The 57,671-nt window shown below is 58.6% G+C and carries 50 protein-coding genes (1 of these 50 running past the window's edge); 16 read left to right on the forward strand and 34 right to left on the reverse strand.

The features are described 5' to 3' along the window. Nucleotides 1-378: 378 nt before the first annotated feature. Entirely contained in the window at nt 379-2,769 is a 2,391-nt protein-coding gene (locus ACR0FG_RS13525) for a sensor histidine kinase (RefSeq protein ID WP_480893512.1), read from the forward strand. Then, nucleotides 2,766-3,383, forward strand: a complete 618-nt coding sequence (locus ACR0FG_RS13530; RefSeq protein ID WP_170715286.1) for a response regulator — start codon at nt 2,766-2,768, stop codon at nt 3,381-3,383. Before ACR0FG_RS13525 ends, ACR0FG_RS13530 begins: the two co-directional genes overlap by 4 nt. Nucleotides 3,384-3,452: 69 nt before the next feature. Here ACR0FG_RS13530 and ACR0FG_RS13535 read toward each other — a convergent pair whose 3' ends face one another. The 8 genes from ACR0FG_RS13535 to ACR0FG_RS13570 form a co-directional block, all read right to left on the reverse strand. Further along, nucleotides 3,453-4,274: a class I SAM-dependent methyltransferase gene (locus tag ACR0FG_RS13535; RefSeq protein ID WP_480893513.1), complete on the reverse strand. Its 822-nt coding sequence runs from the start codon at nt 4,272-4,274 to the stop codon at nt 3,453-3,455. Between the two features lie 247 nt (nt 4,275-4,521). Continuing rightward, nucleotides 4,522-5,868 carry an MmgE/PrpD family protein gene (locus ACR0FG_RS13540; protein ID WP_480893514.1) on the reverse strand — a complete coding sequence of 449 codons (1,347 nt, stop codon included), beginning with the start codon at nt 5,866-5,868 and terminating at the stop codon, nt 4,522-4,524. A 1-nt stretch (nt 5,869) separates the two neighbouring features. Further along, nucleotides 5,870-7,051: a M20 aminoacylase family protein gene (locus ACR0FG_RS13545; RefSeq protein WP_480893515.1), complete on the reverse strand. Its 1,182-nt coding sequence runs from the start codon at nt 7,049-7,051 to the stop codon at nt 5,870-5,872. A gap of 72 nt (nt 7,052-7,123) precedes the next feature. Then, nucleotides 7,124-8,650, reverse strand: coding sequence for a tripartite tricarboxylate transporter permease (locus ACR0FG_RS13550; protein ID WP_480893517.1), 1,527 nt, complete (start codon nt 8,648-8,650; stop codon nt 7,124-7,126). Between the two features lie 34 nt (nt 8,651-8,684). Continuing rightward, nucleotides 8,685-9,206, reverse strand: coding sequence for a hypothetical protein (locus ACR0FG_RS13555; RefSeq protein WP_480893519.1), 522 nt, complete (start codon nt 9,204-9,206; stop codon nt 8,685-8,687). A gap of 64 nt (nt 9,207-9,270) precedes the next feature. Continuing rightward, complete coding sequence (locus ACR0FG_RS13560) at nt 9,271-10,254, reverse strand: tripartite tricarboxylate transporter substrate binding protein (protein WP_480893520.1); 984 nt, start codon at nt 10,252-10,254, stop codon at nt 9,271-9,273. Further along, nucleotides 10,230-11,057: a creatininase family protein gene (locus ACR0FG_RS13565; protein ID WP_480893521.1), complete on the reverse strand. Its 828-nt coding sequence runs from the start codon at nt 11,055-11,057 to the stop codon at nt 10,230-10,232. Before ACR0FG_RS13565 ends, ACR0FG_RS13560 begins: the two co-directional genes overlap by 25 nt. Next, a complete protein-coding gene (locus tag ACR0FG_RS13570) occupies nt 11,054-11,746 on the reverse strand; it encodes an RraA family protein (RefSeq protein ID WP_480893523.1) in 693 nt (230 codons plus the stop codon). The genes ACR0FG_RS13565 and ACR0FG_RS13570 overlap by 4 nt, the downstream gene beginning before the upstream one ends. A 119-nt stretch (nt 11,747-11,865) precedes the next feature. Here ACR0FG_RS13570 and ACR0FG_RS13575 point away from each other — a divergent pair, with 119 nt between their 5' ends. Next, nucleotides 11,866-12,564 (forward strand): GntR family transcriptional regulator, encoded by a 699-nt coding sequence (locus ACR0FG_RS13575; protein WP_480893524.1) that lies wholly within the window; start codon nt 11,866-11,868, stop codon nt 12,562-12,564. A 45-nt stretch (nt 12,565-12,609) separates the two neighbouring features. On the opposite strand, the gene nadC is transcribed toward ACR0FG_RS13575, so the two are convergent. The 7 genes from nadC to ACR0FG_RS13610 all read right to left on the reverse strand — a co-directional run bounded on the left by nadC (nt 12,610) and on the right by ACR0FG_RS13610 (nt 21,674). Further along, nucleotides 12,610-13,458, reverse strand: coding sequence for a carboxylating nicotinate-nucleotide diphosphorylase (nadC, locus tag ACR0FG_RS13580; protein ID WP_170715265.1), 849 nt, complete (start codon nt 13,456-13,458; stop codon nt 12,610-12,612). After that, nucleotides 13,455-15,023 carry an L-aspartate oxidase gene (locus ACR0FG_RS13585; protein WP_480893526.1) on the reverse strand — a complete coding sequence of 523 codons (1,569 nt, stop codon included), beginning with the start codon at nt 15,021-15,023 and terminating at the stop codon, nt 13,455-13,457. Before ACR0FG_RS13585 ends, nadC begins: the two co-directional genes overlap by 4 nt. Nucleotides 15,024-15,031: 8 nt before the next feature. Continuing rightward, nucleotides 15,032-16,084 (reverse strand): quinolinate synthase NadA, encoded by a 1,053-nt coding sequence (gene nadA, locus ACR0FG_RS13590; RefSeq protein WP_480893527.1) that lies wholly within the window; start codon nt 16,082-16,084, stop codon nt 15,032-15,034. A gap of 120 nt (nt 16,085-16,204) precedes the next feature. Beyond that, nucleotides 16,205-17,539 (reverse strand): NAD(P)/FAD-dependent oxidoreductase, encoded by a 1,335-nt coding sequence (locus ACR0FG_RS13595; protein WP_480893528.1) that lies wholly within the window; start codon nt 17,537-17,539, stop codon nt 16,205-16,207. Nucleotides 17,540-17,570: 31 nt separating this feature from the next. Next, entirely contained in the window at nt 17,571-18,872 is a 1,302-nt protein-coding gene (locus tag ACR0FG_RS13600; protein WP_480893529.1) for an NAD(P)/FAD-dependent oxidoreductase, read from the reverse strand. Nucleotides 18,873-18,887: 15 nt separating this feature from the next. Continuing rightward, nucleotides 18,888-20,282 carry an aspartate aminotransferase family protein gene (locus ACR0FG_RS13605; protein WP_480893530.1) on the reverse strand — a complete coding sequence of 465 codons (1,395 nt, stop codon included), beginning with the start codon at nt 20,280-20,282 and terminating at the stop codon, nt 18,888-18,890. Between the two features lie 15 nt (nt 20,283-20,297). Next, nucleotides 20,298-21,674 carry a glutamine synthetase family protein gene (locus tag ACR0FG_RS13610; RefSeq protein WP_480893531.1) on the reverse strand — a complete coding sequence of 459 codons (1,377 nt, stop codon included), beginning with the start codon at nt 21,672-21,674 and terminating at the stop codon, nt 20,298-20,300. A gap of 227 nt (nt 21,675-21,901) precedes the next feature. Between ACR0FG_RS13610 and ACR0FG_RS13615 the strand changes: the two genes are divergently transcribed. Together ACR0FG_RS13615 and ACR0FG_RS13620 are read left to right on the forward strand one after the other, a co-directional pair. Next, entirely contained in the window at nt 21,902-23,242 is a 1,341-nt protein-coding gene (locus ACR0FG_RS13615) for a glutamine synthetase family protein (protein ID WP_480893532.1), read from the forward strand. Between the two features lie 15 nt (nt 23,243-23,257). Further along, complete coding sequence (locus ACR0FG_RS13620; RefSeq protein ID WP_480893533.1) at nt 23,258-23,989, forward strand: type 1 glutamine amidotransferase; 732 nt, start codon at nt 23,258-23,260, stop codon at nt 23,987-23,989. 56 nt (nt 23,990-24,045) lie between these two features. Here the strand turns inward: ACR0FG_RS13620 and ACR0FG_RS13625 are convergent, their stop codons facing one another. The 4 genes from ACR0FG_RS13625 to ACR0FG_RS13640 form a co-directional block, all read right to left on the reverse strand. Next, the gene (locus ACR0FG_RS13625) at nt 24,046-25,281 is read right to left on the reverse strand and encodes a glycosyltransferase (RefSeq protein WP_480893534.1); all 1,236 of its coding nucleotides are present in this window, start codon (nt 25,279-25,281) and stop codon (nt 24,046-24,048) included. Nucleotides 25,282-25,373: 92 nt separating this feature from the next. Further along, a complete protein-coding gene (locus ACR0FG_RS13630; RefSeq protein WP_480893535.1) occupies nt 25,374-26,480 on the reverse strand; it encodes a DegT/DnrJ/EryC1/StrS family aminotransferase in 1,107 nt (368 codons plus the stop codon). A 171-nt stretch (nt 26,481-26,651) separates the two neighbouring features. Next, complete coding sequence (locus ACR0FG_RS13635; protein ID WP_480893537.1) at nt 26,652-27,695, reverse strand: hypothetical protein; 1,044 nt, start codon at nt 27,693-27,695, stop codon at nt 26,652-26,654. A 455-nt stretch (nt 27,696-28,150) separates the two neighbouring features. After that, on the reverse strand, nt 28,151-29,026 hold the full coding sequence (locus ACR0FG_RS13640; RefSeq protein WP_480893538.1) for a LysR family transcriptional regulator: 876 nt from the start codon (nt 29,024-29,026) through the stop codon (nt 28,151-28,153). A 104-nt stretch (nt 29,027-29,130) separates the two neighbouring features. Between ACR0FG_RS13640 and ACR0FG_RS13645 the strand changes: the two genes are divergently transcribed. The 3 genes from ACR0FG_RS13645 to ACR0FG_RS13655 are packed head-to-tail and all read left to right on the forward strand — an operon-like array spanning nt 29,131 to nt 31,897. Then, nucleotides 29,131-29,859 (forward strand): TSUP family transporter, encoded by a 729-nt coding sequence (locus tag ACR0FG_RS13645; protein ID WP_480893539.1) that lies wholly within the window; start codon nt 29,131-29,133, stop codon nt 29,857-29,859. 6 nt (nt 29,860-29,865) lie between these two features. Then, nucleotides 29,866-30,891 (forward strand): D-cysteine desulfhydrase family protein, encoded by a 1,026-nt coding sequence (locus ACR0FG_RS13650; protein WP_480893540.1) that lies wholly within the window; start codon nt 29,866-29,868, stop codon nt 30,889-30,891. Nucleotides 30,892-30,934: 43 nt separating this feature from the next. After that, nucleotides 30,935-31,897 carry a TAXI family TRAP transporter solute-binding subunit gene (locus tag ACR0FG_RS13655; RefSeq protein ID WP_170715236.1) on the forward strand — a complete coding sequence of 321 codons (963 nt, stop codon included), beginning with the start codon at nt 30,935-30,937 and terminating at the stop codon, nt 31,895-31,897. 75 nt (nt 31,898-31,972) lie between these two features. On the opposite strand, the gene ACR0FG_RS13660 is transcribed toward ACR0FG_RS13655, so the two are convergent. The 8 genes from ACR0FG_RS13660 to ACR0FG_RS13695 form a co-directional block, all read right to left on the reverse strand. Beyond that, nucleotides 31,973-33,628 carry a flavin-containing monooxygenase gene (locus ACR0FG_RS13660; protein ID WP_480893541.1) on the reverse strand — a complete coding sequence of 552 codons (1,656 nt, stop codon included), beginning with the start codon at nt 33,626-33,628 and terminating at the stop codon, nt 31,973-31,975. Continuing rightward, the gene (locus ACR0FG_RS13665; protein ID WP_480893542.1) at nt 33,625-34,938 is read right to left on the reverse strand and encodes a SagB family peptide dehydrogenase; all 1,314 of its coding nucleotides are present in this window, start codon (nt 34,936-34,938) and stop codon (nt 33,625-33,627) included. The genes ACR0FG_RS13660 and ACR0FG_RS13665 overlap by 4 nt, the downstream gene beginning before the upstream one ends. Nucleotides 34,939-34,944: 6 nt before the next feature. Next, a complete protein-coding gene (locus ACR0FG_RS13670; RefSeq protein ID WP_480893543.1) occupies nt 34,945-37,170 on the reverse strand; it encodes a TOMM precursor leader peptide-binding protein in 2,226 nt (741 codons plus the stop codon). Nucleotides 37,171-37,240: 70 nt separating this feature from the next. Then, nucleotides 37,241-37,447: a nitrile hydratase subunit alpha gene (locus ACR0FG_RS13675; RefSeq protein WP_480893544.1), complete on the reverse strand. Its 207-nt coding sequence runs from the start codon at nt 37,445-37,447 to the stop codon at nt 37,241-37,243. Then, nucleotides 37,444-37,626 carry a hypothetical protein gene (locus ACR0FG_RS13680; RefSeq protein ID WP_170715227.1) on the reverse strand — a complete coding sequence of 61 codons (183 nt, stop codon included), beginning with the start codon at nt 37,624-37,626 and terminating at the stop codon, nt 37,444-37,446. The genes ACR0FG_RS13675 and ACR0FG_RS13680 overlap by 4 nt, the downstream gene beginning before the upstream one ends. 31 nt (nt 37,627-37,657) lie before the next feature. Further along, a complete protein-coding gene (locus tag ACR0FG_RS13685) occupies nt 37,658-37,840 on the reverse strand; it encodes a hypothetical protein (protein ID WP_480893545.1) in 183 nt (60 codons plus the stop codon). A 26-nt stretch (nt 37,841-37,866) separates the two neighbouring features. Then, nucleotides 37,867-38,067, reverse strand: coding sequence for a hypothetical protein (locus ACR0FG_RS13690; protein WP_480893546.1), 201 nt, complete (start codon nt 38,065-38,067; stop codon nt 37,867-37,869). 364 nt (nt 38,068-38,431) lie between these two features. After that, nucleotides 38,432-38,914: a hypothetical protein gene (locus ACR0FG_RS13695; protein ID WP_480893547.1), complete on the reverse strand. Its 483-nt coding sequence runs from the start codon at nt 38,912-38,914 to the stop codon at nt 38,432-38,434. Between the two features lie 169 nt (nt 38,915-39,083). On the opposite strand from ACR0FG_RS13695, the gene ACR0FG_RS13700 reads away from it, so the two are divergent. Next, the gene (locus tag ACR0FG_RS13700; protein ID WP_480893548.1) at nt 39,084-39,491 is read left to right on the forward strand and encodes a hypothetical protein; all 408 of its coding nucleotides are present in this window, start codon (nt 39,084-39,086) and stop codon (nt 39,489-39,491) included. A 179-nt stretch (nt 39,492-39,670) separates the two neighbouring features. Beyond that, nucleotides 39,671-43,150, forward strand: a complete 3,480-nt coding sequence (locus ACR0FG_RS13705) for a choice-of-anchor D domain-containing protein (protein ID WP_480893549.1) — start codon at nt 39,671-39,673, stop codon at nt 43,148-43,150. Between the two features lie 63 nt (nt 43,151-43,213). Here ACR0FG_RS13705 and ACR0FG_RS13710 read toward each other — a convergent pair whose 3' ends face one another. Continuing rightward, nucleotides 43,214-46,054, reverse strand: coding sequence for a calcium-binding protein (locus ACR0FG_RS13710; protein WP_480893550.1), 2,841 nt, complete (start codon nt 46,052-46,054; stop codon nt 43,214-43,216). A gap of 472 nt (nt 46,055-46,526) precedes the next feature. On the opposite strand from ACR0FG_RS13710, the gene ACR0FG_RS13715 reads away from it, so the two are divergent. The 6 genes from ACR0FG_RS13715 to ACR0FG_RS13740 all read left to right on the forward strand — a co-directional run bounded on the left by ACR0FG_RS13715 (nt 46,527) and on the right by ACR0FG_RS13740 (nt 52,457). Next, nucleotides 46,527-47,438, forward strand: a complete 912-nt coding sequence (locus tag ACR0FG_RS13715; RefSeq protein WP_480893551.1) for a LysR family transcriptional regulator — start codon at nt 46,527-46,529, stop codon at nt 47,436-47,438. Nucleotides 47,439-47,923: 485 nt separating this feature from the next. Beyond that, nucleotides 47,924-49,060, forward strand: coding sequence for an ABC transporter substrate-binding protein (locus ACR0FG_RS13720; RefSeq protein WP_480893552.1), 1,137 nt, complete (start codon nt 47,924-47,926; stop codon nt 49,058-49,060). 60 nt (nt 49,061-49,120) lie between these two features. Further along, entirely contained in the window at nt 49,121-50,038 is a 918-nt protein-coding gene (locus ACR0FG_RS13725; protein ID WP_480893553.1) for a branched-chain amino acid ABC transporter permease, read from the forward strand. A gap of 1 nt (nt 50,039) precedes the next feature. After that, nucleotides 50,040-51,023: a branched-chain amino acid ABC transporter permease gene (locus tag ACR0FG_RS13730; protein WP_480893555.1), complete on the forward strand. Its 984-nt coding sequence runs from the start codon at nt 50,040-50,042 to the stop codon at nt 51,021-51,023. Continuing rightward, nucleotides 51,016-51,771: an ABC transporter ATP-binding protein gene (locus ACR0FG_RS13735; RefSeq protein WP_170715203.1), complete on the forward strand. Its 756-nt coding sequence runs from the start codon at nt 51,016-51,018 to the stop codon at nt 51,769-51,771. The genes ACR0FG_RS13730 and ACR0FG_RS13735 overlap by 8 nt, the downstream gene beginning before the upstream one ends. Continuing rightward, nucleotides 51,768-52,457 carry an ABC transporter ATP-binding protein gene (locus ACR0FG_RS13740; RefSeq protein WP_480893556.1) on the forward strand — a complete coding sequence of 230 codons (690 nt, stop codon included), beginning with the start codon at nt 51,768-51,770 and terminating at the stop codon, nt 52,455-52,457. Before ACR0FG_RS13735 ends, ACR0FG_RS13740 begins: the two co-directional genes overlap by 4 nt. A gap of 3 nt (nt 52,458-52,460) precedes the next feature. Here ACR0FG_RS13740 and ACR0FG_RS13745 read toward each other — a convergent pair whose 3' ends face one another. The 6 genes in view from ACR0FG_RS13745 to ACR0FG_RS13770 are tightly spaced (at most 4 nt apart) and all read right to left on the reverse strand, a layout consistent with a single transcriptional unit that may run on beyond the window. Further along, nucleotides 52,461-52,856 (reverse strand): RidA family protein, encoded by a 396-nt coding sequence (locus ACR0FG_RS13745; protein WP_480893557.1) that lies wholly within the window; start codon nt 52,854-52,856, stop codon nt 52,461-52,463. Continuing rightward, complete coding sequence (locus ACR0FG_RS13750) at nt 52,853-53,263, reverse strand: acyl-CoA thioesterase (protein ID WP_480893558.1); 411 nt, start codon at nt 53,261-53,263, stop codon at nt 52,853-52,855. The genes ACR0FG_RS13745 and ACR0FG_RS13750 overlap by 4 nt, the downstream gene beginning before the upstream one ends. A gap of 4 nt (nt 53,264-53,267) precedes the next feature. Then, entirely contained in the window at nt 53,268-54,107 is an 840-nt protein-coding gene (locus tag ACR0FG_RS13755; protein ID WP_480893559.1) for a tryptophan 2,3-dioxygenase, read from the reverse strand. Next, nucleotides 54,104-55,723, reverse strand: coding sequence for an AMP-binding protein (locus tag ACR0FG_RS13760; protein WP_480893560.1), 1,620 nt, complete (start codon nt 55,721-55,723; stop codon nt 54,104-54,106). The genes ACR0FG_RS13755 and ACR0FG_RS13760 overlap by 4 nt, the downstream gene beginning before the upstream one ends. A 2-nt stretch (nt 55,724-55,725) precedes the next feature. Continuing rightward, nucleotides 55,726-56,889 carry an acyl-CoA dehydrogenase family protein gene (locus tag ACR0FG_RS13765; RefSeq protein ID WP_480893561.1) on the reverse strand — a complete coding sequence of 388 codons (1,164 nt, stop codon included), beginning with the start codon at nt 56,887-56,889 and terminating at the stop codon, nt 55,726-55,728. After that, on the reverse strand, nt 56,889-57,671 hold the 3' portion of the coding sequence (locus ACR0FG_RS13770; RefSeq protein WP_480893562.1) for an enoyl-CoA hydratase family protein. 18 nt of this gene lie beyond the right edge of the window; 783 of the gene's 801 nt are visible here — the last part of the coding sequence; its start codon lies off the right edge, out of view; the stop codon is at nt 56,889-56,891. The genes ACR0FG_RS13765 and ACR0FG_RS13770 overlap by 1 nt, the downstream gene beginning before the upstream one ends.

Below are 57,671 nucleotides of genomic sequence, written 5' to 3' on the forward strand. Positions count from 1 at the left end.
CCCCATGCTCCTTACGGCCCTTGTTCACCAAACGACAGATCGCACCACCCGTCGGATAATAAACACCCGTAACACCACCCGTCCCAATCGTAATAAACTCCTCAGCATAAACAGCCGGCGCGAGAAAGGCGGCGGTTACAGCCGCTGTGATTGAAGATTTATTGAGCACTTTGACACTCCTGTTGTCAGTCTTTTTTGATCCTTATGAGAATGCCTGATCGACCCAAAACATGGTTTTGGAATCAGCCACCCAGATGCAGAAGAACAAAGCGAATTCAAACAACGGGTGTCTATACGGTAGATTACGTATAGGCTTGGGGGTCGAGGGGCTGGCATGATGCACGCGGGCCCACCAGTAACGACGGTCTGGACAGAAGAGTGGACACCACAGCGCAACCGGAACTTCGCCGCGATCTGGCTGAACCCGCGCGCAGACGCAGGTCGCTGCGCGCGACCCTGGCCTTATGTCTGGCGGGGCTACAATTTGTGGCGGTGTTGTCGGTCACACTGTCGACATTTGTCAGTTCGGAAAACGCGCTGTTGCGGCAATCGCGTATCTCGCTGAACGAGGTCAGCGTCAACGTCATCAGCCAGGTAAAAGGCTTTCTGACCCCGGCACGGCAGGTGCTGGATGCCACACGGCGGCTGGCCGAAAACGATGTGCTGGATATCAACGATACGGCGGCACTGGAGAGCCATTTTTTCCAGCAATTACAAGTTGCACCGCAACTGGCAGGCATATATCTTGCCGATGAAACGGGCCGTTTCGTCTATGTCATGCGTACCGAAGAACCCGGCCGTTATCGGACCAAGGTCATCCCCCCCTTTGCGCCCGAGATCACCGAACACCCGGCGGATTTCCAGTGGCGTAATGACCGGTTCACCCTGCTGGAGACAGCCGAAACCCAGACCGACACCTATGAGGCCCGCACCCGCCCGTGGTTTACAATGGTCGATGCCGCGAAAGCTCCGATCTGGACGCAACCCTATATCTTCTACACCACCCGGCAGCCGGGGATCACCTATGGCGTGCCGGTGTTGGACGACGCGGGCGAAATCCGCGCCATTCTGGGCATTGACATCCAGATCGATGCGCTGTCGGGCTTTCTGCTGGACATCTGGTCGGAACGGCGTGGCGCGGCACTGGTGCTGAACGAGGATGGCTCAGTTCTGGCGCATCCAACATTGGTGCTGATCGATCAGGATGCGGATTTCGACAATCCGGAACTGCCGATGGTGGACCAGATCAACGACGCATTGGCGCGTCAGGCCTTTGGCACCTTGGTGCAGAAAGACAAGGCCGAGGTCGAAGGCCCCGTTCATACCGATTTCGAACTGGGTGGTCAGGACTACGTCGCAATGCTGATCGACGTGTCAGAACCCGGTTTGAACTGGCTGATCGGACTCTACGCCGCCGAGGATAATTTCATCGGTGAGATCAAGAAAAACCGGGTACAGGGGATCTGGATCGCACTGTCGATCGCCATACTGACTGGTGCGATCGGGCTGGCACTGGCTGACCGGATCTATGCGCCGGTGCGCACGTTTGCCAGCCAGACCAAACGCCTATCTAGCGGGGAAATTACCCCGCAGGAGGGCCTGCACAGCCCCTATCGCGAGCTTGAAGACACCGGTGCCACGCTGACGCAGGAAGTTCGGCAGCGGCAGCGCTTTGAAACGGCGTATGACCGAACCTTTGATCTTGCCTCACGCGGAATGGCACAGATTGCGCCGGAAACCGGTCGGTTTCTGCGGGTCAATGATCAGCTTTGTGACATCATGGGCTATCAGCCAGGTGAGATGGTGAACATGACTCTTGCCGACACCCTGCCCAAGGACGCAAAGCAAATCGCCGTCAGGTTCCGCGAAACCCTTTTGCAGGATTCCGAGTTCATCGCCGAAAACCAGTTCATCCGCAAAGAGGGCTCGACCATCTGGCTGCGTGTAAACGCCATCCTGATCCGGGATGAAAACGGCGTGCCCGACCATGCTGTTGCCATTGTCGATGACGTCAGCGAACAGAAACAGGCCGAGGCCGAAGCCAGCCGCCTGAACCGGGATCTGTCTCATGTTGCGCGGGTCAACCTGATGGGAGAGATGGCATCAGGCCTTGCACATGAACTTAACCAACCGCTCAGCGCGATTTCCTACAATGTGGATGCGGCCAAGATCACACTGGACGAGATCGGAAACCCCGAGCCCGAACTGACCGAAATCCTGTCGGATATTGACCGACAGTCACGACGTGCAGGCGATATCATCCGCGCGCTGCGCGAAGTGGTCAGAAAAGACCGTGGACGCCAGGCCCCGTTCGAATTGGGCGGGCTGATCCGTCAAACGGTGACTTTGATGGAATCCGAAGCCAAGACGCATGAAATCACGCTGGACTATTCCGAAACAGACCTGCCGCATGTCACTGGCAACAGAACGCAGGTGGCGCAAATTTTGGTCAATTTGCTGCGTAATGCCATTGATGCGCTGGCCCGCGAAAATACACCAAACGGGCTGATCACAATCCGCAGCGCAATCGCCGGTGATTTCATCGAAGTTCAGGTCGAAGACAACGGGCCCGGTGTTGATGAAAACGTCACTTTGTTTGACACGTTCGATACTCAGAAAACTGACGGAATGGGGCTTGGCCTGTCGATCTGCCGCACCATCGCCAAAGCCAATGGCGGTTCCATCTGGTATGAACCGACAGACGGCACAGGCGCGCGCTTTTGCTTTACCCTCAGACGCAGCGACCGGCCCGAGGAGAGCGCGACATGACAGTTCAGGGGGCCAAGGTTTACATTGTCGATGACGATGATGATGTCCGTATTGCGCTGTCACGCGCGCTTAGCAAACGCGGCATGTCCGTCGAACATTTTGCGGACGCTCAGGCGTTTCTTTCCAGTGTAAATGAAGATGCCGAGGGATGCCTCGTGCTGGATTACGGAATGCCGGGAATGGACGGGCTGGATTTGCAGGACCACCTAGTCGCACAGGATTCAACCATTCCGATCATCTTCATATCGGGGCACGGCGGCATCCCGGAATCTGTTCGCGCCACCAAGGCTGGGGCCATCGATTTTCTTGAAAAACCCTTTGACCTGAAACAGTTGATCGAGCGTATCGAGACCGCGACAACGCTAGGCGCAGAACTGCGCGCGAAGAAGGCGCGGCGTCGGGAGATGTCAGAGAAACGCGCCATGCTGACGGAACGGGAAGAGCAGGTGCTGCATCACATCCTGACCCACCCTTCCAAAAGCTCCAGCAAAGAGATTGCGACAGAACTGGGGATTAGCCCCAGGACGGTCGAGATTCACCGGGGGCGTATTCAGCAAAAGGTTGGTGTGAACTCGACCATTGAGCTGTTCAACTATTTCGGCCCCAACGGTTGAACGGTCCTTGGGCAGCGATGTTCTATTACGTCTTTGCCCGGTGCCGGTTTCAAACCGTTAGATGGTCCTTTATATCATTTGGGCGGAACGGCGGGCACGGATCATTAGTAGAAACGCGGCCTGATCCCGCCAGCGGGCAAACCGGGATTGCTGGCGTATCGCGGCTTCGTCAGGAACCGGTTCCTCTAATCGGTCAATGACAAACCCGGCCTCCACGATTGCGTTGATCCAGTCGGCAAGCGTACGGGGAAAGCGAGGCACCAAGAACGGTTCTGCTTTCTGGTCATTGGCTTCCGAAACGGGTCGTGCCGAAAAGCGCCACTCCTCCGTAAAAGCTGTCCGGTCATGATATCGATCAACGATCAGGCCAGTTGTTCGTCCTGCCGCATCCTTTTCCCAGCGCAACCCGGGTGAAATGTGACAGGGGTGTAGAACCGAGAAGGCCAGCAACCCACCCGGCCGCAACAGCCGAAACGCCTCGCGCAGGGCGCCGGAAAGATCAGGACCGTCCATGAGGGCAAGGGTCGACACCACCCGATCAAAAGATCGGTCGGGAAATGAGGTGCGCTGGGAAAAGGATGCAACATGATAGCAAACACCCAAAGGGTCCTCTGCTTCGGCTGCGCGGGCATGGGTAATCTGACGATCCGAGAGGTCAATGCCGGTCATCCGAGCACCAACCCTGGCCAGTCGACGCGTGTTTGTTCCTTCGCCGCAACCGAAATCCATCACATCAAGGCCCGACACATCGCCGAGAAAACGCCGGAACGCGGGCCATGTGAACAGATCGCGATAGGTATCATATCCCGCCCGAACATCCGCGGTCCATTGATCCGCGTTGTCGTTCCACCGGTCGGCGACGTGCTGATCGGCTTTGTTTGATTTGGTCATACCTGGCTATCTCCCGCGCCTTGGCTGCCGCCGTGTCGTGCTTGGTCCGGTCGACATGGGTTCCGCCCGGGCTTAGGGATCATAGCGGCGTAGGTTAGAAAATGCCTGTGATAATTCCGAGTCGCCCTCGGTACCCAATCGGTTTTGCATTGCTTCGACCGAGAGCGGGTCATGCAGAGATCGCCATCTCGCCTATTTTAAGAGCTAAGTCAGGTTGTCCCGGAGATCTGGCGCCGCAGATTGAGCCTTATTCATTGAATAGTGGATCAAGTGGCGCGAGAGAGCCCAATATTGCGATCCTTTGCAGTCGCTTATAAAGGTCACTGGCGCTTTGGTTTCTGCCCATGCAATCCAGAAATTTCTCCTGTTTCTGTGCATCGGAGAACGGTTCGGTAAGGCTGCCTTTGGGATTACGCCGAACTCTTTCTATCTGGGATCCATCCCTGAACGTAGCGGTCAGGATATGAGGTAGAAAATCCTCGGCGGCCTCTTCTTCGGCAGTATAGTGGGTCATCTTGATGCGGTCGAGCAGAGGTTCATCCGCATGGGCTGCCACTCCTTCTGGAGTGAAATCCGCCACGCTCAAGCGGCCCGCCCGCACCACGCGCGCGATGCAATATGACATCGAAAACCGGGCTTCCATTTCGTTTTTGGGATGCTTGAACGGCATGTTCCTATAGTTCGCTATGCGCACCTTGACCGAGATGTCTGCGATGTTCTCGGGGGTGATCACCCCTTCGTCCTGCAAATCCAGCGCCATGTCGATGGCCATATGACTGGACCCGCAGCAGGCGAACCGTTTTGGCATGACACCAGCGGTTTCGATATAGTGGGGCATGTCAGGGGCTACGTTGAGGTCGGCATAGCCGCGAGGCTCTTTGCCACCGAAAAGTTCAACAAACCCCTGCTCGCGTTCGATGATATCGTCGTGCCCGGACATGCCAGCTCGCGCCAGACGGGCGGCCTCGATAGCATTCTTTGCGCCCATTCCCGCGTGGAACGGTTTGACGGGCGCCCCGAACTGGGCCTTGCTGCCCGAACCGAAGCTGACGGCCAGCGACATCGCGCGCACGATTTGCACCCGATCGAACTTCATCATCGAAGCCACGCCAGCCGCCGTTCCGATGGTGCCAATTGTCGACGTGCTGTGCCAGCCAGCTGTGTAATGAGAGGGCACGACGCCTGCGCCAATTAGGCCTTGGACCTGCAACGCGACAAGATAGGCCTCAACGACTTGCGCACCGGATGCGTTCAGCTCGTCGCCGATTGCCAGCAAAGCCGGAACCGAAACAGCGGAGGCGTGGCTGAGCGCGGGGCGGAAATTATCGTCGAAATCCAGCGCATGGGCTGCGGTTCCATTGATTGCGGCGGCAATGGCAGCATCTGACCGCCCGCCGCCAATCAGCCGCGCGGGGCCGTCCTGAGTCGACCCCGACAAATAGGCCTGTCGCACGCTGAGCGTCGCCGGGTCATCGCGCCCCAGATACATACATGCGACCGTGTCCGTGATCGCATCGGCTGCAAGTGCGCGCTGGCGTTCCGTCGATTGGTACGAAATGCACCAATCCGCGATGCGTTCCAGAACGGTGCTCATATCAGTTGGGCATGCAGGTCGGGGCCAGCACGGTTTCAACCACCTCGGCAAACCAGGCCGCGCCGACTGGCAGAACATCATCGTTGAAATCGTAACGCGGATTATGAAGCGGCACTGATTGTACTCCGGCCTTGGTTGTGCCGATCCGCGCGAAACACCCCGGGCGGGCCTGGGCCAAGAACGCAAAGTCTTCGCCCCCCATCGCAGGCGGGCGCTTCATCATCACGTTGTCAGCGCCAACAACAGCAATCGCTGCACCCATGCCAAAATCAGTCGGTGCGTCCGCGTTGATCACAGGCGGATAGCCCCGCCGGTAGTCGACGGCAACCTCGGCCCCCATTGTGGCAGCTGCATTGTGGGCGACTTCGGCAATCAGCCTTTCGAATTCGTCCTGCACCTCAGGTGTTAGACTGCGGGCGGTGCCGTGCAGTTCGGCCACCTCGGGGATCACGTTGCCTGTTGTTCCAGCATGAAACTGCGTCACCGAGATCACGCCATTCTCCAACGGATCGATGCGGCGCGAGAGGATCGTCTGTAGTGACAAAGCAACCTGCGCCCCAGCGATCAGAGGGTCAACGGTGTGATGCGGACGAGCAGCGTGCCCGCCCTTACCCGTGACTGTGATCGAAAACCGGTCGGACGCGGCCATTGTAGGGCCCTTGACCACGCTCATCATCCCTTCTGCCAGCAGCGGGTCGTTGTGCTGTCCAAAGACCATGTCAGCAGGAAACTTATCAAAAAGTCCGGCATCGATCAGGCTTTTGGCACCGGCCAGCCCTTCCTCGGCAGGCTGAAAGATGGCATGAACTGTGCCCGAAAACCGACGTGTCTGCGACAGGTATTTCATCGCCCCCATCAGCGTCGCGGTATGCCCATCATGGCCGCAGCCATGCATGACCCCCGGTACGGTCGAGGCCCAGGGCACATCGCCCTGATCCTCCATCGGCAGCGCATCCATGTCGGCCCGCAAAGCAACCGCACGGTTGCCGTCGCCTGCGCGCAGGGTTGCCACAATGCCGGTCTCGGTCAAGCGTTCGAACGGGATGCCCCATTCGGTCAGGTGCCGGGCCACGAAATCCGAGGTTTCGAACTCCTTATAGCCCAGTTCAGGGTGGGCATGTAGATGTCGGCGCCAGCTGGTCATTTCACCGGCAAAGGCGGTGATTTCAGAAGGAATGGCCATAAGAAACCTCATACATTGAAAAGGCCCTGCCCTCTGCCTGCGTATGGCAGAGGGCGGATGCTGTGTTTGAGATCAATCGTCCTGAATCGCGGCCAGCGCCTTGTTGATCCGTGCCTTTCTGACTCGCATGATGATCATGATCACCGTCAGGATCAGGATGGTCAGCGAGATCGGGCGTTGGAAAATGATCCACAGGCCGTCATTGGCGAGCAGCTGGGTCTGGCGCACCGCGCGCTCCATTCCGCCGCCCAGAAGCAAGGCAATCATGAACGCAGGAATGTTGTAGTTGTAGCGCCGGAACAGATAGCCAAGGACGCCAAACAGTACCATGATCCAGACGTCGAACAGCGACGAATGCAGCACATAAGCCGACGAGACCGAGATCATCAGGATCAGCGAATAGGTGATCCGCGCAGGCACCGCCAGAATGATCCGTCCGATCATCGGGCTGAACCAGAAGCCCACAACAAAGTAGGCGACGATACAGAACAGACCGGCGCTGAACAGTGCATAGATCAGGTTGGCGTCTTCGGTGAATACTTGTGGCCCGACTGTTATGCCGTGGATCAGCATCGCACCCGCCAGCAGTGCTGCCTGCGTCGAACCGGGAATGCCCAGTGTCAGCAGCGGGATCAGGTTGGCGCCAGAGGTCGCGTTGTTGGCCGCCTCTGATGCTGCAACGCCTTTGACCTCGCCATTGCCCCATTCGTCATCGGGCTTGGCCTGCCGTCTGGCTTCGCCGAAGGACAGGAACGACGCAACCGAGGCGCCGATGCCCGGGAACATACCGACCGAGGCGCCGATGAACATCGACCGCACGATTGTGGGCAATACGCGTAGATAGTCCATCAAACCAAACGTGTCGTCGGGTTTGCTGACCTCGTCCTTGCGCCCTTTCTGATCCTTGTGCGAGGTCGCACCGAAATCCTTTACATCAAAACGGTGGAACACTTCGCCAACCACAAAGATCCCAATCAGCGCCGGAACCAGCGGCAGGCCATCCATAAGCGGCAGCTGATCGAACGTCATGCGCAGATTGCCCGAGATCGGATCGAACCCAACCAAAGCCATGGTAATGCCGAACAGGGTGCTGATGATGCCCTTGATCATCGATTCACCAATGATCGATGAGATCACGACAAAAGCCAGAATATAGATCGTCACCAGTTCAGGCGGACCGATTTTGACAGCATAAACTGCCAGATAGGCCGCGCCGAAGATCAGCAGACACTCCGAGAAGAAATCACCTGTCGCGGATGCCGCCGTCGCCGCACGCAGCGCCTTTACCGGGTAGCCCTTCCGCGCCAGCGGATGACCTTCGATCATAGTCGCCGCCGCGGAAGGGGTCCCGGGAGTGTTGAACAGAATTCCGGGGATCGAACCGCCGAAATCCGATGACTTTGAGATCGTGTACATCAGGATCAACGCGATCAGCGGATCCAGATAGAACGAGAAAGGTAAAAGCAGGGCGACTGCGGTTGTACCGCTAAGCCCGGGAACGGCCCCGACGAGAATACCCGCAACCGAGCCGATGATAGCGACAAACACCGCGCTGGGGCTGGTGATGAACGCCGACATACCTTCCAGGAATGGAGACATATTCTATTTCCTTTTGATCGGTCTTCGGATGCGTTCAGAACGCGGCAAAGAAATCACGGCGCCAGGTGGGCACCTTGTCGTTCAACCCGGTCGAGATCAGTGCGCCGTCGCCTTCGGTGATGCCCAGGACAAAGAAGAACAGCAGGTAGGAAAACAGGGTGAAGCACACCGCAATCGTCGCTTGCTTGCGCCCGAATTCGCCGGTGAACAGGCTGACCGCGACAAATCCCACAACCACGGTTGCGATGATATACTCGGCCGCCCAGAAGAGGATCGGGTAAGAACAGCCCACCAGCGCAATCAGGATGCCGCGCCGTGTCATGAAGGGCTGATACGTGTCCGGGTCCTCGTCCGTTCGCGCCCGTGCGGCTGGGGATAGAACGACCACTGAAAGCAAAATGACCGACAACACGATGATGGCCAAAGCGAAGGCAACTCCGCTGTCTTGCGCAATCCCGGCTAAGCCACCAACTGACAGCAGATCATACGCGCCCGCCAGAAAAACTACGATCATGAAGAGACCGAACAGGATCTCGCCATCAAGCCATTTAGGCATCTTTCCCTCCCAATTTTCGTTGACCGAAGGCAGCGTACCGCCTCCGGTCCTGATCAAGATGCTCTTACAGAGAGCCTGCAACCGAGTCGGTCGTCGGGCGCCATGCGTCCATGAGTTCTTTCATGTGCTCATGCGTTTCAGCACCATCCATGAACACGACATTCAGGTTGGCGTTCTTGACTTTTTCCTTCGTGGCCGGGTCGTCTATTGCAAATTTGAACGCTGCGGTCAGCTCGGCAACAACTTCATCCGGCGTATCCTTGGGGGCCAGCACGATGTACGGCGCAGGCATTGCAACGAACTCGGTGTTCTGTTCCGCGAAGGACAGCATGTCGGGGGCCAGACCATCACGTTCTTCAGCCATAACGCCGATGGCGCTCATGGTGTCGAGGTTGGCCAGATAGTGGTGCGTGCCAACCACGCCAAAGGCCACCTGATCGCCGATGATCGCCGCTCGGGCCGGGGCACCGCCTGCAAACGGGACGTCCTGCACCTTGTCCTGCAGACCGTTGGCCAGCAACCAGCTGGTCATGGCGACATCGGTGATAGACCCTTTGCCGGTATGGGCCCAGCGAAGCTGCTCGCCTGCCGCATCCGCGTCCAGAATGGCTTGCTTCAGATCGGCAACCGAATTCAGGTTGCGCGCCTTGGGGGCAACAACAGCCAGGTTCGCCACTGCAACATGCGCCACCGGCTTGAAGTCGTTCAGAACGTCAACCCCGGTTTCCTTAACCATGGTTGCAATCATGGCCGAGCCCGAGATCATCACGATGGTTTGGCCGTCAGCTTTTGCAGGTTTGGTGTATTTAAGGCCGATCAGCTGACCCGCGCCGGGACGGTTCGCCACCACGATGGGCTGATCGTCCAGCGCTTCGGTCAGAGCCGGAGCAAAAATGCGGGACAGTGTGTCAAGCCCGCCACCGGGTTTTGCGCCCACAACAATAGTGACCGGCCCGTTCGGGAAGTTGTCGGCGGCAGTTGCCGCACCGGCCATAGCGGCCAGTGCGATCGTCGCGCTTGCGGCTACGCTTTTGAGTGTTCTGTACATGGTCTTCTCCCTTGATTGGTATGCGCAGAATTGAGGTTGAAGTAAGCATCCACAAAGCGGGTCAGCTTATGCAGAATGTTGTCGAAGAAGATCTTGCCTGCCTCGGCACTGAACGGCACGTTTTCACCGTTGATTTTTGCGTCTTCGCTGATGTCTTCAGCATAAACGGGTAAGTTTATGTCGAGATCCTCGAACTTGCCTTGATGCATCGAGACAAGGGGGATTCCGTTCATCTCGCCTTTGCCTTTACGATGCACGTCCTGCTGCGGGGGGCAGTCATCGGGGAACAGATAGCGGCTGAGCGAGCCCATCGGCTCGGTCCCGTGGCCTTTGGCGCGAATTCCGAACTCGGGCTGGGCACGGTTCCACACGTCGTCATCGAACTTGCCCCAGACATTAACCGACGGAATGATGATGCCGTGCTTGGCACGCGCCAACCGAAGCTGATTGGCGATGATCCCGGAATTGCCGCCATGCCCGTTCAGGACAAGGATATTCCGAATGCCGTCCCGAATGAGGCCGTCCACGATCTCCGAGAAAACGGCGGCAAATGTCTCGGCTGACAGGGCAATGCCCGCAGGCGCATTCTGAAAATAGGTGGCATGACCAAAAGGCAGCGTCGGCACGGTGATACAACCTGTCACCTCGGCCAGTCGTTTGGCCAGTTCATCGACCAGCCGGTAATCCCCCATGGGCGTGTAACACCCGTGTGGTTCGGTCGAGCCGACCGGAATCAGAAAGGGCGTGTCGGCGGCAACAGCCGCACGGGCATCCAAGCTGGTGGTCGCTGCAAGATCGGTCATTGCGCTGTCTCCAGCTTCACAGCGAATTGCGCAACCAAGTCATCGGCACCGGACAAAGCGCCAAGAGTGGCCCCTGCCTTCATGTCCGCGCGGCGGCGGGTGCTTGTGTCTTCTTTCGCTGCCGCTGCTTTGACAAGCTCTGCGGCTTCGGCCCGGGGAATGCAGATCACTCCGCTATCGTCGGCCATGATCAGATCGCCAGCATGAACAACAACGCCGCCGCAGTTGATGGGCAGATTGAGGCAGCCAGCGGGGCCGGTCCGACGCGTGGTGATGGGTGAAACACCGCAGGACCAAACAGGAAAGTCGTGCTCGCGGATTTCGTCGGGATCGCAAATCGGGCCATCCACAATGGCACCCGCCGCGCCCGACTGCACCAGCCCATAGGCAACATTGCCGCCAAGACAGGCAAGACGAGTGTCCCCTGCCCGATCGATCACGACGATGTCGCCGGGACGCACCCGTCCCGACGCATAGTGCAACAGAGTCGAATCCGGCGTGGGCAACCGCAGCGTCACGGCTGTTCCCATGATGCGTTTGTCGGACTGGCGCGGGGTGATGCGGTGATGATCCAGAAAGCCGGTCCACGTTAGATGACCGACCGTTGCGACCGAGACACCGGACAGCATCGACAAGATTTCGCCGTCGATCTGGTCCGGCATGGGGGCTATGTCGTAGCGTCCAATCATATGTTCGAACATTTCCTTTATATCGAAGATTAGAAAATTAGTATCAGAAACATAATTATCGGTCAATAATTTCAAATTCGACTATTTTCTGATGCCCGATCGCATGTTAAACATGAAGAATGCGCACGGATATTTTGCCCAACTCGGCGGCCTCGACCGCCAAAGAGCCCATAACGAACCGAATCTATGATTCGATTCTCGAGGATATTCGGTCGGGCAAGCTGGAACCCGGACAGAAGCTGAAAGTGCGTGAGCTGACATCCGAGTATGGCGGCTCCACCGGATCCTGCCGCGAAGTCCTGAACCGGCTTGCGGGTGAGCGCTTTGTGCAAACCAAAGGCATGACCGGTTTCAGCGTCCGCGATCTGTCCTCGGAAGATCTGGTCGAGGTGCTCGATCTACGGGACCAGCTGGAATCGCAGGCCTTTATCAAGGCGATCCAGCATGGGGATACCGAGTGGGAAGAACGCATGGTTCTGGCGTTTCACAGGCTGGAACGCGAGCGCGCGCGGGAAGGAACCTCGCTTATCGAAAGGGAATATTTCCACCGGGAATTTCATTTGGCCCTGATCGGTGCACATACCTCGGAATGGCATCAGTTCTTCATCCGGACACTCAGCCTGCATTCCGAGCGGTACCGCCGGATTCTGCTGCCCAAGAGGATATTCGAACCCGAATACGTCCAATTGGTTGATGAAGAACACGCGCAGATCATGGGTCTGGCGATGGAACGCCGCGCCGAAGAAGCGGCAGCAGCATTGAAGAAACATCGCTCAAGATCTCGAACCGACCTGTTGGCAGCCTTGGAGGGGCGCTAGTCTTTTGGCGCAATTGCGCCGTACCGTCGGTCCTGGCCCTAAAGGTCAAAAATCCAGCCCCAAATCCATCGTCCGGTAGGAATGGGTCAATGCACCAGACGAGATATAGTCGACACCCGTCGCAGCGATCCCCGCCACTGTGTGCTTTGTCACGTTGCCCGAGGCTTCGGTCACCAAACGCCCATCGATCATAGCGACCGCATCGCGCAGTAAGTTGGGCGTCATGTTGTCCAGCAGCACCACGTCGGCACCGCCGACCGCAAGCACCTCGGCCAACTGGTCCAGCCGGTCGACCTCGATCTCGACCTTCATCATGTGTGAGGCGGCGGCTTTTGTCGCTTCAAGCACGGGGCGCACTCCGCCAGCCGCTGCTATATGATTGTCCTTGATCAGAATGGCATCGGACAGCGAATAGCGATGATTGAAACCGCCACCGTGCAAAACCGCCTGTTTCTCGACCATGCGCAGACCGGGCGTGGTCTTGCGGGTGCAGGTGATCCGCGCCTTGGTCCCTGCCGTCTCGGAAACGAGGGCGGCAGTTTGGGTGGCGATCCCACAGAGCCGTCCGGCAAAGTTCAGCGCCACCCGTTCGGCGCTGAGGATCGACGCGGCGTCGCCTTCGATCTCCATCAACGTATCGCCTTTGACGCAGGGTTGACCGTCAGGGAAATGAGTTGTGACCTGCAACGACGGGTCCACAAGACGGAAGGCAATCGCCGCGACCTGCATACCCGACACGACGGTATCCTCGCGCGCGTTCAGCTTTGCGCGATAGGTGGTTCCGGCGGGGATCACCGTGCGCGTGGTGATGTCGCCATAGCTGCCGAGGTCTTCCAGCAAAGCGGCGCGCACCAGCGGTTCCAGGATCAGATCGGGCAGGTTGGCTTGGGTCATTTCAAATCCTTTGCAATCCGATCACGCAGTGCCAACGCCTCGGGCAACGTCAGGCGCGACCGCTGGCCGGGATCAGGCCGTGTTTCCGGGTAATCGGTGCGATAATGGGCACCGCGACTCTCCTTGCGCAACAACGCGGCAGCCGCAATCAGAGTGGCGGTGGCCGTCATGTTGCAAAAGCTGTCGTCCGCGCCATGTGCCGCCTCTAGTGCGGCGATGTTTTGCAGGGCCGTGCGCAGCCCCTGCGCGTCGCGCTCTACGCCGACATGATTGGTCATCGTCTGGCGCAGGCGGTTGATCGCCTCTGGATCAGAGGGGTGATCTGCAGGCATAAACTCTGGCGCAACCGGGGCACATGCGGTTAGATCGGACAGCCCTTGCGCCATATCCATCGCGCAGGCGCGGGCAAAGACCAACGCCTCAAGCAACCCGTTCGAGGCCAGCCGATTGGCACCGTGCAACCCGGTCGAGGCTGCCTCGCCACAGGCCCAGAGATTGTCCAGCGACGTGCGCCCGTTCAGGTCCGTTTCAACGCCGCCCATATGATAATGCGCCGCCGCTGCGACCGGGATCGGGGTCGCGACCGGGTCAAGCCCGTTGCGTGCGCAGGCTGCAGCCACGGCGGGGAACCGAGTGAGGATCTCAGGCCCAATCGCGGCGCGGGTATCCAGAGCCGGGCGATTGCCTGCCTGCGTCTGAGCGTAGATCGCGCGCGCCACCACGTCGCGGGGGGCCAGCTCCGCATCCGGATGTGCCCCCACCATAAACCGTTGCCCATTCCGGTTGATCAGGATCGCCCCATCACCGCGCAGGGCTTCGGTTGCCAGCGGCGCAGGGTCTTCGCCAACATCAATGGCGGTGGGATGGAATTGTACGAACTCAGCATCTGCGATAACGGCCCCGGCGCGCGCGGCCATGCCGATCACCTGACCCCGGATACGAGCCGGATTGGTGGTCAGCGCATAAAGCCCGCCCGAGCCGCCTCCGGCCAGCAAACAGGCGGAGCCGCGCAGGATCACCGGGTCTGACCCGCCCTCTGTGGAAGCGGCGATGACCACACCCGTCACCCTGTTGCCGTCGGTTTCCAGCCGGATCGCCTGCGCCCCTTCCAGAACCTGCACCGACGGCGTCTGGCGCAGCTCTGCAATCAGCGCGCGCATGATCTCGGTCCCGGCCTGATCACCCTGGACGCCAACCACGCGCGCTGCACTATGAGCCGCCTCACGTGACAGGACATATCCGCCCTCGGCGTCGCGGTCGAAATCGGCGCCCAGATCGGTCAGATCAAGGATGTGGTCGCGAGCCGCGCGGGTGACATAGTCTGCGACCTCGCGCAATACCGCGCCTGCGCCTGCGCGCTCGGTATCTTCGGCGTGGGCGGCGGGGCTGTCGGTCGGGTCCATCGCGGCAGCGACCCCACCCTTCGCCCAGGCCGAACTGGCCCCCGTTCCCAGCGCGTCAGGAGAGATCATCACCACCGGGTGCGGCGCCAGTTTCAGCGCCGCATAGATCGCCGCCAACCCGGCCCCGACAATAACCACTCGGTCGGTGGTAATGCTGCGCATCGGTCCGCTCAGATACCCAGTTCCCGGCTGAGGTCGATCATGCGCTGCACCGCCAGCCGCGCCCCGGCGGCAACGGTCTCGTCAACCTCGACCTGACCGGTCATGGTATCCAGTGTGTAAAGCACTTTCTCAAGCGTAATCTTTTTCATGTAGGGGCACATGTTGCAGGGGCCGACAAAATCGACTTCGGGCAGCGCATCGGCGATGTTCGAGGCCATCGAACATTCAGTGATCAGCAGCGCCTTTTCCGGCTTTTCCTCAGAGACATATTTGATGATGCCGCTGGTCGAGCCCGAGAAATCGGCCTCGGCCACCACATCTGGCGGGCATTCGGGATGCGCGATCAGTCGCGTGCCCGGGTTCCATTCTCGGAAATCGCGCAGGTCGCTGGCGCTGTATTGCTCGTGCACGATGCAAGAGCCTTCCCACCAGACTACGTTTTTCTGGGGCACGTCCCGCGCCACGTTCTGCGCCAGATACTGATCCGGGGTCATGATCACCGTGTGGCTGTCTTGCGCCGCGACGATCTGGGCCGCGTTGGATGAGGTGCAGCAGATATCCGAGGCCGCTTTCACCTCGGCCGAGGTGTTCACGTAGGTCACGACCGGCGCGCCGGGATAACGGCGGCGCATCTCGGCGACGCCCTCGGCAGTGATCGATTCCGCCAGCGAGCATCCTGCCTCCATATCCGGCATCAGCACGATTTTGTCAGGGCTCAGGATTTTTGAGGTTTCGGCCATGAAATGCACGCCGCATTGCACGATCACATCCGCCTCGACCTCGGTCGCTTTGATCGCCAGTTGCAGGCTGTCGCCGCCGAAATCGGAAATGCCGTGAAAAATCTCGGGAGTCATGTAGTTATGGCCCAGAATGACAGCGTTGCGTTCTGCCTTCAGGTCGTTGATCGCCTTGACGTAAGGCGCAAAGATCGCCCAATCCGCCGGGGACACCACGCGGGACATGCGCGCGTAGATATCACCCATGCTGGCCGCCAGTTCCGGCGAGGGGGTGAGGTCATATTTTTCGGAAAGATGCGTGCGCTGCGCGGGTAGGTCGAACACGGGTCTGATTTCTGCCTGATGAATCCGTGGGGCACCCTTTACGCGGTTTGCGGGTGATTGGCCACCTGCCAATTGAGGAAAACACGCCTGTTTCCGCCGATGCACGCAGGCGGGTCGTCCTCAGAGGCTGTCTTTGATGCCGTACCAAGCAAAAGCGGGCGGCAGGGACCATCTGCGCAAGGGGCCCAATTCGAACCGGCGCAGCGGGCGTTTCATCAGGTCAGGATGCGGCAGGCACGACCGACCCAACGCCATATCGGCGATCAGCGCCCCAGCATAGGGGGCCATTGCAACGCCGCTACCGTGATACCCAAGCGCGGCCCATGCGTTGTCCAGAGCGGGAAGCGCCCCTGCAAATGGCACCAGATTGCGGGTCATGCAGATCAGACCCGACCAGAAGTATTCTGAATCCACGTCCCGCCACGCCGGGAACATCCGGTCGAAATCCTTGCGGGCACGGGCATATGTTGCGGCCAGACTGGCCTCGGTTGCGCGCACCGATCCACGCAGGCCAAACAGCATCCGGTTGTTTGGCAGCAGCCGAAAGTAGTGCAGAAGGTCACGCGTGTCGCAGAGCATCTGATGGCTGTTCCATCCCTGCGCCTGAATCTCGGCATCACTCATCGGACGGGTAACAAGGATATTGGATTGCACCGGTAGATAGCCGCTGGCAAGCGCGCGGGGCAGATCGTCCGAGGAATAACCGTTGGTGGCCACCAGCAGATTGCGCGCACGCAGCCTGCCTTGCGGCGTATGCAACAGATGCGTGCCTTGCTGGTCGAACCGGGTCACGGGGCTGTGCGAATGCAGGCGCACCCCTGCCCGCTCTGCCTGATCTGTCAGCCCTCGCACAAATTTCATCGGGTTCAGGGCAAAGCCAAGCGGCAGGTGGACAGCGCCGTGAAATTCGGGGCTGTTCATCCCATGCCGTGCCATCTCGTCCTTTGGGACGACCTCGGATTTCAGCCCGTATCGGTTGGCACATTGCCGGGCATAGGCCTGAAGGTCGGAAACCGCCCGCCCAGAATGCGCCACGTAGGTGTAGCCTTTGGATTGCCTTTCGATATCCAGATCAAAGCGGTCGGCGTAGTCCTCGACCAGCTCTATCGCCGCGCGTTCGGCGCCGAAGAACAACCGGGCATCCGCGTCGCCATATTGGCGTCTGATCGCAGCATCGCCCAGCTTTGCGCTGCCGGTCGACACCAACCCGCCATTGCGCCCCGAAGCGCCCCAGCCCACAGCCTGCGCGTCCAGCACAACCACATCCGCCCCGGCCTCGGCCAATCTCAGGGCTGCCGACAATCCGGTGTAGCCACCGCCAATCACCGCAAATTCGCAGGTCTGCTCACCCTCAAGTGACGGGTAAACCGGCAGGGGCGCCGCAACCGTGTCGTCCCAATACCGATCACGGATCGGGCGGTCGCCATAGGCCAAAGGTTCATAGATGCGTTTCATGCGATGCCTGCCCGCAGGACGGACGGCCCTGTCAGAGTTTGTCGCGCAGACTGAACCACAACATCGCCAGCACCAGCAAGGGTGTCCGGAACATCCGCCCGCCGGGGAAGGTGATGGTCGGCACCTTCGCCATAATATCAAAACGTTCGGCCTGCCCCGCGATGGTCTCGGCCGCGATCTGGCCTGACAGCGTGCCCAAGGCCACGCCCGCGCCGGAAAACCCCGATAGCGACAGGATATTGCCGCCGATCCGTTCGTAATGGGGCATTCGGTTCATCGTGATCCCCAGCGTGCCACCCCAGGCGTGTTCGATTTCAACCCCTGCAAGCTGTGGGAAGATCTCGGCCATCGGTTTGCGCACGGCATCCGCAATGTTCGAGGGAAAGCGATAGCCATAGCTTTCGGTGCCACCAAACAGCAGGCGATGATCGTCGGAGAACCGAAAGTAGTTGATGACAAACTTGCTGTCGGCCACTGCATAATTGTTGCGGATCAGGTTTTCCTGCGCCTGCGCGCTCATCGGTTTGGTCGAGACGATGAAGTTGTTGATCGGCATTACCCGCTGCGCGACATGCTGTTGAAGATCGCCCAGATAGCCGTTGCAAGCCAGCACGACATAGCGCGCCTTGATCCGCGCGCCATCGATCTGGACGAACGCCGGATCACCTTCGGAAATGCCCGTGACCTTGGATCGCTCAAATATCCGCGCGCCTGCGGCTGTGGCGAGCCGCGCCAGCCCTAAGACCAGTTCCAACGGGTTCACATGGCCCCCGCCCATGTCCAGCGTGCCGCCGAAATAGGCGGGTGAGTTCACCAGGTGGCGGCACTCGTCTTTGTCCAGCAGGCTTATCTTGTCATAGCCGTATTTGACCGACATGTGTTCGACATGGCGTTCGCTATGTTGCTGATACCGCGCGCGATGAACTGTGTGGATCACTCCGTCATGGAATCTCGTGCGGACCTCATCCTTTGCGGTCAGTTCGCGCACCAGATCAACGGCCTGTGCCCCGATATCCCAAAGTTGGCGAGCGTGATCATCGCCCATCATCGCCTCAAGCTCTTCCTGATCCAACCGCTGGCCCATGCTGACCTGACCGCCATTGCGGCCCGATGCGCCAAAGCCCACACGCTGCGCGTCCAACACAATCACATCATAGCCGCGCTGCGCCAGATGATAGGCAGTGGATAGACCAGTGAACCCTGCCCCCACGACGCAGACATCGCAGTCAAGCGCGCCCTGCGCCTTCGGAAACGGCGCAAGCTGTTCTGCAGCCTCAGCGTAGTAAGATCGCGGGTATTCGCCCGGACGGTCGTTGGCGGTGAGCAGGTCCATCAGGTGTTCTTGATCTCAGGCCGCCTTAAAGATGCCGTCTGCGCGGATCTGCTCAAGGCACTCATCCAGAGATGTGCGAGCACGGTCGATCAGAGTGTCAATCTCGGCCCGAGTGATGACCAGCGGTGGCGAGATGATCATCCGGTCGCCTACATGGCGCATGATGACATTGTTGGCAAAGCAACGTTCGCGGCAGATATAACCCACAGTACCGGCATCCGAGGCAAAGGGCGCGCGGGTGTTTTTGTCTGGCGTCAGAGCAATCGATCCCATCATCCCCTCGATCCGGGCTTCGCCGACCAGCGGGTGATCGGTCAGGGCCTCCCACTTTTCTTTCAGATAAGGCGCGGCCACGGTCTGCACATGCTGCAGGATATTTTCCTCTTCCAGAATGCGCAGGTTTTCAAGCGCAACGGCGCAGGCCACCGGATGGCCCGAATAGGTATAGCCGTGGTTGAATTCGGTGTCGTTGATCACGCGCGCGATCTCATCCGACACGATTGACGCCCCGATCGGTGCATAGCCCGAGCTGAGCCCCTTGGCGACCGTCATGATATCGGGCCTGATACCCAAAGTTTGCGAGCCGAACCAATTGCCGGTGCGGCCAAACCCACAGATCACCTCATCCGCGACCAGCAGGATGCCGTACTTGTCGCAAATCCGCTGAATCTCGGGCCAGTAAGTGGTTGGTGGAATGATAACACCGCCCGCACCCTGAATGGGTTCGCCGATAAAGGCGGCAACCTTGTCGGGTCCGACCTCTTTGATCTTTTCTTCCAGCTGGCGCGCGCGCTCCAGGCCAAATTCTTCGGGCGATTGGTCGCCGCCATCCGCCCACCAGTTGGGCTCATCAATGAACGCGATGCCGGGGATGGGCAAACCACCCTGCCCGTGCATCCCTTTCATCCCGCCCAGCGAGGCCCCGCCGAGGGTTGAGCCGTGATAGGCGTTCCAGCGTGAGATGATCACGTTGCGATCTGGCTGACCCTTTTCGGCCCAATAGGTCCGCACCATGCGGATATTGGTGTCATTGGCGTCCGAGCCGCCGTTGGCAAAGAACACATGGTTCAGATCACCCGGCGCAAGCTCGGCCAGCTTTTTGGCCAGCGTCAGCGCGGGCACATGCGATGTCTGAAAGAATGTGTTGTAGAACGGCAGTTCCTGCATCTGGCGGGCAGCTGCATCTGCAATCTCGGACCGGCCATAGCCGATGTTTACGCACCAAAGCCCGGCCATGCCGTCCAGAATCTCGGCCCCGTCGCTGTCTTTCAGCCAGACACCCTTGGCACTGGTGATGATGCGGGACCCCTTGCCGTTGATCTCGGTGCCGGTGGTGAACGGGTGCATGTGGTGGGCCGCGTCGATGGCCTGCAACTCGGCGGTGGGCAGGTGGTTGGCAAAACTAGTCATAACGGGTCTCTCAGATCAGACGTTCAGCAACAGATGCTGTCGTTCCCAAGGGGAAATCTCGCGTTGATATTCTTCGTTCTCGGCGCGTTTGATACCGGCATAAAGGCTGCAGAATTCTTCGCCCAGCAGGTTGCGGATCTCGGTGGCCTCATCAAAAATATCCAAAGCCTCGCGCAGGCTGGCGGGCAGCGGCTCTTCAGCCTCCCACACCTCTTTTCTGGCCTCGGCGCGGGGTTCGATCCTGTTGATCATCCCCAGCAGACCACAGGCCAGCGACGCGGCAATGGCAATGTAGGGGTTGCAATCCATGCCGATCACCCGGTTTTCCAGACGGCGCGCCGCTGGGTCGGAATGGGGTACCCGCAGGCCGGTGGTGCGGTTGTCCGCCGCCCATTCGATATTCGCGGGGGCGCTTTGACCGTCGACCGTGATCCGCCGGTAAGAGTTCACGTAAGGCGCCAGCAGCGGCACGACCTCGCCCAGATGTTTCTGCGACCCGCCGATATACCAACGGAACAGGTCCGAAGTTGACCCATCAGCGTTGGAAAAAATGTTCTGGCCGGTTTCCCTGTCTATGATGCTTTGGTGCACATGCATCGCGCTGCCGGGTTCATCGCGGATCGGTTTTGCCATGAAGGTGGCAAAGACCCCGTTTTTCAAAGCCGCCTCGCGGATTGTGCGTTTGAAATAGAACACCTGATCGGCCAGACGTAGCGGATCGCCATGCATCAGGTTGATCTCGATCTGACCAGCGCCGCCTTCTTGAATCACGGTGTCGATCTCAAGCCCCTGCGCCTCGGCGAAATCATAGATCGTGTCGATCACATCGCCGAACTCATCCACTGCTGCCATGGAATAGACCTGACGGCTGGCCCCCTTGCGCCCGGTTCGGCCCAGCGGCGGCTCGATCTCTTCGTTCGGGTCGAGATTGGGCTTGGTCAGATAGAATTCCAGCTCGGGCGCGACGATGGGTACCCAGCCCCGGTCGTGATAGGCCTGAATGACCCGTTTCAGAACCGCGCGAGGTGAGATGCCCAGCGGGGATCCGTCGCGGTTGAACATATCGCAGATCACCTGCACCGACAGGTCCGGCGACCACGGGATCGCGCTTGCGGTGCTCATATCGGGCCTTAGGACAATGTCCTTTTCAAGCCACTGATTTTCGATTTCCATATCGACATATTCGCCCGAGATGGTCTGATAAAACAGCGTCACAGGCAGGGCCAGCTCGGCGTCGGGGTCGAATTTCACGCAGGGCATCGCCTTACCGCGTGAGGTTCCGACCAGATCGGGCACAATGCATTCAACCTCATCAATCCGGCGCCCCTGAGCGTAGGCCACAAATTCTTCGGGCAGTTGGTTCTGCCACTGAAGCGTGCTTGCCTTTTTCATCAAACCTCCTCGATCTGTTCAAATCGGGGATGCCCTTTCCCCTTGTTGTATTTATGATCAAAATTTCGGGGAAAACCACACAACAACCGCAAAGGCCAAGAGAAATCGATGCGGAATGTCAGGCGCAGTGCCACAAACATAGCGGTCGATACGGTGGCCGCATTGCACGCCATCACATGCTCGGCTACCAGATGGCAACGCGAAGAACAAATGGTGGATCAGGCAATATGAGCTTTATCACCGAATATGACGTCTATTGTACCAAGCACGGCACGCCCGACCGGATCGAACTGTTGCTTTGTGATGGCAACGCGGTGCTGCGGGGCAAGTGGCTGCCCGGTGGCGCGGCTGACAAGCTGATCAAAGGGGCGGTGCGCCTACCGCTTTCGACCTATGCACCTGCGATCATGGGCAATGAAGTGGCCGGGACCGGGCTGGGGATCGAGGTTGGCGATCCCGATGGTATTCTGGTGCCAATCGACGGCACGCTGAACCCTGCGCCTTGGCTGCAGGGCAATGTCGCACAGGTGTTGGTAGAGATGACCGATATAGGCGGCACAGTCAGCCCAAATTCACCCCGCGCCTTGTTGCAGCGTATGCTTGGCCGCTATGATGCCAAGGGCTGGCGACCTGTGGTCGCAACCGAGCTTGAGTTCTACATCCTGCGCACCCGGTCCGAGCGGTCCGAGGCCCCGGAGCCCCCCGCGTTCAGCCCCGATGCCCAGAACTATGACTTGGAGCTTCTGAACAAGCGCGAAGCGATCCTGAACGAAATCCTGTCTGTCAGCGCCAAACAGGGTATGGCGACCGATACGCTGATCGCCGAATATGGCCCCGGTCAGTTCGAGGTCAATTTTCACCACACCGATGACGTGCTTGCGGCGGCTGAAACCGCCATCCTGTTCCGACGACTGGTGCGCGGTGTGGTTCAAAGCTACGGCTATGAGGCCACTTTCATGGCCAAACCCTATAGCGACCAGCCGGGTAACGGAATGCATGTGCACGCATCGGTCATCGACCGAGCAGGGCGCAATGTCTTTACCCCATTGGGGGATGAAGAGGTCTCGCAAACGCTCAGAAATGCCGTGGCCGGTGTTCTGGACAGCATGCGCGACCTGCAGGCGGTGTTTGCACCGCACGCCAACTCATACCGCCGCTTCCGGCCAAACAGTTTTGCGCCTGCCGCGCCCGACTGGGGGCTAGACAATCGCGCCGCCGCGGTCCGGTTGCCCGAGACCAAAGGCGGCGGTGCGCGGCTAGAACATCGCATCAGCGGTGCCGATACCAATCCCTATCTGGTGTTGACCGCCATTCTCGGTGGGATGCTGCATGGTCTGGAAAACCCCGTGACCTTGCCCCTGCCGCTGGACGACCCGGCCAGCGTGCCGGCACAGCCGCTGGGCCATGACTGGTCGCTTGCGGTAGACCGGTTTGCCGGGTCTGACATGGCCGCCGAATGCTTTGGCCCCTACCGCGAGGTCTATGCCGCCGTGAAGCGTGATGAGATATCGACGATCCTGGATGCCATCACCCCGGCGGAATACACCTATTATCTAAGTCGAATGTAGCTTTTTGAGATCCTGATGAGCCCTGAAAAAATCCGCGTCGGCATTCTTGAAACTGGCCGCCCGCCCGAAGATCTGGCGACGAAGTTCGGCGACTATCCCGGTATGGTCCGCCAGTGGCTGGGCGATCTGAACGCCGACTATACAGCCTACCCCGTACTGGACGGCAAGCTTCCCACCAGCGCGCAAGAGGCTGATCTTTGGGTCATCACCGGATCCAAATCCGGTGCCTACGAAGACCATAGCTGGATTCCACCGCTTGAGGCATTTATCCGCAAGGTTCGCACCGCAAACAGGCTGATGTTCGGAATTTGCTTTGGCCACCAGATCATTGCGCAGGCTCTGGGTGGTGTCGTGCGCAAGTCTGACAAGGGTTGGGGGCTTGGCGTGCATGAATATCCGACCACCCCGGACTGGCCGCAGGAACTGGGCAAGGCCCCCGAAAAGATTGCCATTCAGGCCTATCATCAGGATCAGGTCGAAGAAAAACCACAAGGCGCGGTCACAATTGCCTCGACCACGTTCTGTGAGCATGGCGCATTGTGGTATCCCGGCTTTGCCATAACAGTTCAGGGCCATCCGGAATTTGCCAAACCCTTTGCCAGCGCCTTGATGGAAAGCCGCCGAGGCAGCGTTTTGATGGACGACGAGGTCGATCAAGGCCTGCACAACATGTCTATCGAAGACAATCGGGCAATGCTGGCGTCGCTGCTCAAAAAATTTCTGATAAAGCGAACCGAACAGGTCTAGCTTTCACACTGGGCCGCGGAAAATTGTTCGGGTCTCAGCAGACGGTGCCTAGCGGATCAATCATGCGCCCTACGATTTCGCCAGCTATCGGCAGCTTGGGCGAAATGTTTTGCGCGTCCTTCAAATGTCGCGTCAAAGCAATGATCCCGCGCAAAATCCCGACCATGTCTGGCGGCATCAATCAGCAATTCGCGATTACGATCAAGGGCTGCAATCCGATCCGCTAATGCATCGGCATCACCCAAGGCTGAGACAAAGCCGCTGTCGGCATGTGAGGCGATACCGCTGAATGCCTCGTTCCCAAATCCTGCGATTGGCACGCCGCAGGACATGACCTCGGAATACGTGCTCGACGGATCGCCCTGCGGGTGACAGCTGACGAACAAATCCGCCTCATTCTTCAACAACGGCACCCAGCCCGAAAGGAAATCTATCGGGCGATGTATTGTGACCCGGTCCTCGACGCCGCATCTTTTCATGGCTTCAGCAAGTGGGGTTTCTTCGGGGCCGTTCCCGTAGATTTTGAACTCAAAATCGATCCCGCGATCAACAAGACCGCGCGCAACACGCGGCAGATGCAGTACCCCTTTCATGGGGACAAAACGCCCTCCGAAGATCAGGCGAAGCGGTTTTCCCGCGCGCAACGCCTGCGCTTTTCGGGCCAAATCGCTGTCTGTTGCGACGTCAGCTCTTCTGACGCGATTGTCAAAAAACAAAAACGCATCAGGCCGTTTTGGTCGATACGCATCATAGATTGGCACCCCATTACACTGCAGGCCCGCCACCAAGCGCAGCAGATTCCTGCGCGTCCGCTCGGCATTCCGGACCCAGAGCTTTCGGCGCAATTTGACCACTGCATTTGCGCGTGTGGCGTTGATGATCTGGTATTCGGTTTTCAACGTGTATTCGCAGACATGGATCACAGGGACGTTCGCGGCGCATAGTCGGCGCGTCAGATCGGCCTGACTTGGATCGAGAAAACCCACCACGGCGCCCGCCCCGTTTATGCGCCGAACCAGATCAGCCAATAGCTGCGGGCGTTCTTCGACCCGCGTATCGCCGTTCCGACCAGCCTGAATTTCGACATGGTCCATGTCGGTCGAAGCGGTCCGTGATACCTCTGCCAAAGTCGTCACCGGACCGTCCCAATGCCTGGCATATTCAGACGCGCCATCAAGGTATTTTTGCGTCAGGAACAACCCGCCACCCGGCCCGCGATGGGCTTTCAGAACCGGCAACAGGATAAGCTCATTTGACTGGCCGCGCGTTTCGGTTTCTCTCTGATGAGTCATCACATTTGTGCCAGAGCGGAACCGATCGGGTGTCGGTCCGCTTGCCTCGAAGAGTGGAAGCCAAAAAAATGGAACTTAGCCATACATCAAGGCTACGACCCCCCCCCTCCAGCTTGAACGAACGATCTGCTAACAAGATCAGGGCGGCTATTGGTCAGGGTAAAATCGCCCAGGGCAGTCTGGATGTCTTCGCAGATTGCGTCATCGCTCAGCCTGGCGACATCCATGTGGCAGGGAATGTTTATGACACGGTTGAAAATGTTCGTAACATTGGGGTGCGCCGCCGCGGGAACATAGTACTTCTGCAGAGTCAGGTGGCGGCTCGACATTAACTGGTCGTAGGGCACCTCGTGCGGCGCCAGAAATGGGATGCTGGTCATCGGGATATTACCTTCCGGCAGATGAAGCGGCTGCAATCCCAATTCTGACGCAAGGGTGATGACCCGGTCACGCTGTTCCAAGGCGGAAGGACCCCAACGATAAACGCTTTCGATGCGGTCGATCAGAAAGGCGCAGGCAACATCCGATATTTTGCTGTTGCCCACCCAATAGTCTCTGTCGCGCAAACCCAGATCATAGCTGGTCAATTCGACCAAACGCGCTGCCTGATCCTTGGGCAGGATCGCCAGCCCACCCTCACCCAGCCCATAGGGTTTGGTATGATGCAGGCTGATCGCCTGCCACGGCACATCTGGAAGCTGGGTGTGAAAACCTGATGCATTGTCCAGCAACAGCCGTTTTCCCGCGCGGCGCGCAAAGGCCGTGTAGTCGGAAAAATCCCGGTAAAGACCAAAAGGGTTGGTCACAATGATGCCGTCATAGCTGACCGGATCCAGAGCCTCGAGCGCCCGCAGGTCCAACAACCCTCTGTCGTCGCAGTCGAGAAACAGAACATCACTAAACCGACCGCGCCCCAGATTCTGGAAGGTATAGGCCGAAGCCACCCATTTCAGGCGGCGGCCCGCACGGCACGATTGAAGCGCTGCCAGCGCCTCCAACGCCGCACCTCCGTTGGCCAGGGGAACAACATCCCAGGTTTCCGGCAACCCCACATAATCTACGCAAAGCGCGCGCAAGGCATGATAAAGGGGGCCCTGATTTGCCCATTGGCTTTGGCTGGCGCAAGCCTGCAGCAGTTCGGACACGCGGGACATGTCCGGTTGCTTTTCTTCAACGAATAGAACTTTGTGACCAGGCATTGCGTCACACCAAAGATGAAATACTCCCTGATCCTAACCGAACCGCAAAAAAAGGCGCATAAGAAAATTAGGGCTATTTGTTGCGATAGCGCTGATATCAACAATAATTCTACCGAAGACGTCCTTACTGTTTTCAAAAAAAGAACAGTTGGCGATTCGGGTCAGATGCAATCACCCCAGAACCACGCCGACAGCATGAGCGAGATTGGCGACAAAACCGCCTCGTGGCCCGGGCGCAATCTGATTTATGCCCACAAACAGCGCGAAGCTCAAAACCAGGGCATATGTTATCTTATGCACTGGCTGTCTGAGGTCAGTGCGCGTCTCGGCCAATATCAACAGAAGAAAAGTCATCACAAAGACCTGCATCGACAACCAGCGGCTCCAGTCCGTCGCGACCGGATAAAGCAGAAAAGGGGTTCCGGCGCTGACCAGAAACAGCGACCACTCGAACCGCCCGTGCAGGATGCGGGTTGCCGCCCACAGACACGGCAACAACAGCAGCAATGTCATCAGCGCAATCATCGGCAGATTGACTCGATCCAGCACGACCACTTTCACCGCCGCGGTCGCGCCACCAAACCCGTCCACAAGCCATGGAATAATCCCGCTACAGATGCGATCCGTCAGCCCTGTGGCCAGCAACCGTGCGCACATGGCTTCGGTGTCCGGAACGCTGACATAGATCACCGAAAAGACGGTGGCTATCAATGTGATCAGCCAAAGAATCAATATCGGCCTTACTGCCCTCTGTTTCCCAAAACGCCAATAAAACGCCGCACTTAGCCCTGATACCAGGACCAGATTACCCTCGTGAAAAAAGACCGCCAGACCATAAAGGATCACGGCGACAACCATTCCCGCCGAACCGCTGGTTCTGGCGAACAACAGCGGCAAGAACGCGGCCAACCCCAGCAGTTCCTTGCGGAAAGCCGAGGTCGTGTCATTGACCCAAAACAACACCAACGCGGGGCTGAGTAACAGGATCACAACCAGATCCGGCATCCTCAACGACAGCCCCTTTCCAAAAAGAACCACTATGATCGCAACCGTCAGGAAAGCCTGAACTGCGCTGACAAGCAGCAGCGGGCTTATATTGGAAAGTTCAGATAAAAACAGAAATATCTCACCCGAAATACCACGGCGAATAATCCCGCTGGAATAATTCACCAACCAATCGGCGTGCTGAAATTCACCACCGCCAGCCTGGGTCAAATAAGCCAGACGCCGTAGCAAAAGAATTATCGATACGAGAAAAACAAATGAAACAATCAGCGCATTAAAACGCTTCAACCCCGTCAACATAAGACGCTTACCTTTTAACTAAAACACCACTCCAATTAAATCTTCAGACTTTTCATATTGTATGGCTCATTTTAATTGTTCTCAAGCGCGATGGAAAACGCGCCTCGGAATAGGGGGTTGAAATTTTGTCGATTTACCCTGGGCTCAGGATTCATTACCAGTAAATGACAATTGCCGCGCGCGCAGTGACTGAGAGAATGGCCTCTGGACAGCACCCACAACGGGCCGAGGTTTGCCGCGAGACTTCGAAAAAATTCCAGACGCATCATTTGCGCGTCGGTCAGCCAGAAAAGGCCCCTCATATCACCACTTCATTTTCGAAGCCGTGAATCGTGCCGCGTAACGGAAATCAATACATCCTGACCTTAAAGCTTTTCCAGAGTATCGGTGAAGCGCTGCAAACCCGGAATATCCTGGGATGCAGACAGGACAACCAAACGGATGGGCCAATTCAGTTCCGAAGTCAGGGGCAGCGCGCAGATATCGGCGTTGGATGTGTTCAAAATCTCCTGATCGACGATGGCGCGGCCTGCCCCACGGGCCACCATTTGAACCAAAGCGGTTTGCGTCTGCCCCACGGCACGGACGTGAAACGATACACCCTCTCGGTCGAACATCATCTCAACCGCGCGGCGAAACGGGCTGTAGGGTGTCAGCATGAGCTGCGGAGCCGTGGCCAGTTCGGTCGCGGATGCAGACTGCGCCCTGGCCAGCGGATCGTCAGGGGGCAGGATGGCAACCGGGTTCAAATCGGAAAGCCGAGTGCAGGCGAGGTTGGACTCGCCTGGATCCGAGGACACAATCGCACAATCGACCCGCCCTTCACGCAGCGCTGCCATGCCCGCACGTTCGTCCAGAACCTCCACATCCACCCTAAGAGTTGGATACGCAGCCATAAGCTGACCAGCCGCGACTGCGACCCGGGTGTCAGCCACCGCCGGAACCGTGGCCACACGCAGATGCCCTCCGGTGCCCAGAGCGATCTGAGCGGCAGCGTCGCGGATGCGCTCCAACCCCTGATAATGTTTCTGGACTGCGCGCTGCAGACTGTGGGCCGCTGCGGTCGGTTCGAACTTGCGCCCCGAGCGGTCGAACAGCGTCACGCCCATTTCCACCTCAAGTTCAGCCACAACACGGCTGATTGCAGGTTGCGAGATATTCAGCGCATCCGCCGCCTTTCGGGTGGACCGATGGCGATATGCCATCTGAAACAACTCAATCTGGCGGGCAGTGATACGCATGAGTTTTGATAACATTGGTGTATCGAAAAATACAATAAGATGATTTTTATTCGCGATTGAGGCGCTCTATCCTGCCGGGTGTATCACCCGAGAAGGAACCCGGCTTGCCATTTGATCTGACAATTTTGCTGATCGCGATTGTGGTCGGAGCCGGGATTCAGGTCGGCATTGGCGTGGGATTCAGCATCGTGGTGGCCCCGGTGATGATGGTTTTGTTAGGGACGGCCACGGCAGTTCCCGTCCTGCTGCTGCTGAACACACTGGTGTCGCTGGTTGCGACGGACCGGCAAGTCTGGCTGCAGAACAAGGCGCTGGTCCGGAATGCGGTCTTTGGATGCCTTGCGGGGATCGTGCTGGGGCTGCTGATCTATCCCTACCTGTCAGAACGCGCCGTTCTTGCGCTGACGGCTGTGCTGTTGTTGATCGGAGTGGCGACCTCGCTGATGCCGCACGGAAATGGTGTCGGGCCTCAGGGCTTTCGGGCGATCTCGGGCCTGTCCGGGCTGGCGACCGTCTGGGCAGCGACGCCCGGTCCGCTGATGGTGCTGGGCCTGCTGGCCGTGGGCCGAACCCCGCACGAGGCCCGCAAGCTGGTGCAACCGGTGGCGCTGATCGCTTATGGCGCAGCCTTTGCATTGCATTGCCTGTCGGACTGGGCGGCCTTTGCCAGCGCGCCCTGGCTTGGACCGTTCATCGCAGCAACCGTTCTGGGCAGCCTGTTGGGTCGGCTGATCGGGCCCCTGCTGCCGCAACAGACCATCACCCATGCCATCCGCGCGATCTCGGTTATCGCCTGCGCTGCCTTGTTTCGACGCGCATGGCTGATTGGATGACGAAGGATGACCAAACTGATGAATATCGACCAGAGGCTGTCAGAGTTTCCGCGCGCAAGACTAATGACCGAAGCAACCCCGGTTGAACGGCTCGACCGGTTGTCTGACCGTCTGGGCATTGACCTCTGGCTTAAGCGAGACGATCTGACTGGGCTCAGCTTTGGCGGCAACAAAACCCGGCAGCTTGAGTTCTATTTTGGCGAGGCGCTGGACCAACAGGCTGATACGGTCTTGATCACTGGCGCGGTGCAGTCGAACTTTGTGCGCACCGCTGCCGCCGCTGCCGCCCGTCTGGGAATGAACGCTGTCCTGCAACTGGAAGAGCGGGTGCCGGGCATGGGCGAGGCTTATTACCAGTCGGGTAATGTGCTGCTGGCACAGATACTTGGCGCCGAGCATATGCACTTTCCGGTGGGCGAGGATGAGGTCGGCGCTGATAACGCTTTGCATGACCGGGCTGATCGGCTGATCGCCGATGGTCATCACCCCTATGTGATTCATCTTGGCATCGATCATCCACCGCTCGGGGCACTTGGATATGTGCAAGGCGGCGCGGAACTCAACGAACAGATCGGGGATTTTGATGCCGCGATCGTCCCGTCGGGTAGCGGCGCGACCCATGGCGGGTTTCTGACCGGGTTACGCCTGTCAGGACAAACTGCCCCGGTCTACGGAATCTGTGTGCGACGCGACCGGGATCAGCAACACGCGCGGATGGAAAAAGTCCTTGGCAAGCTTGCCACACTGATGAAGTTCGACCCGGCATTGGTCTTGAACGACATCAACGTATGGGATGGGGCATTGGCCCCCGGCTATGGCCGCGTCGGAGACCGAACACGCGACGCGCTGACCCTGATGGCGCGCAGCGAAGGTTTGTTTCTGGACCCGGTCTATACCGCCAAAACCTTCGCCGGGCTTTTGGGCCTGCTGGAAGAAGGCGTGATCCGCAAAGGCCAAAAGATCGTTCTGCTGCATACCGGCGGGCTGCCTGCGCTGTTCGGCTATCAGGACGAGCTGCAGCCGGAACGATGAAAGATCGCTCGATAAGGAAACTCAATCTCAAAGGGAGGAAACGATGAGAAAGAACCTGATCCTGGCTTCGGCCATCACATTCGCGCTTGGCACAGTGTCCGCACAGGCCGAGGAATTTGTTACCATCGGCACTGGCGGTGTGACCGGCGTGTATTACCCCACGGGCGGCTCGATATGCCGTCTGATGAACAAGAACCGCAAGGAAACCGGTGTGCGCTGTACGGTCGAATCCACCGGCGGCTCGGTCTACAACATCAACACCATCCGCGAGGGTGAGCTTGAGTTCGGCGTGGCGCAATCCGACTGGCAGTTCCACGCCCTGAACGGTACCTCGAAATTCGAAGAGGCAGGGCCGTTCGAAGACCTGCGCGCGGTGTTCTCGGTCCATGCAGAACCGTTCAACGTGATGGTCCGCGCCGATTCAGGGATTGAACATTTCGACGATCTGGCGGGCAAGCGCGTCAATATCGGCAATCCGGGGTCAGGCCAGCGCGGAACGATGGAAGTGTTGATGGAGGCCAAGGGCTGGACAAAGGACACCTTCGCCCTTGCAGCCGAACTCAAATCGGCTGAGCAATCCAGCGCCCTTTGCGACAATCAGATCGACGCGTTCATCATCACTGCCGGACACCCTTCGGGTAACCTGACAGAGGCCGCCACCACCTGCGATGCAAAACTTGTGCCGGTCACCGGTGACGCCGTAACCGGCCTGATCGACAACAATGCCTATTACCGCTCGGCCACCATACCGGGAGGAATGTATCGCGGTACGGACGGTGACGTGGAAACCTTTGGTGTCGGCGCAACGCTGGTGACATCGGCCAATGTCTCGGACGAGGCCGTCTATGCGCTGGTGTCTTCGATTTTCGAAAACTTCGAGGATTTCCGGGGCTTCCACCCTGCCTTTGCCAACCTGACCAAAGAGGAAATGGTAACGGCGGGCCTGTCTGCCCCAATCCACCCCGGCGCGCTGAAATACTACCGCGAGCAAGGTTTGCTTGAGTAATGCACCTGCCGGAGGTGGCGCGCTGCCTCCGGCCTCATGTTTTGGGGCGCTCGGTTCGTTCCGGGTGGGCTCGGTTCAGCCGGATACCGCAATCTGCAATCCCAGCAGTTGCGAATAAAACCGACTGACCCCCAACGAGCCGCCATGTATCCACAGACCGGGCATTGATGTTGGCGTCCAGACGTTGCGCTGCTCGCCTGTCCAAGGGGCAGAATCGTCATGACCAATGCCCCAAACCGGCCCGATTTTCCGAGCAACCTCGGACCCCAATAGATTGCTCAGAACCGAGTCGAACGGTTCATAACCCGTCGCGCAGACGATTGCATTGGCCTCGATCTGTGCACCGGTGTCCAAGCGCAAAGCCTGCGGTTCGATCTGGGCGATGCCGCCGGTCTGAACTGCGATACGACCATCGGCGATCCAATCTCCGGCGCCTTGATCGATCACAAAGCCTGTGCCGCCCAGATGGTATTGACCGAACACGCCGCTGCCCTCATACCCGTCATCCAGCATCAGCCCCGCGCGGGTCAGGCGCGCGTGCAGGTCCTTGTCGGTTTCGCGGGCCATTTGCCACGCCATCGTGGCGGATTTCAGATAAAGCCGCACGGGCATCGCGTGGATGGCGCGTTCGATCAGATTAGGCTGACCGGTTTGGCCAACACCCTCAGGGTATTGGGTGAACAGCATGTTCGAGAATGCCTTTTGCGAGATCAGGCTGATCGGGCTGCGCTGCACCAAGGTGACATCCGCACCATGCCGCGCCAGATCGAGACTGACGTCAAACCCGGTGTTTCCTGCCCCGATCACAGCCACCTTTTGACCGGCATATCCGGACCCGTCCTGAAAATGCGCCGCGTGGGTGATGGGCCCTTCAAACCGGCTCAACCCTTTGAACCGGGGCAGATGCGGTTGGCCGAATTTGCCTGCGGCAATGACCAGATTGCGGCAGGTGACGGTCCGGGCCTTGCCTTGGGATATCAGATCGACGGCCCAGACTCCGGCATCAAACGCGGCATGGGTGCAGCGTGTGCGGGGGATGACTGTCAGGTTCAGATCACGGGCGTAATCGGCCAGAAAATCAGCCAGCATGTCTTTGGGAGCATAATCCGGCCAGGATTTTGGAAACGGACAATAAGGAAGGTGGTTGAACGGTGTGGGATCATGCAGTTTCAGCGCATTGTAACGATGGCGCCAGGCATCGCCGGGGCGGTCCTGCGCATCGTAGATGGTGGCCTTGATCCCAAGATGCTGCAACCGGGCGGCCAGCGACAGCCCTGCATGTCCTGCCCCTATGATGATCGTGTGGCTATCCACCTGGTCGGCGGGATTTGTTTGTACAGGCGCAATCACGTCTTCGGCGAAACTCGCCAGCAGATAGCACTGATCTCCCAGCAACCGAAAATGCGCCGTGCCCCGATAGACAGCGGTCTCAAAAGCAAACTCGCCGATGATCATCCCATATTCCTGCTTGACCCCGGGCAGCAGCCGGATGGCACGCGGGCAGTTCTCGGGATGCAACTCTGCGGCCAGCGATCGGATCTGATCCTTGCCCTCTGCGGTGCAGATGCGGCGGCTGACGGCAACGCAATCGCGCCAGAAGCCCTCGGGGTGAAACAGGGTGGCGATATCAGCGGCATCGCCATTTGCAACGGCATGGGCAAAGCGCGTCACCCAGCCCTGCGCGGCTTCACGCGCCGCAACGGTGCTCAACTCGGGGGAATGAAGGGTCATGAGGGTTCTCCGATGGCAAATCCTGCGATTGAAAACGAGTCCCCGTCGGGGGTGTCGAAATCCGTCCCCGCGCCGATAATCCAGCTGTTCAGTCCCAGATCAGTGGCCACCAGTTGCAATGTCTGCAGCGCGGCCCCCGCATTCATCAGCGTCAGCTTCATGGCGATCTTTTCATAGACCCGCGCCAGTCGGGGAAAGTCGGATCGAACAATCAACAAACACCCCAGATCACCGCCGGTCGCGCCGGGCGTGGAACGCACTTGCGCGCAAATGTCGTTAATCGTGCTTTTGTCCACTTCGACCGGGTACAGGCGATGGGTTCGACTGCAATAGCGATAAGCCCCGGGGTTAAGACCCTCGACCCGGGGGGCGAATACGGTCACGTCCAGTTCGTGAATGCCACCCCCCGAAGGAAAGGGCCTGCGGGTTCTGGGAAAATCATCATCCAGATCGACGTCGCGCCAGGCCATCCCCAAAAGATCGCCCAGGCGTTTCAGAGTAACCGGCTGCGCGCCGATATGACGGCGGCAGCGGCGGTTTTGCAGGACGTCGCCAAAGCTGTGCCCGGTCGCAACTGGTTCTGGCAAAGCGACAAAGTCGCCTTGCGGCTCAGGCTGCTTCGGATCGTTCAGGCCTTGCCCGAACCGATAGGTTGCGCCCAAAGCACTGATCCTATCCTGAGTCTTGAACTGGCTCAGCATCAGGCGGTCATGGAACTCCCATGTGGGTGAAAGATCCGGTTCAGCCGTCGCGGGTTGAAAGAAGCCAAGCGTCGCCAGCAAACCGCAAAGCTCTGCCGTAGACGCATCCGCGTCTTCCAGATGCAAGCTTTGCCCGGCGGTGATCACATGCCGCAGGGCCGGGCAATGCAGGATCGCGGTTACTGGAACATCCGGCTCGTTCAAAGACAATCCGTCAGAGCGGGGGCGGGCGTAGAGAAACGGCTTCGCCGTCAGCCCTGCAGCGGGAACAGGCGCTGGCAGATCGAACTGCCGGTTATGCGGGATCAGCGTCATCAGCACCTCAGACCCACAGCAAAGCTCGACCCGGATCAGTCCCAGACCCTTCAGCAGGTCCAGCCAGTCCAGCGTGGCCAACCAGTCGGCCTCGTGTTCAGGGTCAAGTGCCGCGCGCTGTTCGTTCCAGCCCGCGTCAAAGCGGTCCAGTACGTGCGGCGGGATGTTTTCGACGACATCCCGTGGAATGGGTGCGCGACCGGGCAGCAGGCGCGCCGCATCTGCCGAACCCTCTTTTAGCGCCTTGACCCCATCCAGCAAGCGCCAGCGATATGTCAGTTCAGGTGTCCTCATGTCAGATCACCAGATGAACCGGATGGGATTCAGATCACCTTCGGCCAGCGGCTTATCCCGCCATCCCATCGCAACGGGGACGTCATATAGACGGCCGGGGGCAAAGCGGGTCCAGAAGTGACGCAGACCCGGCACCACGACCCGCGCGGTTGGAAAGCCCACATCGGGGCTGGTGTGGTTCAGAACCAGTGTCTCAAGTCCGCAAGAGGCCAACTTGTCCACGCAAAGCTGCACATCCTGCGCAATGTCATCGGTCGAACGGTCGGGATGGAAACCCGGTCCAACGCTGATCGCCGGGTCTGCGACCAGATAGGGGTCGGTGTCCAGCGTCACATGTTCGAACCAATGGATGAACTCCGGGTCATCGGACATGCTGCGCACATCCGACAGATCCGCATCCCGCGACAGCATCTGGAACATCTCGGTGATGGCGCGGGAAATCGCCAGTCGCGGGTCCAAATGGCAGCCAAACCCGAGGCAGACAAAACCATTTCCAGCCTCGCGCGCGCTGACCGACACAAAGACCGGGATGCCCAGATCATTTGTCAGATCAATCACCTGCAAGCTGCGGCCCCGGGCCGCGCAAAGCTTTTGCGCCTGAGCGAAAAACGCATCGTCAAAGGTCGCCAGATCGACGCCCGGACAGCGCAGGCGATTGTACCACCATACCGCCACGGCATCGCGTTCGACCAGTTCGAACAGACCCTGCAGGATCGCCTCTTCCAGCGTGTTGCCCGAAGCGCAGCCGTTCGAATTGCTGCTTGCAAAGCGCGGTGCCTTTCCGCCTTCTGAGGCATCGTAGTTGTAGTAACACATCGCCGTCGGCAACCAGCGACTGGTGCTGCGGGTTAGCGACCAAAGCGGCGTCCAGGCCATCTCGGCCCTTGGATCGAACCGCTCGGGCACGGAATTGAAAGTGCCGGTCTCGCGGTTGATAACGTCGCGCTGTGCGAACTGGGCCTTGCTGAATTGCTGCACGGCATTGGGGTGGATCGCTTCGGTCCCCAGATCGACATAGCGCGCGCCGCGGCTCTGGATGTCGTCGGTATGACAGCAGGAATACCGCTCGATCGCCTCTCCCAAACAGCTAACACGCGCCTGAGTGTCGGTCTGGCCCTTGCCTTCGGCCCCTTGCGGGCGACCCAGCAGGCGGTTTTCGGAATGGCGCATACCCAGACCAAGCTGAGTTTGCAGGGCTGTATAGTGGTGCAGATCATCCTCTGCCTCGCCCCGGATCAGGGCGGGAACCACACCGCAGATTGGATCGACATGGGTCATCAACCGCGCCAGAGTGTCCGTCGGCGGGCAAATGCGATGGCCGCCTTCCTTGCGGAATACCTTTTTGCAAGCGCTCAGGACAATCGGCTCGTGACCATCAGCGGTGGGCTGTGGACCGACGGCTTGATCAGCGCGGGGCATAAGATGGGTCCGGGTCTGCATGTCGCGCATATCCATCTCCCAGATTTTTCCGGAGATAGCATCAACCGCTTCACCGCCCGACAGGCGCATCGCAAGTTGCGCCGCAAGGCTGACCGCAGTCTGGACGATCTCTGCCGGCGTTTCAGACGGGCGCAGGGGAAACGACCCACCCGCTGCCAGAATCGTCACATCGGTGGCGCGAATACCCCGGTGGCGTTTCAGGAACAGCGGCCAGTCAAGCGCGTGACCCGGAAGGACCGCAGGACCAAACCAGACCTTCGACCCGGCCACACGCATCGGCAACAGGATACGGCCCTCGGCCTGAGCGTCCTCAACCGCATCGGTCAGTTCGGGGCGCAGATAGTCATCCACGGCGAGAATGGTCACAGGCCCGCCCGGCATCACATCCGGTTGCGCCAGACGGTACTCCATCAGAGAGGCGGTGTAGAAATCCAAGCCGTAGGACAGGAATTTCAGCGCATAGTTCCCCGGCGCTGACAGCCGCGCGGCCAATTCAGGCGACACCGCATCCCAGCCGCCGCAGATCGCAGCGCTAGCGGGGCGGACATATCCACGCGCCTGCAATTGATCCAGCGCATGATACGCCTCGGCCGGGTCCAAAATGTCGGCGGCGGCCTCGGCAATCTCGTCGGCGGTTCTGGTGCCATCCAGAAACGGGGCGATGGCCACAAGGCTTTCGCCTTCCAGAACGTGTTCCGAGTGTTCGCCCAGCAAGGCGACCTCATGATCCGAAAGGACATGCGCCACTACATCGCGGCGAAATTCCAAAGGGTTGTCGAAACTGTCGCGCATAAGGGTAATCCTTTGTAATCGTGAAATATCGGGGAAATTCGGAGCGCCCAATTACGGGCGCCCCTGACCGTCAGGTGACAAGACGTTCGACCTGATGGGTAACGTCGTCGCTGTCTTCGAGAACCCGGAGAGAGACGCCCTTGGGAACCTCATAGCCCATCGAAGTCAGCGCAGCAGCCGGGTCTTTGACCAGCATTTCGCGAAACGCGGGATCTCTCCAGGCTTTCGCAACGGCCTTGCCGCTGGCCAGACGCAGATCTTTATGTGCCCTGGTCATGCCGCTACCGGTTGCGCATTTGGATCGTGGGCACAACACAGGTCGCTGCAACAAAAGATCGCTTCGGGATTGGACGGGCTTATGTCCTCGTCGAACGATCGGGCCAACGCGGGCCGAACCGGCAGGACAATGTGATAGATGTCAGCGCCATCCGCCACTTTTCTGGTCATGATTTTCATGGTTTCTCCTCCTTTAGCAAAAATGCCGGGCTTATCCCTTGCCGCCGATGCAGGCGACGCTGGGCAAAGGTGGGAAAAAGCCGCGGCTGGAATCGCCACCTATCTCGGCGTCGAACTTCGCGGCCAGCTTGGCGCGCTGCGGCACGACGATGTGAAAGGTCTCGGGCGAGTCCGCCAGATTCTTGACAGACTGGGTGATTTTGGTGGTTTGCATAGGTCTTCTCCTGATGGGTTTCTGGTTCACGCCGAAAAGCAAAACGGTATGTGGGTCAGATTGCCTTGCGCCTGCTTTGCGCTGATGTACCGGTCGAAACTGCCCGCCAGAGTTGATCTTTGCGGTAGCACGATGTGGAACATCCCGGCCTTGTCCTGAACATTCAGAACCGGGCCTTTGTCGGGTGTTGAACTTTGCATCGGACGGTCCTCTCCTGCATCGTTCATGACGATCCTGCTGCGATTTTGAGGCCAGAAGCAGGCTGTGCTCAGAGTGGCACGGCTGCGCCCCCTCCCGCACGGAACCCATCGAATGCGCGATTTCAGGTCGGGCATCCGGGGCCGAAGGATGTCTGTGTATCAACCGCCGCAGAGCCTGCGTTTACCGCTTGTGTGGAGCTGTCCACATCGGGCTCGTCCGGGGGCCTCAACATCTGTTGCCTTCGCCCTATCGAGGTATGAAAGATGGACTTCGATGCAATATGAGGGCTTGTTCACGACAGGTCTAAATCGCAACACATGCGATCTAACCTATTGTTAGTAAATGAATATCAAAACCCATTAAGTTTCGTTCAGAAACTGGCAGTCGCGGTTACTTGCAGGTCGGCGCGGCGTTGTCAAACCCGCTGGTTGACGCCTGCAGATGCGCCATCGCGATCTGGATCGGGCGAAAAGGCGGGGCATCCTGCACAGTCGGATCCACCTGAACAAGCGTATAGCATCCTGCGAACACCGTACTGGTGCCATCTGATTGATGCGCTCGGATGGTGACCGGCAGTCTGGTTTGAACAGAACCCGCCGCACCTTCGGCACTGGCTTTGCCGAGCTTCACCTCGACCGAAGCCGTATCCGCATATCCCGACTTGAACGCCGTATAGGCAGGGGCGGCACCTGACTGGAAATAGCTCCACGCGCGCAGATACTCCTTACGGTTGATCGCATTGTAGAGCGAATGCACCAAAGCTTCGGGGGTTGACCGGTCGTCACTATAGGCAGGCGGCGCGGACAAGGCTGCCGGGGCGCCTAGAGCCACACCCAATGCCAGCGTCGTCCCCATTCTGACAAACCGTTTCATCCAGAACCCTCGTACGTCTGATGCCACATCGGAAATGTTGCACCCGCATCTTACGCTGTCCAGCGAAAGCGGAGCCAAACAAACTACAACCGCCGTGCGATAATCTTGCAAACAGACCACCTTTGAGGTGAACCTGCCAGAACCGGATAACAATACGAGGAAACGCGTCATGAGATACTCGGTTCTGCAAATCGCCATTTGTTGCGCGCTTTTGTCAGCAACGCCCGCGTCGGCAGAAGACGACTCGTGGTCCGGTCTTTACAAAGGGCTGGATGCTTTGGACGGGTCGATCGACTATTTGTCGATTTCTCGGACAGACTACGAAACTTACGAGCTGCGCATCGTTCCCTCGGTCATTTCCTTGTGCACGACCGGTCACGGTTGGATTGTCGCCGAGGGGACACTGGACGGCGCGGACAGGATGCTGAGGCGCAACAGCCGCGTCTATTGCGAAGGCGAAGAGCCCCGGGATATCGATGACCGGGTTCTCATGCTGGATCGTGATGCCGGGATTATCCGCTATGGGGCCACGGACGACCGTCGGCCACTGATTTATCACCGGGTTTCAACTAATTAATCTGTTCCTTCAAACGATTTGATCCAAAAAGCGCCGAAAACACCCTATTTTGAGCAGGCTCATTTGACTCGATATGCTGAGTAATGAGATAATAAGTCTATATTTAATACACGACTCGCGGCGTATTTTCTGCCGTTGATTGATTTATCGATACTCAAAAGTCATTGAAAGGAAATGCGATGAAACGCAGTTTCGACCCTGTTCTTAATGCAACGATCACCCGTGATGATTACGGCAAAACTCGCGCGATCAGGTTTCTGAGCGCCGCTGGATCCTCGGACACCGCTGAAATGCGGTCCGCAAAGTCGCATCTGCGCACTTTAGCTGGAACGCTTGACATCGATATGTCCAAACTTGCTGAGCTTGATCGCGATGCAAGCTTTCTTGAGCCTGTAAAGGCCGACCCGTCCTTTCGACTGGCCGATGTGAAGAGCTTTTTCGACACGACTACCTATGTCTATGTCCAGACCCATCAAAACACGCCCGTCTGGGGGGCCGGGATTACCATCACGGTCGGGGATGAGACCGGTCAACCGCTCTCAGTCGTCGATACAAGCGCCAGCGGCGTCAATGCGGCCTTGCCCGCGTCGCGAGACATTGCCCGGTATCGCAAACTTTTCTCTGCAGGAATCAAGGGCCCCGGCGCGGCGACCAGTTCAAAACAGGCTTTGAGCGCTGCAACCGGTCAGCTTCGGGACATTCTGGGCACGGGGCTGACCAACTATGGCAAAGGCAAGGACCAACCAACGCCCGAGCTGATCTCGGGACAGTTCTATGTCTATCAGATAGACCGCGCCCGCAGGCAACACGACCACCCCGAGGCGGCAAGTGCCCAGCCGCAGCCGGACAGCGATCCGCATGAGGTCGATGATCTGCCGACCCTGCAGCTGCCGCCGCTTTCTGCCAAGTCCCGGGACAAAAGCTGGCAACTGGTGGCTGAACTGATCATCCGGCTTCCGTTCGAAGGCCACCCGATGAACTGGCGCCTATTGGTCGGCGTTAGCACTGGCGAGATCCTATACATGCGGGCCCTGACATCGCATGTGAACGGCCTTGTCTTCACCTACGATCCGATCACCTCGACCGGGAATACCGGCAATGACGCCGGGCAACCCAACGCAGTGCTGAACCCGTTGCGCGACGATGTTGAACTGCTGGGGCTGGACCCGGCAGTTGGTGGGGTACAATCGCTGACCGGCGAATTCGTACAGGTGACCAATGTGCACAACCCCAATATCGCGCCGCCTACGCAACCTGCTGGGACAGATTTCGATTTCGATGTGCGGACGGACCAGTTTTCAGCCGTGAATGCCTATTACCATCAGGATCGCTTTTTCCGGCTGGTTCAGGATCTTGGCTTTTCGCTGAACAGCTATTTCGACGGCACCAGCTTTCCCATCGATGCGGATCATCGCGGGTTCGGCGGCGCGAACAATGCGCATTGTATCGGGGACGGCGACGGCATCGATCACACCTGCTATGGCCTGATCGACAACACCGGCGGCAATCCCGTCGGCAATGCCAGCGAATGGTCGGTGGTTCTGCATGAGCTTGGCGGACACGGCATTCTCTATGACCACGTCAATTCGGCGAATTTCGGTTTCTCGCACAGCGCCGGGGACAGTTTCGCGATCATTCTCAACGACTTTGGTTCGGAATGGCACAATGGCGGGGCGATAGATCGGTTCATCCGCTCACCGTTCCGGCAGAATCTGCGCCGCTCGGACCGTGACCCAGCCGCCGGCTGGTCCTGGGGTGGATCGCAGGATGATGGCTCATACCGGAGCGAGCAAATCCTCTCGACCACCCTGTTCCGGGTCTATCGCAGTATCGGAGGGGACTCGACCGACCTGACCCGGCGCGAGTTTTCGGCCCATTTGATGACCTATCTGATGCTGCGGGCCGTTGGTACGTTGTCGCCTGCGACGAACCCAAACTCCCCGGCGGGTTTTCTGGATGCTCTTTTGACCGCAGATACCGGCCATTGGACGACGCGCGGCATTTCGGGCGGGGCCTATGCCAAGGTTCTGGAGTGGTCTTTCGAGCTGCAGGGGCTGGACGGGGGCGACCCGCCGCTGGTTGACGTCTATATCGACGATGGCCGGGGCGGAGAATACGAATACACCGACGATCACCGCGCAACCGTGGCGATCTGGAACCGGCACGCCGCCGATGCGGGTGCGACGCATCAGGACCCGGTTATCGGAACCAACTTTGCCTATGTCCGGATCAAGAACCGGGGCAGTTCGGTTGCCAATCAGGTTGCGGTGCGCGGGTTCCACTGCCAACCGCTTGCTGGTCATATCTGGCCCGTTGATTTCGCGGCCATGGATACACCTGAAATCGCCGCGCCCACCATTCAGCCAAACGATGCCGAAGAGATCATCGTTGGTCCTTTCGAGTGGGTTCCAAACCCGAACGAAGATGGCGATGACACCATGATGATTGTGGTCTCGGCTGAAGGAGATGCCGATCACGCCGACAAATACCATGCAGGCCGCACGATCGAGGATTGGCGGCTTGTGCCCAATGACAACAATATTGCCATGCGCACCGTGCACCTGCGTCCGCGGCTGGTCACAGCCCTGCCCAATGCCGGGGCGTTCGGCAATGCCTGCGTGGGGACAAACCGGGATGTGACGCTGACCCTGTCCAACAGCGGCTTCAACACGCTTTCGATCACAAATATCCTTTCAAGTTCGGCCGAGTTCCTCGTGCCTGATGTGCAGGCGTATCCCATCATCATCGGATCGGGCGACAGTATCGACGTGACGCTGCGGTTCCGGCCCACGTCGTTTGGCAACAAGTCCGCGACGATCACCGTCCTTTCCAACGATCCGGGCGGCGCGCGTGTTCTGAATGTCTCGGGCGAGGCGGCGGCACCGCGTCTTGTGTCCATCATCGCCGATAACGGCGATTTCGGAGACACCTGTGTTGGGGATGTGACCGACCGGATGGTGACGCTGTCGAACAGCGCCCGGTGCCCGCTGACGATCAGCAACATCGTGTCTTCGTCCGCTGAGTTCGTCGTGCCGCAGGTGATATCCTTCCCGATCATCGTCGGTGCGGGTGACTCGGTTCAGGTACCGATCCGGTTCCAACCCACAAGCCTTGGCGCAAAAGCCGGGACGCTTACAATCTCAAGCGACGATCCGGCTGGCGCAAAGACGATCCGGGTTTCGGGCACTGCGCCCTCGGGCGAATTGACTGTGACCGGGTCGACCTGCATCGGCGGCGTCAAGGCCTGCTGCGTCGGAGAGCGGGTGCTGACCCTGTCCAACACCGGGCCCTGCCCACTGCATATCCAGCATGTCGGCCTTCAGCGCAGTAGCAAATACTGGAAACTGGTCAACAATCCGTTCCCGGCCACCCTCGCGCCGGGGGCCGCGCTTGACCTGCTGATCCGTTACAAGGGCGAAGAGAAATGTCCGCGCGCGCAGGCGGTCGTGATCAAAAGCGACGATCCGGCCTGCCCTGAAAAGGTGCTTGACCTTCTGGCCTATACGGTCTGGCAGGTGCGTTCGGGCAAAGGCTGCGATTGCGGCAAACCGGGATGCGAGGCGTGCAGTGACTGTTGCTGCGACGCAGGCTGTACACCGCAAAGTCTGGATGCCTGTTGTTTCGACGACGATTGCGAGGATGACGGCGACGCCTGCTGACGCGCCGTTTCAGCATCGGTGTGGCCCGGCTTATGTCGGGCCTGCCACCGAAGGAACTACAGCTCAGACGAAATCGATGAAGTCCTGCATGTACAGATCGCCTTCGCCCACCTGCTGAATATCGGCGATGACAAAGCCGTCCGAGGTCGTGATCTGAAAATACTGTTCGGTCTCACCATTGGTGACGATGACCAGATCGTCGTAATCTTCGATGCCGTAGACGTCTTTCGAGATATAGATTTTCTCGCCATCAACGATACAGAAATCGGCGATCTTGTTGCTGCCGCCATTCAGGATGAACGTATCCACGCCGCCGCCACCAAAGAACTGATCGTCACCACCGTTGGATACAAATACGTTACTCTTTGAGTCGCCGAATATCAGGTCGTCGAAATGGCTTCCTATGAAGTTCTCAATATTCTTCAGCGCATGTTTGTCGCTATTCGGCCCGTTGATCAGCTCGGCAGACTGACCAAACATGATCGCAACGCCAGCGGGCGCATCCTCGTACGAGATCGTATCGATCCCGCCGCCGCCATCAATATTGACGGGCCCCGCCCCGGGTTTGAACAATTCGTTCTTGTCGGTGCCGACGAGCTCCGAGACAAAGCTGTTCATCCAGTTGTCCATGGCTGCCTCGGACCCTGCAGGCAGACCGTCATCATAGCCCGCAAGCGTGGCGTCATATCCCAGCAATACCGACAAATCCGGGCCGTAGAACGTTCCGTCCAAAGCGAGGTGTTTGAGCAGCTGGTCCACCTCAATCGCCTGTCCGTCGATATGGATATCGGCAATCACCTGCCCACCCGGAAGGCGAAGGCTGAATGTGTGGCTGTCAAGCTGTTCGACGATCAGATCATGCAGGCTGTTCAGGCCATAACTCTGGCTCAGGATGTTGATGAAATCCCCGTCCCCGATATTGAGGTCCAGTATCGTGTCGCGACCACCGTCCAGAACAAACTGATCTGACCCGCTGCCGCCTTCCAGCGTGTCATTTCCTGCGCCGCCCACCAGAACGTCATTGCCGCCCTGACCGCTCAGGAAATCGTCGCCCTCGGCCCCCTGAAAGTGGTTGTCGGCCCCATCGCCGATAATCACGTCATCCTTGTTGGTGCCGATGATGTTCTCAACATCATAAAGTTCAGTATGAGAAGTGTTTTCGTTCAGGTTATCCTTGTATGTCGCCTCGCCCAGAACATAGCGGCGGTCGTCATTTTCGGATTGATCCGTATAGGTCTTCCGCATGTCCAGACGGATACCCGAAATATCCGTTTCGACCCCGCCAATGGCGCTATAAAAGCTATAGGTATCACTGCCTTCGCCACCAAAGATTTTGTTGTGCCCGGCACCTGCGTCGAAAAAATCATCGCCCCCAAAGCCCCACAATGTGTCATTGCCTGACCCGGCGGCCTCATTGGTATCGGCATAGCCGAACAAGATGTCGTTATGCTGGGTTCCGAATACGAAATCGTTTGCAGTGCCGCCTATATTGTGGATGCCCTGATAGGCCCCTAGAATGATGTACCGCCCGTCTTCCATCTGTTTGAATGCGCTGAGATCCTCGGTTCCCGGATCAACAGCGTTGCCGAACCCATCATTCAGCGTCACAATCCCATCCTTGATTGTGACGATCAGCATGGTGTTCTTGATGAACTGCTCAAGATCGTTTTCAAACTCCGAATATCCAAGACGCATCTTGGGATCGTCGAATTGAGGCACATCGTAGTAACGCACCTCGGCGAGGAAGTTGTTAAACCCGTCCTTGATGCGGAACATGATGTCGTTCTGGCCGACCCATTCGATGGTCGGCTGCAAGTCCTTGGCGGCATTTGCCTCGATCAGGATCGTATCTTCAAACGGATTGAAATCCATGATCGTGCTGACCTTGGACGGGTCGGACACGCCCTCACTGTCGCCTCCATTTTTCAGCTTCGAGATAAAGAACTCGACGATATTCATGCCTGTCGAGATGTATTTCAACTGACCGCCGGCAGCCGGTATCCAGCGACCGACGCTCCAAAGCTGGTTGTTGATGAAGGTCACAAAGGAAAGATCTTCTTCGGGCGGAACGTCGGCCAGCGGATTATCAGGATCGTTCAGAACAAAAACATCCGACCCACTGCCACCCCAGAACGTATCGCCCGAGGTTCCGGCCGCGCCGCCACCAATAAGCCAATCGTTCCCGGCCCCGCCATACAGCGTATCCATACCCTCGCCGCCGTCGAGGAAATCATTGCCGGTTCCGCCCCAAAGTTCGTCATTGCCCAAACCGCCGAACAGCACGTCATCTCCGGCGCCGCCGGACAACAGATCGTCGCCGGCGTAGCCATAGATCGTGTCGTTGCCATCCATGCCAAAGAGCTGATCGTCATGGTCATAGGTTTTACCATTGAACCTCAGACTTCCCGCCCCGTGGATAATATTGTCCTTATCATTGCCAATCACTTGCGAGGCGACGCGGATCGTCACCTCTTCGGTCATGCCCGAATTTGTATCCTTGGTGCTGACATCCAGGTTTCTGAATACGATCGCCCCCGGTGTCATCTGCTGACTGCCGGTCGAATAGACAAAGAACTCGTTCTTGAACGCGCCAAACAGACCGCCCTGTGATGAGGCATAGAAATACCGATGGCCGGATTCGGTCGGGGCCTCGCCCGGCTCGGGACCAATCTCGGGGTCGATGGTGACTGACGTCAGCGCCGGAGCCAAAAGCAGGTTGCTGTCATTCTCAGCATCAAACCCGGTCACGGCAGGAGACTCAGGCACGTCGCTACCATCCGCGTTGGTGTACGGCCCGTGCAGCCAGTTCTGCCAGCCGAGGTAATCCCCGTCGAACCACATCAATCCCGGCCACCCATCAGGGAACGAGGCATGGGTAAAATCAGCAGAAGGTTGATTGGGCATGTGTTTTTCTTTCCTGCATTTCATCCCGCCGCCCCATCGCGTTGAACCGGGCGCAAAGTCATTGTTCGGCCAAGGCCGTTCGGGACGTGATCGTTGTGACATTCTGCAGCCAGAGGTGCGGATCCAAGAGGCACCAGAACGCAGGCTGCAATCTGGGTATCAGCCCTATGCCAGTCAAAACTTGCGATCCAATACCAAGTTTCGATAGGCCGATAGAAGATTTCGATCAGTCCAAAAGACAGGTTCTTAGATCAAAGTTAGGTCGACCATGCGAGAGCCTTGCAAAATAGAGGCCTATGCAAAGTCACGTCCATGTCACCTGGAATATTTCGCAACGTAACCAATTGATAAAGCACGGGTTAAACTTCGTTTAAAGTGGCCAAAAGTACCTCGGAATAGCTTGCCCGCACAGCCCCAAAGCCTCTAGGTGCGCAGGACAGATTTGCCCATCGACCAAAACGGAATTTCATCAATGACCCGCCCAACCCATCGGCAGCTTGAGTATCTTGTCGCGGTTGGCGACACCGGTCATTTCGGACACGCAGCCCAGCTTTGCCACGTTTCGCAGCCCACCCTTTCGGCCCAGCTTCAACTTCTGGAAGGGCGCTTGGGCGCGCAACTGATCAACCGATCCCCGCGCGGAGCCGAACCCACCGCGCTAGGGCAACAGGTAATCGAATTGTCGCGCGAGGTTCTGAGCAAGCTTACAGAGATTCAGGATGCCGCAAATCGCACCAACAAAGCGGCGGCACAAATTCGGCTGGGACTACCATCAAGCTTTGGTCCATACTTCTTGACACACCTGATGTGTCAGCTTGATGCCTGCAAAGCAGGAATCGACGTCAAAGTCCGTGAGGCCCCCATTCCCGAGCTTATCAATCTGTTGATGTCCGACAGGCTGGACTGCTGCGTGATGCCCCCTATGGACCTTCCGGGGTTAAAACAGCGCAATCTCTTGCGCGAGGAATTGAAACTGGGCCTGCCCTCTACGCATCCTTTGGCCACCAATACAGAGATTCGATCTGACATGCTCGCTGGTGAGCCGCTTTTGCTTATGGTTTCGGAAGAGCAGCTTTGCCAGTTGAACCACGAAGTCTATGCGTTTTGCCAGGCCTCAGGTGTCGCCATCAGCTATGACTATCAGGGATCCAGCCTGGATGGCATCCGGCACCTGGTCTCAATCGGCAAAGGTCTTTCGTTGTTCCCCGAGTTTTATGCGAACTCCGAATGCCGACACAGCCAGGATATTTCGCTGCGTCCCATCACCAACCAGTCGTTATCGCGCGAGCTTTGCTTTTCCTGGCGAAAAGGCACCGCCAAAGCGGCATCAAACAAACATCTGTTCGATACATGCCAATCTGCGATCCATTCGGCCCGGCAATAGGCGGATCAGGTTTCGGGATAACCAAGCGCCGGCAGAGCGGGCAGGCAGCACGTTTGGCAGGATTTCGCGGCGCGCGGTAATGACGGCACTTAATCTTCAAGTTTAAAATTTTAAACTTGAAGCGAATATGCGCCTGAGATAAAGATTGCGATCAACCCCGTTCGAAACCGAGGTGATTTTGAAAGCTGCATCCTTGAGCACAGGAATTCGGAAAAGTGGCGCTATGGGCACTGCCGTTTGGTGCTTTTTGCATTCTGCCAGCAACCTTTCCTGCTTGCCTTGGGCGCTCTGGAGTCTGGCGGGTAATAAAATCGGCGAAGATATGTTCCGAAGATTGCGTTCTTTTCGCACATGTCGGACCTTGGCGGCATCTGATCGGTTGGTCGACACACAAAGAACCTGCAACGGTCTATGCCTCATCTGTGGATATGTCGAACCGCTGATCAAAGCCAAGAAGTAAGCGAATTGGAAAACAGGAGGAACCCATGAATCTGAAACCGTTACTTGCTGCGGCCACTGCGGCTGTGTTGGCGACGTCTGCACAGGCCGAGGGCCTCAAGGTTGGCATGATAACAACGCTTTCGGGCGGGGGCGCCGGGCTTGGGATCGACGTCCGCGACGGCTTTATGCTGGCGGTCGAGCAATCCGGGCGCGACGATATTGAGGTCGTGATCGAGGATGATCAGCGCAAACCGGATATCGCAGTGCAGCTGACCGACAAGATGATCCAGTCCGAAAAGGTGGATGTCCTGACCGGCATCATCTGGTCCAATCTGGCAATGGCAGTGATCCCGGGTGCAGTAGCACAAGGTAAGTTCTACCTTTCACCTAACGCCGGACCCTCGCCGCTGGCCGGGAAAGGGTGCCACCAGAACTATTTCAACGTTGCCTGGCAAAACGACAATCTGCACGAGGCCGCGGGGGCACATGCCAATGCGTCGGGCTATGCCAACACCTTTGTTCTGGCCCCAAACTATCCGGCTGGCAAAGATGCGCTGTCGGGTTACAAACGCTTTTACGAAGGGGATCTGGCTGGTGAGATCTATACGAAGCTCGGGCAGACGGACTATGCCAGCGAGATCGCGCAGATCCGCGCCTCGGGGGCGGATAGCGTGTTTTTCTTCCTGCCCGGTGGAATGGGTATTTCTTTTCTGAAGCAATATGCCGATAGCGGCGTGGACCTTCCGGTTGTCGGTCCCGCGTTCAGCTTTGATCAGGGCATCCTTCAGGCCGTAGGAGACGCCGCTTTGGGTGTGCACAACACCTCGCAATGGTCCAAGGATCTCGACAACGCAACCAACGCGGCATTTGTCGAAAGCTTTCAGGCCAAATACGGTCGGCTTCCCTCGCTTTATGCAAGCCAGGGCTTTGACACCGCCAATCTGCTGATTTCGGCCATGGATGCGGCGGATGTAAGCGATCAGGATGCGTTCCGTGCTGCGCTCAAGGCGGCAGAGTTCGAGTCGACGCGCGGCGATTTCGCCTTTGGTCCGAACCATCATCCCATTCAGGATATCTATGTTCGCGAAGTCATCAAAGAAGGCGATGTCTACACGAACAAGATCATCTCGCTGGGCCTGGAAGATCACAGCGACGCTTATGCGGCTGAGTGTAAAATGTAACTGACCGCAGCCCGCGTTGCCTTTTGGACGGCGCGGGCGCAGGCATGTGCAGGGATGGCAATGTCCTGGATCTTACTTGTTGAACAGACCTTGAACGGGCTGCAGTTCGGCGTGATGCTGTTTCTGATGGCGGCAGGCCTGACGTTGATCTTTGGCGTCATGGGGCTGATCAACCTTGTGCACGGATCGCTGTATATGATCGGAGCCTTTGCCGCAGCGGTGGTGGCAACGGCATCAGGCTCGTTCCTGCTGGCGCTGGGGGCTAGCCTTGCGGCTGCGGCAATTGCCGGAATTGTGGTCGAAACCACGGTGATCCGCAGGCTTTATGACCGGGACCATCTGGATCAGGTGCTGGCAACCTTTGCGCTAATCCTGATCTTTTCCGAAGGCACGCGCTGGGTTTTCGGCTCGTTTCCCCTGTTTCTGGACCCGCCGGATTATCTGTCGGGCACGGTGTCCTTGCCCTTTGGGATCGAATACTCCCGCTATCGGCTCAGCCTGATCGTGATCGGGCTTGCGGTCGCTGCCGGATTGTTCTGGATGATTGCCAAGACCCGGATCGGCATTCGCATTCGCGCGGGTGAGAATGACCGTGAGATGATCGGCGCGTTGGGCGTCGATATCACGCTTCTTTATACGATGGTTTTTGCGCTGGGGGCCGCGCTGGCTGGGTTTGCCGGTGCGCTGATCGGCGCGATCCAGTCGGTTCAGGTCGGGATGGGAGAGCCCGTTTTGATCCTTGCATTTGTCGTGGTCGTGATCGGTGGCATCGGCTCGATCAAGGGGGCCTTGATCGGTGCCATTCTGGTCGGTCTGACCGACACGCTGGGCGGCTTCCTTCTGCCTAAACTTTTCTCGCTGATCCTGGCCCCGTCCGCCGCCATTTCGGTGGGGTCATCGCTGGCTTCGATGTCGATTTATGTGCTGATGGCGGGCGTTCTGCTTGTGCGGCCCAAAGGTTTGTTCGGAGGCGCATGAGATGAAAAAGGAAACAGCTCTGAACACGGGATTGATGGCTTTGCTTCTGGCGGTGCCGGTGGCCGCGTGGTTCATGGATGAACCCTTTCTGATCACGCTGACCACACGGGCCGTCATTTTTGCGATTGCCGGGATCGGGCTGAATTTTGCGCTTGGGTTCGGCGGGCTGGTCAGCTTTGGCCATGCGGTGTTCTTTGGCCTTGGCGGCTATGCGATGGGTATTCTGGCACATCACGCGCAGACCTACACCCCGCTGATGGAGTGGCCCTTTGTCATCGAAGGCTCAAACTCGATGCTGGTGATCTGGCCGGTTGCAATTGCCCTCAGCGCGCTGGCGGCGTTGGCCATCGGGGCGCTGAGCCTGCGCACCACCGGCGTCTACTTCATCATGATCACGCTCGCCTTTGGCCAGATGTTCTTTTACTTCATGATTTCGTGGTCGACCTATGGCGGCGAGGATGGCCTGTCGATCTATGTGCGCAACGGGTTTCCCGGGCTCAACACCATGGACCCGTTCCAGTTCTTCGTGATCTGCTATGCCCTGCTGGCAATCGTACTGTTCGGTGTACATCGCGCGGCGCATTCGTCCTTTGGCCTGATGCTGCGCGCCACGCGCCAGAACGAGGATAGGGTGCAGGCCGTTGGTCAGGTATCCTATCGACTGTATCTGGTCGCGTTTACGGTCTCGGGCGCCATTACCGGATTGGCGGGCGCGCTGTTCGCTGATCTGAACCGGTTTGTAAGCCCTACCATGCTCAGCTGGCAAACCTCGGGCGAAATCATGATCTTTGTGATCCTCGGCGGCGTTGGGCGGGTCTTTGGGCCTGTGGCGGGCGCGGCCTTGTTCATCCTGCTGGAACACAGCCTTGGGGGGCTAAGCGACTATTGGCACGTCTATCTCGGCGCGATCCTGCTGGGGGTGGTGTTGTTTGCGCGGGGCGGTTTGTTCGGCCTTCTTGCCGGGCGCGAGGTGGCGCATGACTGATCCCATTCTCGATGTACGCGGCTTGACCAAAAGCTTTGGCGGGCTGGTGGCCAGCAAGAATATCAGCCTCGATCTGCGCCCGGGGGAAATCCACGCGCTGATCGGGCCCAACGGGGCTGGAAAGTCGACGCTGATCAAGCAAATCGCAGGCGGGCTGCGCCCGGATGCAGGCAGCGTGCATTTCGACGGGCAAGACGTCAGCCCCCTGTCCACCGCTGATCGCGCGCGACTGGGAATGGGGCGCACATTCCAGATCTCGTCCCTGGCGATGGATTATACGGTTTTGCAGAACGCGGTTCTGGGCGCACTGGGTCATCGCGGCAATACATTTCGTTTCTTCAATCGCGTTATGAAAGATGCGGACCTCTTGGCCATTGCAGAACAGGCGCTGGAACAGGTCGGGCTGCAGGAGTTCCGAAGCTTTCGCACCTCGGACCTGTCGCATGGCCAGCGTCGGCAGCTAGAGGTCGCGGTTGCGCTGACTCTGGAGCCCAAAGCCTTTTTGATGGATGAACCCATGGCGGGGCTTGGAGCTGAAGGATCGCAGCGTCTGATCGGGTTCCTCGATACACTGCGGCACAAGGCCCCGATCCTGCTGATCGAACATGACATGGATGCGGTTTTCACGCTGGCGGACCGGATCAGCGTCCTTGTCTATGGCGAGGTCATCGCCTCGGGCTCGGTCGACGAAATCCGGGCAAACGCGGACGTTCGCAGCGCCTATCTCGGAGAGGAGAGCGCAGAATGAGCCTGTTGAAACTCGCCCATGTGTCCGCGTTTTATGGCCAGTCTCAGGCTTTGTTCGACGTCCACCTTACCGTAGACGATGGCGAGGTTGTTGCACTGATGGGTCGCAACGGCATGGGCAAATCAACCACGATCAAGGTGATTTGCCGGTTGCTGAAAAACCGGGGCGGAACGGTGTCCTTTGACGGCACGGACATTGCGCGCCTGCCGTCCTACAAAGTCGCCCGCATGGGCGTCGGGCTGGTGCCCGAGGGGCGTCGGTGTTTCACCGACCTGACCATTTACGAGAACCTGATCGCTGCCGCCCGTCGCGGCGAATGGGATTTTGCGGCTGTCTCAAGGTTGTTTCCCCGATTGCAGGAGCGGAAGGATCAGACCGCAGGCACCCTGTCGGGGGGCGAACAGCAGATGTTGGCAATTGGCCGTGCCCTGATGACCAACCCGCGCTTGCTGGTTCTTGATGAGGCGACCGAGGGGCTTGCCCCCGTGGTCCGGCAGGAAATCTGGGCGGCGATCACTAAACTGAAAGTCGAAACCGGGATGGCGATCGTGATCGTCGACAAATCGCTCAAGGAACTGCGCGCGGTTGCTGACAAGGCGGTTATTCTTGAGAAGGGAAAATCGGTCTGGGTCGGAGACTTCGCATCGCTCAGCTCAGAGGTCACCGACAGATATCTGGGCGTCTGACATCTATCCGATATGCGCAGTGGCCTCGATTTCGATCAACGCCTCGTCTTCGACCAGATCTTTGACGATCAGCATCGACATCGCTGGAAAGTGCTTGCCAAAAACGCGGCGATAAGCCTGCCCGACCTCGCGCTGATGGGCAAGATACTCCTGTTTGTCCTTCACGAACCATGTCAGACGCGCCACGTCACTTGCCTGACCGCCTGCGGCTTCGACCACGGCGACGATATTACGCAACGTCTGCTCCATCTGCGAGATGAAGTCGTGGGCCACAAACTCTTTGTTTTCATTCCAGCCGATCTGGCCGCCGATATGCAGGGTTCCATCCGGGGCCAGCATACCATTGGCGTATCCCAGGGCGGGGGCCCAACCATCCGGGTGAATCTCTTTCAATGTCATTGCGTTTCCAGTTTCTTATCTGTGACGATTTGCCGAACCGTCTGGGGCCAGGGTTGCGGGCGTCCATTGGGGCCGACATAGACAAGCGTCGAAGATCCCCTGAGGCGAAGCTCGTTCTGGCAGGTGGCCTGAAAGTCGTAGGACATGCTGGCCCTACCCAATTTTGTGATCTGCAGATCGATCTGCAACCGATCCCCCTGTCGGGTGGGTGCGGTGAAATCCACCGTGATATGCGCGGTCGGCACCGCCCCGTCCTTGTGCACAACCTCGAACGGCCAGTTCAACGCGTCGCGGAAAAAGAGCTCGACACAATCGTTCACCATCTCGAAGTAGCGGGGATAGAACACAATTCCCGCCGGATCACAGTGGCGAAACAGGACGTCCTGAAGACAGGTGAAGCGCATCATGAGTTCAAAGCTCTCCGCGCAGGTGCCAGAGTTCGGGGAACAGCTCGACACTGAGCATCTTGCGCAGGTAGTCGACGCCAGAGGTGCCTCCGGTGCCACGCTTGAATCCGATCACGCGTTCCACCGTCGTGACATGGTTAAACCGCCAGCGGCGGAAGTAATCTTCAAGATCGACAAGCTTTTCTCCAAGCTCATACAGTGCCCAATGGGTATCAACGGCCTGATAGACCTGCCGCCACTTGGCCTGCACCTCGGGCACCGGCGCGTGCGGTGTGGTCAGTTGCGGTTCGGGGATGTCAGCGTCGGGTCCGTCAATCGCGGTGAACAGATGGCGGATCACATCATCATAGAAACTGGGCCGCGCCAGTTCGTCGCTTAACATCTTGTGTACGTCCGGCAAATGCGCGTGTGGCTTGAGCATGTTGGGGTTCCGATTCCCAAGCACGTATTCGATCATCCGGTATTGATAGGACTGAAACCCCGAAGACGGCCCCAGAGACTCGCGAAACTGGGTGTAATCCGCAGGGGTCATGGTGCGCAGCACATCCCATGCGCTGTTGAGTTGTTCAAAGATGCGCGACACGCGGGCCAGCATCTTGAACATCTGGGGCATATTGCCTGCATTCAGCGCCTCACGCGCGGCGGACATTTCGTGCAGCGCAAGCTTCATCCACAACTCGCTGGTCTGGTGCTGGATGACGAACAGCATTTCATCATGGGCATTCGACAGCGGGGTTTGCTGCGCCAGAAGGGTGTCCAGCCTCAGATAGTCGCCATAGGACATGGCGTCCTTGAACCCCATTTTTGCGCCTTCGGAACCGGGATCGTACGGAGTTTTGGTCATTGCTGGGCCTTCAGCCTGAACCGCTGAATCTTACCGGTTTCTGTCTTGGGCAGAGCGTTGGTAAAGACCAGCGAGCGTGGATATTTGAACGGGGCAATCGTGGCCTTGACGTGATCCTGCAACTGTTGTGCAAGCGCGTCGCTCGGTTTTTGTTCCGGCGAAAGCACGACATGGGCCTGCACGATAGCGCCGCGGGCCTCATCAGGGACGCCGATGACGGCGCATTCTGCGACCGCCTCGTGGGATAACAGAGCGGCCTCGACCTCGGGGCCGGCGATGTTGTACCCGGAAGAGACGATGATGTCGTCATTGCGGGCGGCAAAGTGGAAATAACCATCTTCGTCCTTTGAAAACGCATCACCCGTGATATTCCAGCCGTCCAGCACGTATTCCGTCTGGCGCAACCCACGCAGATACCGGCAACCCGTGGGGCCGCGAACTGCAAGGCGGCCCACTTCGCCCGCCGCAAGCTCGACCCCGTCCGGGCCTATGATCTTGGCTTCGTACCCTTTGACCGGTTTGCCGGTGCAGGCAGGGCGATGGTCCGAAAACCGGTTGGTGATGAAGATGTGCAGCAACTCGGTGGCACCAATCCCGTCCAGCATCGGCTTTCCGGTCTTTTGCATCCACTCGTCATAAACCGGTGCGGGCAACGTCTCGCCCGCCGACACAGCCGCCCGCAGCGAGGACAGATCAGCGCCGTCATCCATCGCCTGCATCATCACCCGGTAAGCGGTCGGGGCCGTGAAGCACACCGTGGCGCGGTACTTTTCGATCACTTCAATCATGTTTGGGGGCGCGGCGTTTTCCAGCAGCGTTGCCGCTGCACCAAATCGCATGGGAAAGATCGCCAACCCGCCCAGCCCAAAGGTGAAAGCCAACGGTGGCGACCCGATGAACACATCATCGGGCGTGACATCCAGCACCTCTTTGGCATAGCCATCCGCGATGGCCAGAAGGTCGCGGTGGAAGTGCATCGTGCCCTTCGGATCGCCGGTCGACCCCGAGGTAAAGCCAATCAAGGCCACATCATCCTGCGCCGTATCAACCGCCGAAAATGTCACGGGTTTTTCAAGCGCAAGACGGTCAAGTTCGGCATCGTGATTGGCGGTGCCGTCAAACCCAACAACCTTGGTGAGGAACTTGCTGCCCTTGGCGCAGGCCGTCATCTCGTCCATCAGCCTTGTGTCGCATAGCGCATGGGTGATCTCGGCGGTATCAACGTACTTTGCCAACTCAGCCGCGCGCAGCATCGGCATGGTGTTGACGACCACGGCACCGGCCTTTGTCGCCGCCAGCCAGCAGGCCACCATAGCCGGGTTGTTGGCTGAGCGGATCATCACGCGGTTGCCCGGTTTCACCCCAAGGTTATCGACCAGCACATTGGCCAGCCGGTTGGTCCAGTCGCTGAGTTCCTTATACGTCCGCCGCCGTCCGTTGCCGATCAGGGCCGTGTGATCCCCAAACCCCTTGTTGACCATGGCATCAGTCAGTTCCACCGCTGCATTCAGACGGTCGGGATAGTCGAACCCGTCCAGCAGAAGGTCGGGCCATGTCTCTTGCGGCGGCAGATTATCCCGCGCGAAGGTATCGGTATGGGCTGAAGGTCTGAGCATGATTACCCCCTTTGCATCGCGCCAAGCGCCTGCCGCGCGATGACGACGCGCTGCACATCCGAGGCCCCCTCGTAGATGCGCAATGCCCTGATTTCGCGGTACAGACGTTCGACAGTCTCGTCGGATTTGACGCCATCGCCGCCGTGAAGCTGAACCGCTTTGTCGATGACGCGCTGTGCTTGATCGGTTGCAAACAGCTTGGCCATGGCGGCCTCGCGGGTGACCCGCGCCGCGCCGCTGTCCTTGGCCCACGCCGCGCGATAAACCAACAGTGCCGAGGCATCGACGTCCAGCGCCATGTCTGCAATATGCCCCTGCACCATCTGCAGATCAAAAAGCGGGCCCCCCTGAACTTTGCGCGTGCTCACACGGCTCAGGGCTTCGTCCAGCGCGCGCCGCGCAAAGCCCAATGCGGCGGCGGCCACGGTCGAGCGGAAAACATCCAGAACAGACATGGCAATCCTGAACCCGGCCCCGCGTTCGCCGATCAGCGCGCTGGCCGGAATACGGCAATCAGCGAACCGCAGCCGTGCCAGCGGATGCGGTGCGATGGTGTGCAACCGCTCGACCACTTCAAACCCAGGCAGACCGGCTGGCACCACAAAGGCCGACAGCCCCTTGGCGCCCGGAGCCTCTCCGGTGCGGGCAAAGACCGTGTAGACATCAGCGATGCCGCCATTCGAGATCCATGTCTTTTCGCCGTTCAGGATGTAATCATCCCCGTCCGGCACGGCAGTCATGGTTGAATTGGCCACATCCGATCCCGATTGCGGCTCGGTTAAGGCAAAGGCCGATATAGCCTTGCCCGCGCGGGTCTGCGTCAGCCATTCGGACTTTTGCGCGTCGGTCCCAAACAGGGACAACGCGCCCGTTCCCAGCCCCTGCATGGCAAAGGAAAAATCGGCCAGCCCATCATGGCGCGCCAGCGTCTCGCGGATCAGGCACAGGTTGCGCACATCCAGCGGTGCCGTTGCATCGGGATCAACCGCGGAATGGGTTAGCCAACCGTCGCGGCCAAGGGCGTTGACCAGATCACGGCAAGCCTGATCTGTGTCGCTGTGATCAATGCCCTTCAGTTCCGACGCTGCCCAATCGTCCAGACGCGCCGCCAGATCGCGATGGCGGTCTTCGAAAAAAGGCCAGCTGAGAAAGCTTTTGTCTGCCATCAATCGCCCTCGAATTCCGGTTTCTCTTTGGCGACAAAGGCGTTGTAGGCCCGGTGAAAATCCTGACCCTGCATACAGATCGCCTGCGCCTGCGCCTCGGCCTCGATGGCCTGTTCGATCGACATGGACCATTCCTGCGCCAACATGGTCTTGGTCATCATGTTGGCAAAACCCGGCCCCTCGGCAATCCGACCCGCCATGTCTTGCGCGGATTCAAGCAACTGATCCTGCGGCACAACGCGGTTGAAATATCCCCACGCCGCACCTTCCTCTGCGCTCATCGAGCGGCCAAGATACAGCAATTCCGCCGCCCTGCCCTGCCCGATGATCCGCGGCAGGATTGCGCAGGCCCCCATATCGCACCCAGCCAGCCCGACGCGGTTGAACAGAAACGCGGTCTTTGCCTGAGGCGTGGCGATCCTTAGGTCCGAGGCCATTGCGATGATCGCCCCCGCCCCGGCGCTGATGCCATCCACCGCCGCAATGATCGGCTTGCCGCAATTCACCATCGCTTTGACCAGATCGCCGGTCATGCGGGTAAAGGCCAGCAGCTCTTTCATGTTCATTCTGGTCAGCGGCCCGATGATTTCATGCACATCCCCGCCCGAGCTGAAATTGCCCTGGTTCGGCGCAAAAACCACAGCCTTCACTTCGTCGTCATAGTGCAGATCGCGGAACCAGTCGCGCAACTCTGCGTAGCTGTCGAACGAGAGCGGGTTCTTACGCTCCGGCCGGTTCAACGCAACCGTGGCAATTCCGTTCTCGATCGTGCAGATGAAATG

The organism is Ruegeria sp. E1 (assembly GCF_056534225.1).

Coding starts and splice junctions, on each gene's coding strand:
- ACR0FG_RS13530 (WP_170715286.1), top strand. CDS start 2,766: ATGACAGTTCAGGGGGCCAAGGTTTACATTGTCGATGACGATGATGAT.
- ACR0FG_RS13535 (WP_480893513.1), bottom strand. CDS start 4,274: ATGACCAAATCAAACAAAGCCGATCAGCACGTCGCCGACCGGTGGAAC.
- ACR0FG_RS13540 (WP_480893514.1), bottom strand. CDS start 5,868: ATGAGCACCGTTCTGGAACGCATCGCGGATTGGTGCATTTCGTACCAA.
- ACR0FG_RS13545 (WP_480893515.1), bottom strand. CDS start 7,051: ATGGCCATTCCTTCTGAAATCACCGCCTTTGCCGGTGAAATGACCAGC.
- ACR0FG_RS13550 (WP_480893517.1), bottom strand. CDS start 8,650: ATGTCTCCATTCCTGGAAGGTATGTCGGCGTTCATCACCAGCCCCAGC.
- ACR0FG_RS13555 (WP_480893519.1), bottom strand. CDS start 9,206: ATGCCTAAATGGCTTGATGGCGAGATCCTGTTCGGTCTCTTCATGATC.
- ACR0FG_RS13560 (WP_480893520.1), bottom strand. CDS start 10,254: ATGTACAGAACACTCAAAAGCGTAGCCGCAAGCGCGACGATCGCACTG.
- ACR0FG_RS13565 (WP_480893521.1), bottom strand. CDS start 11,057: ATGACCGATCTTGCAGCGACCACCAGCTTGGATGCCCGTGCGGCTGTT.
- ACR0FG_RS13570 (WP_480893523.1), bottom strand. CDS start 11,746: ATGATTGGACGCTACGACATAGCCCCCATGCCGGACCAGATCGACGGC.
- ACR0FG_RS13575 (WP_480893524.1), top strand. CDS start 11,866: ATGCGCACGGATATTTTGCCCAACTCGGCGGCCTCGACCGCCAAAGAG.
- nadC (WP_170715265.1), bottom strand. CDS start 13,458: ATGACCCAAGCCAACCTGCCCGATCTGATCCTGGAACCGCTGGTGCGC.
- ACR0FG_RS13585 (WP_480893526.1), bottom strand. CDS start 15,023: ATGCGCAGCATTACCACCGACCGAGTGGTTATTGTCGGGGCCGGGTTG.
- ACR0FG_RS13595 (WP_480893528.1), bottom strand. CDS start 17,539: ATGAAACGCATCTATGAACCTTTGGCCTATGGCGACCGCCCGATCCGT.
- ACR0FG_RS13600 (WP_480893529.1), bottom strand. CDS start 18,872: ATGGACCTGCTCACCGCCAACGACCGTCCGGGCGAATACCCGCGATCT.
- ACR0FG_RS13605 (WP_480893530.1), bottom strand. CDS start 20,282: ATGACTAGTTTTGCCAACCACCTGCCCACCGCCGAGTTGCAGGCCATC.
- ACR0FG_RS13610 (WP_480893531.1), bottom strand. CDS start 21,674: ATGAAAAAGGCAAGCACGCTTCAGTGGCAGAACCAACTGCCCGAAGAA.
- ACR0FG_RS13615 (WP_480893532.1), top strand. CDS start 21,902: ATGAGCTTTATCACCGAATATGACGTCTATTGTACCAAGCACGGCACG.
- ACR0FG_RS13620 (WP_480893533.1), top strand. CDS start 23,258: ATGAGCCCTGAAAAAATCCGCGTCGGCATTCTTGAAACTGGCCGCCCG.
- ACR0FG_RS13625 (WP_480893534.1), bottom strand. CDS start 25,281: ATGACTCATCAGAGAGAAACCGAAACGCGCGGCCAGTCAAATGAGCTT.
- ACR0FG_RS13630 (WP_480893535.1), bottom strand. CDS start 26,480: ATGCCTGGTCACAAAGTTCTATTCGTTGAAGAAAAGCAACCGGACATG.
- ACR0FG_RS13640 (WP_480893538.1), bottom strand. CDS start 29,026: ATGCGTATCACTGCCCGCCAGATTGAGTTGTTTCAGATGGCATATCGC.
- ACR0FG_RS13650 (WP_480893540.1), top strand. CDS start 29,866: ATGACCAAACTGATGAATATCGACCAGAGGCTGTCAGAGTTTCCGCGC.
- ACR0FG_RS13655 (WP_170715236.1), top strand. CDS start 30,935: ATGAGAAAGAACCTGATCCTGGCTTCGGCCATCACATTCGCGCTTGGC.
- ACR0FG_RS13660 (WP_480893541.1), bottom strand. CDS start 33,628: ATGACCCTTCATTCCCCCGAGTTGAGCACCGTTGCGGCGCGTGAAGCC.
- ACR0FG_RS13665 (WP_480893542.1), bottom strand. CDS start 34,938: ATGAGGACACCTGAACTGACATATCGCTGGCGCTTGCTGGATGGGGTC.
- ACR0FG_RS13670 (WP_480893543.1), bottom strand. CDS start 37,170: ATGCGCGACAGTTTCGACAACCCTTTGGAATTTCGCCGCGATGTAGTG.
- ACR0FG_RS13675 (WP_480893544.1), bottom strand. CDS start 37,447: ATGACCAGGGCACATAAAGATCTGCGTCTGGCCAGCGGCAAGGCCGTT.
- ACR0FG_RS13680 (WP_170715227.1), bottom strand. CDS start 37,626: ATGAAAATCATGACCAGAAAAGTGGCGGATGGCGCTGACATCTATCAC.
- ACR0FG_RS13685 (WP_480893545.1), bottom strand. CDS start 37,840: ATGCAAACCACCAAAATCACCCAGTCTGTCAAGAATCTGGCGGACTCG.
- ACR0FG_RS13690 (WP_480893546.1), bottom strand. CDS start 38,067: ATGAACGATGCAGGAGAGGACCGTCCGATGCAAAGTTCAACACCCGAC.
- ACR0FG_RS13695 (WP_480893547.1), bottom strand. CDS start 38,914: ATGAAACGGTTTGTCAGAATGGGGACGACGCTGGCATTGGGTGTGGCT.
- ACR0FG_RS13700 (WP_480893548.1), top strand. CDS start 39,084: ATGAGATACTCGGTTCTGCAAATCGCCATTTGTTGCGCGCTTTTGTCA.
- ACR0FG_RS13705 (WP_480893549.1), top strand. CDS start 39,671: ATGAAACGCAGTTTCGACCCTGTTCTTAATGCAACGATCACCCGTGAT.
- ACR0FG_RS13710 (WP_480893550.1), bottom strand. CDS start 46,054: ATGCCCAATCAACCTTCTGCTGATTTTACCCATGCCTCGTTCCCTGAT.
- ACR0FG_RS13715 (WP_480893551.1), top strand. CDS start 46,527: ATGACCCGCCCAACCCATCGGCAGCTTGAGTATCTTGTCGCGGTTGGC.
- ACR0FG_RS13720 (WP_480893552.1), top strand. CDS start 47,924: ATGAATCTGAAACCGTTACTTGCTGCGGCCACTGCGGCTGTGTTGGCG.
- ACR0FG_RS13725 (WP_480893553.1), top strand. CDS start 49,121: ATGTCCTGGATCTTACTTGTTGAACAGACCTTGAACGGGCTGCAGTTC.
- ACR0FG_RS13730 (WP_480893555.1), top strand. CDS start 50,040: ATGAAAAAGGAAACAGCTCTGAACACGGGATTGATGGCTTTGCTTCTG.
- ACR0FG_RS13735 (WP_170715203.1), top strand. CDS start 51,016: ATGACTGATCCCATTCTCGATGTACGCGGCTTGACCAAAAGCTTTGGC.
- ACR0FG_RS13740 (WP_480893556.1), top strand. CDS start 51,768: ATGAGCCTGTTGAAACTCGCCCATGTGTCCGCGTTTTATGGCCAGTCT.
- ACR0FG_RS13745 (WP_480893557.1), bottom strand. CDS start 52,856: ATGACATTGAAAGAGATTCACCCGGATGGTTGGGCCCCCGCCCTGGGA.
- ACR0FG_RS13750 (WP_480893558.1), bottom strand. CDS start 53,263: ATGATGCGCTTCACCTGTCTTCAGGACGTCCTGTTTCGCCACTGTGAT.
- ACR0FG_RS13755 (WP_480893559.1), bottom strand. CDS start 54,107: ATGACCAAAACTCCGTACGATCCCGGTTCCGAAGGCGCAAAAATGGGG.
- ACR0FG_RS13760 (WP_480893560.1), bottom strand. CDS start 55,723: ATGCTCAGACCTTCAGCCCATACCGATACCTTCGCGCGGGATAATCTG.
- ACR0FG_RS13765 (WP_480893561.1), bottom strand. CDS start 56,889: ATGGCAGACAAAAGCTTTCTCAGCTGGCCTTTTTTCGAAGACCGCCAT.